Origin of the sequence: Psychrobacter immobilis (assembly GCF_904846225.1) — a bacterium.
In the GTDB taxonomy this organism is placed as follows: domain Bacteria; phylum Pseudomonadota; class Gammaproteobacteria; order Pseudomonadales; family Moraxellaceae; genus Psychrobacter; species Psychrobacter immobilis_F.
The window spans coordinates 57,672-115,342 of the sequence record NZ_CAJGZJ010000007.1 but is presented as its reverse complement, the minus strand read 5'-3'; the positions used below and the strand labels follow the sequence as shown (position 1 = coordinate 115,342).

Annotated in this window: 49 protein-coding genes (2 of these 49 cut by a window edge); 24 read left to right on the top strand and 25 right to left on the bottom strand. The window is 43.3% G+C overall.

The annotated features are described in order from the left end of the window. Positions 1-1,024: the 3' portion of a beta-ketoacyl-ACP synthase II gene (gene fabF / locus JMX48_RS07205; RefSeq protein ID WP_227687943.1), read on the top strand. The gene continues 248 nt to the left of window position 1, outside the view; only the last 1,024 of its 1,272 coding nucleotides appear in the window; the start codon falls outside the window, past its left edge; its stop codon occupies positions 1,022-1,024. Positions 1,025-1,140: 116 nt separating this feature from the next. Next, complete coding sequence (locus tag JMX48_RS07200; RefSeq protein WP_201536035.1) at positions 1,141-2,082, top strand: hypothetical protein; 942 nt, start codon at positions 1,141-1,143, stop codon at positions 2,080-2,082. Positions 2,083-2,241: 159 nt separating this feature from the next. Here the strand turns inward: JMX48_RS07200 and JMX48_RS07195 are convergent, their stop codons facing one another. The 5 genes from JMX48_RS07195 to JMX48_RS07175 form a co-directional block, all read right to left on the bottom strand. Further along, on the bottom strand, positions 2,242-4,059 hold the full coding sequence (locus tag JMX48_RS07195; protein ID WP_201536032.1) for an aminopeptidase P family protein: 1,818 nt from the start codon (positions 4,057-4,059) through the stop codon (positions 2,242-2,244). 469 nt (positions 4,060-4,528) lie between these two features. Next, positions 4,529-6,091 carry a peptide MFS transporter gene (locus tag JMX48_RS07190; protein WP_201536029.1) on the bottom strand — a complete coding sequence of 521 codons (1,563 nt, stop codon included), beginning with the start codon at positions 6,089-6,091 and terminating at the stop codon, positions 4,529-4,531. 308 nt (positions 6,092-6,399) lie between these two features. Next, positions 6,400-6,849, bottom strand: coding sequence for a hypothetical protein (locus JMX48_RS07185; protein WP_201536026.1), 450 nt, complete (start codon positions 6,847-6,849; stop codon positions 6,400-6,402). Positions 6,850-6,982: 133 nt separating this feature from the next. Continuing rightward, complete coding sequence (gene lnt, locus JMX48_RS07180) at positions 6,983-8,572, bottom strand: apolipoprotein N-acyltransferase (RefSeq protein WP_201536023.1); 1,590 nt, start codon at positions 8,570-8,572, stop codon at positions 6,983-6,985. Positions 8,573-8,953: 381 nt separating this feature from the next. Beyond that, positions 8,954-9,853, bottom strand: coding sequence for a CBS domain-containing protein (locus JMX48_RS07175; RefSeq protein ID WP_201536022.1), 900 nt, complete (start codon positions 9,851-9,853; stop codon positions 8,954-8,956). A 253-nt stretch (positions 9,854-10,106) separates the two neighbouring features. Between JMX48_RS07175 and JMX48_RS07170 the strand changes: the two genes are divergently transcribed. Beyond that, positions 10,107-11,471, top strand: a complete 1,365-nt coding sequence (locus JMX48_RS07170) for a DUF4105 domain-containing protein (RefSeq protein ID WP_201536020.1) — start codon at positions 10,107-10,109, stop codon at positions 11,469-11,471. A gap of 178 nt (positions 11,472-11,649) precedes the next feature. On the opposite strand, the gene JMX48_RS07165 is transcribed toward JMX48_RS07170, so the two are convergent. Further along, complete coding sequence (locus JMX48_RS07165) at positions 11,650-12,141, bottom strand: YcgN family cysteine cluster protein (RefSeq protein ID WP_201536068.1); 492 nt, start codon at positions 12,139-12,141, stop codon at positions 11,650-11,652. A gap of 235 nt (positions 12,142-12,376) precedes the next feature. Here JMX48_RS07165 and JMX48_RS07160 point away from each other — a divergent pair, with 235 nt between their 5' ends. The 3 genes from JMX48_RS07160 (at position 12,377) to ylqF (ending at position 17,616) form a co-directional block, all read left to right on the top strand. Further along, entirely contained in the window at positions 12,377-13,114 is a 738-nt protein-coding gene (locus tag JMX48_RS07160) for a dienelactone hydrolase family protein (RefSeq protein ID WP_201536018.1), read from the top strand. A gap of 234 nt (positions 13,115-13,348) precedes the next feature. Continuing rightward, positions 13,349-16,519, top strand: coding sequence for a DUF2339 domain-containing protein (locus tag JMX48_RS07155; RefSeq protein WP_227687940.1), 3,171 nt, complete (start codon positions 13,349-13,351; stop codon positions 16,517-16,519). Between the two features lie 140 nt (positions 16,520-16,659). Then, the gene (gene ylqF / locus JMX48_RS07150) at positions 16,660-17,616 is read left to right on the top strand and encodes a ribosome biogenesis GTPase YlqF (RefSeq protein WP_201536014.1); all 957 of its coding nucleotides are present in this window, start codon (positions 16,660-16,662) and stop codon (positions 17,614-17,616) included. A 113-nt stretch (positions 17,617-17,729) separates the two neighbouring features. On the opposite strand, the gene JMX48_RS07145 is transcribed toward ylqF, so the two are convergent. Then, the gene (locus tag JMX48_RS07145) at positions 17,730-18,245 is read right to left on the bottom strand and encodes a GlcG/HbpS family heme-binding protein (RefSeq protein WP_201536012.1); all 516 of its coding nucleotides are present in this window, start codon (positions 18,243-18,245) and stop codon (positions 17,730-17,732) included. Positions 18,246-18,548: 303 nt separating this feature from the next. Between JMX48_RS07145 and mutY the strand changes: the two genes are divergently transcribed. Beyond that, positions 18,549-19,817: an A/G-specific adenine glycosylase gene (gene mutY / locus JMX48_RS07140; RefSeq protein WP_201536010.1), complete on the top strand. Its 1,269-nt coding sequence runs from the start codon at positions 18,549-18,551 to the stop codon at positions 19,815-19,817. A 91-nt stretch (positions 19,818-19,908) separates the two neighbouring features. On the opposite strand, the gene JMX48_RS07135 is transcribed toward mutY, so the two are convergent. Then, on the bottom strand, positions 19,909-20,811 hold the full coding sequence (locus JMX48_RS07135; RefSeq protein ID WP_201536008.1) for an acyl-CoA thioesterase: 903 nt from the start codon (positions 20,809-20,811) through the stop codon (positions 19,909-19,911). Between the two features lie 402 nt (positions 20,812-21,213). Further along, a complete protein-coding gene (gene rapA / locus JMX48_RS07130; RefSeq protein ID WP_201536006.1) occupies positions 21,214-24,102 on the bottom strand; it encodes an RNA polymerase-associated protein RapA in 2,889 nt (962 codons plus the stop codon). A gap of 316 nt (positions 24,103-24,418) precedes the next feature. Between rapA and JMX48_RS07125 the strand changes: the two genes are divergently transcribed. After that, a complete protein-coding gene (locus tag JMX48_RS07125; protein WP_201536004.1) occupies positions 24,419-25,363 on the top strand; it encodes a D-2-hydroxyacid dehydrogenase in 945 nt (314 codons plus the stop codon). 195 nt (positions 25,364-25,558) lie between these two features. On the opposite strand, the gene JMX48_RS07120 is transcribed toward JMX48_RS07125, so the two are convergent. Both JMX48_RS07120 and JMX48_RS07115 read right to left on the bottom strand, forming a co-directional pair. After that, positions 25,559-27,127, bottom strand: a complete 1,569-nt coding sequence (locus tag JMX48_RS07120; protein WP_413786352.1) for a flavin-containing monooxygenase — start codon at positions 27,125-27,127, stop codon at positions 25,559-25,561. 289 nt (positions 27,128-27,416) lie between these two features. Next, positions 27,417-28,130: an RluA family pseudouridine synthase gene (locus JMX48_RS07115; protein WP_201536001.1), complete on the bottom strand. Its 714-nt coding sequence runs from the start codon at positions 28,128-28,130 to the stop codon at positions 27,417-27,419. 308 nt (positions 28,131-28,438) lie between these two features. Here JMX48_RS07115 and trxA point away from each other — a divergent pair, with 308 nt between their 5' ends. From trxA to JMX48_RS07100, 3 genes are all read left to right on the top strand, one after another. After that, positions 28,439-28,765 (top strand): thioredoxin, encoded by a 327-nt coding sequence (gene trxA, locus JMX48_RS07110; protein ID WP_201535999.1) that lies wholly within the window; start codon positions 28,439-28,441, stop codon positions 28,763-28,765. Positions 28,766-29,303: 538 nt separating this feature from the next. Beyond that, on the top strand, positions 29,304-30,572 hold the full coding sequence (rho, locus tag JMX48_RS07105; RefSeq protein WP_010197854.1) for a transcription termination factor Rho: 1,269 nt from the start codon (positions 29,304-29,306) through the stop codon (positions 30,570-30,572). Positions 30,573-31,072: 500 nt separating this feature from the next. Then, a complete protein-coding gene (locus JMX48_RS07100) occupies positions 31,073-31,312 on the top strand; it encodes a hypothetical protein (protein WP_201535997.1) in 240 nt (79 codons plus the stop codon). Between the two features lie 157 nt (positions 31,313-31,469). Here JMX48_RS07100 and JMX48_RS07095 read toward each other — a convergent pair whose 3' ends face one another. Next, positions 31,470-32,363: a neutral zinc metallopeptidase gene (locus JMX48_RS07095; protein ID WP_201535995.1), complete on the bottom strand. Its 894-nt coding sequence runs from the start codon at positions 32,361-32,363 to the stop codon at positions 31,470-31,472. A gap of 697 nt (positions 32,364-33,060) precedes the next feature. Between JMX48_RS07095 and JMX48_RS07090 the strand changes: the two genes are divergently transcribed. After that, on the top strand, positions 33,061-33,432 hold the full coding sequence (locus JMX48_RS07090; RefSeq protein ID WP_201535992.1) for a hypothetical protein: 372 nt from the start codon (positions 33,061-33,063) through the stop codon (positions 33,430-33,432). A gap of 222 nt (positions 33,433-33,654) precedes the next feature. Here JMX48_RS07090 and JMX48_RS07085 read toward each other — a convergent pair whose 3' ends face one another. The 5 genes from JMX48_RS07085 to rpmI all read right to left on the bottom strand — a co-directional run bounded on the left by JMX48_RS07085 (position 33,655) and on the right by rpmI (position 38,748). Further along, positions 33,655-33,954, bottom strand: a complete 300-nt coding sequence (locus tag JMX48_RS07085) for an integration host factor subunit alpha (protein ID WP_079692789.1) — start codon at positions 33,952-33,954, stop codon at positions 33,655-33,657. A 249-nt stretch (positions 33,955-34,203) separates the two neighbouring features. Beyond that, entirely contained in the window at positions 34,204-36,630 is a 2,427-nt protein-coding gene (gene pheT, locus JMX48_RS07080; protein ID WP_201535989.1) for a phenylalanine--tRNA ligase subunit beta, read from the bottom strand. An 81-nt stretch (positions 36,631-36,711) separates the two neighbouring features. Further along, positions 36,712-37,767: a phenylalanine--tRNA ligase subunit alpha gene (pheS, locus tag JMX48_RS07075; RefSeq protein WP_201535987.1), complete on the bottom strand. Its 1,056-nt coding sequence runs from the start codon at positions 37,765-37,767 to the stop codon at positions 36,712-36,714. Positions 37,768-38,074: 307 nt separating this feature from the next. Then, a complete protein-coding gene (gene rplT, locus JMX48_RS07070; RefSeq protein ID WP_010197865.1) occupies positions 38,075-38,431 on the bottom strand; it encodes a 50S ribosomal protein L20 in 357 nt (118 codons plus the stop codon). 119 nt (positions 38,432-38,550) lie between these two features. Then, positions 38,551-38,748 (bottom strand): 50S ribosomal protein L35, encoded by a 198-nt coding sequence (rpmI, locus tag JMX48_RS07065; RefSeq protein ID WP_011514608.1) that lies wholly within the window; start codon positions 38,746-38,748, stop codon positions 38,551-38,553. Between the two features lie 410 nt (positions 38,749-39,158). Here rpmI and hisIE point away from each other — a divergent pair, with 410 nt between their 5' ends. The 6 genes from hisIE to JMX48_RS07035 all read left to right on the top strand — a co-directional run bounded on the left by hisIE (position 39,159) and on the right by JMX48_RS07035 (position 44,958). Continuing rightward, on the top strand, positions 39,159-39,998 hold the full coding sequence (gene hisIE / locus JMX48_RS07060; protein WP_201535985.1) for a bifunctional phosphoribosyl-AMP cyclohydrolase/phosphoribosyl-ATP diphosphatase HisIE: 840 nt from the start codon (positions 39,159-39,161) through the stop codon (positions 39,996-39,998). A gap of 195 nt (positions 39,999-40,193) precedes the next feature. After that, positions 40,194-40,466, top strand: coding sequence for a Sec-independent protein translocase subunit TatA (gene tatA, locus JMX48_RS07055; protein ID WP_201535983.1), 273 nt, complete (start codon positions 40,194-40,196; stop codon positions 40,464-40,466). Between the two features lie 55 nt (positions 40,467-40,521). Continuing rightward, complete coding sequence (tatB, locus tag JMX48_RS07050) at positions 40,522-41,226, top strand: Sec-independent protein translocase protein TatB (RefSeq protein WP_201535981.1); 705 nt, start codon at positions 40,522-40,524, stop codon at positions 41,224-41,226. Further along, complete coding sequence (gene tatC, locus JMX48_RS07045) at positions 41,226-42,140, top strand: twin-arginine translocase subunit TatC (protein WP_201535979.1); 915 nt, start codon at positions 41,226-41,228, stop codon at positions 42,138-42,140. The genes tatB and tatC overlap by 1 nt, the downstream gene beginning before the upstream one ends. 231 nt (positions 42,141-42,371) lie before the next feature. Then, positions 42,372-43,871: a UvrD-helicase domain-containing protein gene (locus JMX48_RS07040; protein ID WP_201535977.1), complete on the top strand. Its 1,500-nt coding sequence runs from the start codon at positions 42,372-42,374 to the stop codon at positions 43,869-43,871. Between the two features lie 64 nt (positions 43,872-43,935). Then, the gene (locus tag JMX48_RS07035; protein WP_201535974.1) at positions 43,936-44,958 is read left to right on the top strand and encodes a tRNA dihydrouridine synthase; all 1,023 of its coding nucleotides are present in this window, start codon (positions 43,936-43,938) and stop codon (positions 44,956-44,958) included. Positions 44,959-45,198: 240 nt separating this feature from the next. Here the strand turns inward: JMX48_RS07035 and JMX48_RS07030 are convergent, their stop codons facing one another. Then, complete coding sequence (locus tag JMX48_RS07030; RefSeq protein ID WP_201535971.1) at positions 45,199-45,624, bottom strand: MAPEG family protein; 426 nt, start codon at positions 45,622-45,624, stop codon at positions 45,199-45,201. Between the two features lie 14 nt (positions 45,625-45,638). Beyond that, positions 45,639-46,052, bottom strand: coding sequence for an OsmC family protein (locus JMX48_RS07025; RefSeq protein ID WP_201535968.1), 414 nt, complete (start codon positions 46,050-46,052; stop codon positions 45,639-45,641). A gap of 444 nt (positions 46,053-46,496) precedes the next feature. On the opposite strand from JMX48_RS07025, the gene JMX48_RS07020 reads away from it, so the two are divergent. After that, positions 46,497-47,018 (top strand): RNA pyrophosphohydrolase, encoded by a 522-nt coding sequence (locus JMX48_RS07020; RefSeq protein WP_201535965.1) that lies wholly within the window; start codon positions 46,497-46,499, stop codon positions 47,016-47,018. A gap of 305 nt (positions 47,019-47,323) precedes the next feature. Here JMX48_RS07020 and JMX48_RS07015 read toward each other — a convergent pair whose 3' ends face one another. Beyond that, positions 47,324-48,127 carry an NRDE family protein gene (locus JMX48_RS07015; RefSeq protein WP_201535963.1) on the bottom strand — a complete coding sequence of 268 codons (804 nt, stop codon included), beginning with the start codon at positions 48,125-48,127 and terminating at the stop codon, positions 47,324-47,326. Between the two features lie 37 nt (positions 48,128-48,164). After that, on the bottom strand, positions 48,165-49,823 hold the full coding sequence (locus JMX48_RS07010; RefSeq protein WP_227687939.1) for a DUF4139 domain-containing protein: 1,659 nt from the start codon (positions 49,821-49,823) through the stop codon (positions 48,165-48,167). Positions 49,824-49,997: 174 nt separating this feature from the next. Between JMX48_RS07010 and lgt the strand changes: the two genes are divergently transcribed. The 4 genes from lgt (at position 49,998) to JMX48_RS14240 (ending at position 52,909) form a co-directional block, all read left to right on the top strand. Continuing rightward, positions 49,998-50,882, top strand: a complete 885-nt coding sequence (gene lgt / locus JMX48_RS07005; protein WP_201535961.1) for a prolipoprotein diacylglyceryl transferase — start codon at positions 49,998-50,000, stop codon at positions 50,880-50,882. A 150-nt stretch (positions 50,883-51,032) separates the two neighbouring features. Next, on the top strand, positions 51,033-51,902 hold the full coding sequence (locus tag JMX48_RS07000) for a thymidylate synthase (RefSeq protein WP_201535960.1): 870 nt from the start codon (positions 51,033-51,035) through the stop codon (positions 51,900-51,902). Between the two features lie 59 nt (positions 51,903-51,961). Beyond that, positions 51,962-52,546 (top strand): dihydrofolate reductase, encoded by a 585-nt coding sequence (locus JMX48_RS06995; protein ID WP_201535959.1) that lies wholly within the window; start codon positions 51,962-51,964, stop codon positions 52,544-52,546. A 3-nt stretch (positions 52,547-52,549) separates the two neighbouring features. Next, the gene (locus tag JMX48_RS14240; protein ID WP_413786351.1) at positions 52,550-52,909 is read left to right on the top strand and encodes an energy transducer TonB; all 360 of its coding nucleotides are present in this window, start codon (positions 52,550-52,552) and stop codon (positions 52,907-52,909) included. 24 nt (positions 52,910-52,933) lie between these two features. On the opposite strand, the gene uvrC is transcribed toward JMX48_RS14240, so the two are convergent. Then, the gene (gene uvrC, locus JMX48_RS06985) at positions 52,934-54,778 is read right to left on the bottom strand and encodes an excinuclease ABC subunit UvrC (RefSeq protein WP_201536066.1); all 1,845 of its coding nucleotides are present in this window, start codon (positions 54,776-54,778) and stop codon (positions 52,934-52,936) included. A gap of 490 nt (positions 54,779-55,268) precedes the next feature. Between uvrC and JMX48_RS06980 the strand changes: the two genes are divergently transcribed. Beyond that, positions 55,269-55,826: a DUF4442 domain-containing protein gene (locus JMX48_RS06980; protein ID WP_201535957.1), complete on the top strand. Its 558-nt coding sequence runs from the start codon at positions 55,269-55,271 to the stop codon at positions 55,824-55,826. A gap of 342 nt (positions 55,827-56,168) precedes the next feature. Here JMX48_RS06980 and rplS read toward each other — a convergent pair whose 3' ends face one another. The 3 genes from rplS to rimM form a co-directional block, all read right to left on the bottom strand. After that, complete coding sequence (gene rplS, locus JMX48_RS06975; RefSeq protein ID WP_201535954.1) at positions 56,169-56,588, bottom strand: 50S ribosomal protein L19; 420 nt, start codon at positions 56,586-56,588, stop codon at positions 56,169-56,171. A gap of 204 nt (positions 56,589-56,792) precedes the next feature. Continuing rightward, on the bottom strand, positions 56,793-57,557 hold the full coding sequence (trmD, locus tag JMX48_RS06970) for a tRNA (guanosine(37)-N1)-methyltransferase TrmD (protein WP_201535952.1): 765 nt from the start codon (positions 57,555-57,557) through the stop codon (positions 56,793-56,795). A gap of 77 nt (positions 57,558-57,634) precedes the next feature. Beyond that, a protein-coding gene (gene rimM, locus JMX48_RS06965) for a ribosome maturation factor RimM (RefSeq protein WP_201535950.1) crosses the window boundary here: on the bottom strand, positions 57,635-57,671 show its final stretch. 497 nt of this gene lie beyond the right edge of the window; the window shows 37 of its 534 coding nt (coding positions 498-534); the start codon falls outside the window, past its right edge; its stop codon occupies positions 57,635-57,637.

The following is a 57,671-nucleotide window of genomic DNA, read 5'->3' as shown; positions in this document are numbered from 1 at the left end:
AAAAAACGCCGGCTTTATCGATGAGGTAAATGCGGCTGATGCGCCTGTGCAAGGTGTCGATCAAGAACGCTTTGGCATTATTTTGGGGTCAGGTATTGGCGGTATTCAGACGATTGAAAACAGTCGCGATATGCTGCGTGAAAAAGGCGCTACAAAAGTTTCTCCCTTTATTATTCCAGGTTCTATTGTGAATATGGCGGCAGGATTGGTGGCCATTAAACACGCTTTGCAAGGTCCTAATCTTGCGACATCTACCGCCTGTACCACTTCTACACACGCTATCGGTCTTGCTGCTCGTTTGATTGCCTACGGTGATGCAGATGTGATGCTGGCTGGTGGTAGTGAAAAAGGCTCAAGTCCCCTTGGTATGGCAGGTTTTGGTGCCATGCATGCGCTATCAACTCGTAATAACGAGCCAACCAAAGCCTCGCGTCCTTTTGATAAAGACCGTGATGGGTTTGTGCTTGGTGATGGTGCGGGTATGGTGGTTTTAGAAAGCCTCGCCCACGCCAAAGCGCGCGGTGCAACGATACTGGCTGAATTGGTCGGCTTTGGCATGAGCGATGATGCCAGTCATATTACGTCTCCACCAGAAGATGGTCGCGGGGCGGCACGAGCGATGAAAAATGCATTAAACGATGCAGGTATTGAGCCGTCGAGTGTTGGTTATGTCAATGCCCATGGCACGAGTACACCTGCCGGTGATGTCGCTGAATCCATTGCCATTGAAACAGTATTTGCACCAGTAAAAGACAGTATATTGGTGAGCTCAACCAAATCAATGACGGGGCATTTGCTGGGTGCTGCTGGCGGTATTGAAGCCATATTTACGATACTTGCCCTACAGCATCAGCACGTACCACCCACCATTAACTTGGACAATGTTGAGGACAACTGCAACCTCGATTATGTTGCCAACCAATCACGTAAAGTTGATAATCTACAATACGCGGCATCCAATAGCTTTGGCTTTGGCGGCACCAATGGCTCGTTGATATTTGCACGCTGGCCTGTCAGTCATTAAAGCATAAAATCTCACAACACGAGTCCTTGTAACCTTGGTGTCAGATTTACTACGTTTGTCCACTTGCAGCCCCTTATCATACTTGCGTATGATAAGGGGTAATTTTTGGAATATTTATGGACGATACCATGTCAAGCTACTCATTTTCCCATCAGTTTTATCAGCGCTGGACGTGTGCGCCTGAACCTATACGCGCGGCAATTACCCAAGAGCTAGAAGATATCACCACATTACTACAAGTAGAAACTCCCTTTGAAAGCTTCGTTTTTCAAACTCATGATTTAGATGCTCATGTCGATGAGCTTTATGAAAATTATGAGGCCGAGCAAGCGATTGCCAAAGCCATTGCTGACAAACAAGCGCAAGCGCGTGCTGCTGCCGAACAACAACGTTTAGAAGACGAACAAAAAAGACAGGCTGTAGAAGAGGCTAAGCGCAAAGAAGCAGCCGAATTAGAAGAAAAAGCCAGACTGCGCGAAGAAGCAGACGCGGCTCAGAAAGAACAAGAGAGAAATGCCCTAATATTAGTGGACAAAAATAATCTTGATGAGTCTGTGGCAACGGTTAATGAAGACCATTCAGATACGATAAGCGCTGATAACAGTGTTGCTGACAGTGTTGATAACGACAACGTTGCTAACAGCACTAGTGAAATATCTACTGGAAATAATTCTACTGAAAACAGTGCTGCAAAAAATAGCTCTGACACTAAAACCATTAGCGAACATGCCAATGCTATTGCCGATAACAGCATTAAAAATGGTAGCAATGTTAAAAATGATCATAATATTAAAAATGATAACAGTGTAAAAGCGATCAATGATAAAGCCAATGCTGCGATTAGCTTTGTATTAAAAGATGCAAAATCGAGCGTAACTCATCAAGAATTGATTCGTGAGCTAGAAATACAGATTGATGACTATCTCAGTGACCAGATGATGCTGATGTCTGAAAACCTAAAGTCTTGGTTGCGTGCCGAAGTGACGCAGCATCTCAGTGAGCAAGGCACCTCAACGTCAGTGGCTAATGAAGAGGTCGCTAAGAAAAACAGTCATTAACGACTAGCGCTTTTTTGATACTAGTATCTTTTTAATACTACAGTCAAAGTGCCCTAAAAACGCTACGGCACTGTTGCTATCAATAGTAAAAGATGCACACTAAAAAGCCCCGTCAATAATAGACAGGGCTTTTTAGTATTAGGAATAATTATCTTTATTTTAGATGGCTTGCGTACGCTCAGTTAACCATTCAAGTGCCGCACCATCAACACGATCTTTTAGCTCTGCAAAGACTTGACTATGATAGCCATTAAGCCAATCAATCTCTACTTGATTCAACAGTGAAGGCTCAATCAAACGCGTGTCAATTGGGCAGTAAGTAACGGTCTCAAAATTGAGGAAATCACCGAACTCTGTTTCTACTGGCTGAGCAACACGTTTATTTACCATCAAGTTTTCGATACGGATACCCCATTTGCCTTCGCGGTATAGACCGGGCTCATTACTGGATATCATACCCTCTTTCATCGCGCGCTCTTTTGGCGTGCTGGCACTATAAGCAATAACTTGTGGACCTTCATGTACGTTTAAGAAGTAACCAACACCATGACCTGTACCATGACCATAATCCATCTGTGCTTGCCATAATGGCGCACGGCAAATCGCATCGATCAATGGTGAGGCGATACCATCAGGAAAATGCGCTTTTGCCAAAGCAATATGGGCTTTTAATACCGTAGTAAAGTCACGTTTGTGCTCAGCATTTACTTGACCGATTCCAACCACACGAGTGATATCAGTGGTACCATTTTGATATTGGGCACCTGAGTCAATCAGCAATAACCCACCCTCGCCTGCGCTCACATCAAGGTAACTGAATTTTTCTGGCGTTGCACGGTAATGTGGTAATGCCCCATTTTCATTAAAACCTGCGATGGTTGGAAAACTTGGCGATACATAGTGTGGCTGCTGACTACGCACTTCAATGAGCATGCTATCAACATCCAGCTCACTTAAACGCTCGCCATTATCAAGACGTTGCTCGAACGTCGTAAAAAACTCACATAATGCCGCGCCATCTTGACGCATTGCTTCACGTACGTGGTCAATATCAGCATCAGACTTAACCGACTTAAGCAAAGTACTTGGTGCCATCTGCTCAATAAAGCCCACATCGTCTGCCATTTTCGATAGGGTACCTACTGCCACTTTGCTTGGATCCAATAACAACAAGTCGTCTGGCGTTAATGTACCTAATGCATCTTGTACCGCTTCATAAGCGGCGAGCGTGATACCGCTATCTTCTAAGCCTATGACAAGCTCGGCACTGACTTTATTGTTATCGACGAACAATATCGCACTGTCTTTACTAATCAGCATATGCGCCAAAAATACAGGGTTATAATCAACATCTGCACCGCGTAGATTGGTTAGCCATGCGATGTCATCTAAGCTTGAAAGCAAATGATGCGTCGCGCCTGCCTCTGCCATACCAGCGCGTACAGCCGCCAGTTTTGATGTGGCTGATTGCGCAAGAAACTGCTCATCATGTGGATATAGTTTGGCTGCTGGTAGCTGCGGACGATCCGTCCATACTTCGGTCAATACATCACGCTCAGTGATTAAGGTAATGTCATGAGCGTCAAACGCATTGAGTAGACGATCTTGCTCAGCGATAGACAACACGTTGCCATCGACTGCCACACTGTCCCCTTCTTGCAAATGCTCAGCCAACCAATCAATATGGTTTGGCTGACCAGGAGCGAGCTTCTCTAAGCTAATGCCTGTACCTGCTAATTGGTCAGCGGCATGTACCCAATAACGACTGTCCGTCCAAAGACCTGCAAAATCAGCAGTAACGACCAGCGTACCAACTGAACCGGTAAAGCCTGACAACCAAAGTCTTGCTTGCCAATATTCTGGTAAATATTCAGACAAATGAGGATCTGCTGACGGCACTATAATGGCCGTTAAATCTTGTGCTGCGAGCGTTTGACGCAGGGTATCGATACGATCATGGATGGTTTGCTTATTCATAAGATACTTCCTTATTAATTTTAATAAAAATAAAGTGATGGGCGACTATGGATAGCCGTCTTATTTGAGCGTGACAAATTAGAGTCGATATTGTTAAATTAAGATCAATGTTACGGCAGTAGAACATTAGGCTGTGTCTTCATTTCAAAAATGGTCATAAAAATGAGATAAATTGCCGTCAAACGAGGAAAATAGCGCAAATAATATCGGGATATTGATTAGCTATTTGACGATGTTTGGCAAAATTTAGCCATTTTTAGCTCATTTAGTTTAGCTTATTTAGATAGTATCGTTTGAATTAAAGGCACGCCTTAGATGTTTGGGCAAAAAATACGCTTTCAATAGTCTGAAAGAAAATGCTCACCAAGTAAAACAATAAAACGTGCTGCCAGTTATGGTAACACGTCTCATCATTTGGCATTGTCTTATGCCGTACGCATACTCAACGACTGATCTAAAGCCCTGTTAATTAACTGACTTGATCCGCCTGCTCACTATTTTTTAGCATATTATTGATAGGTTTTGCCAATACCAATAGGATGACCGCCGTAACCACCAAAAAGATAGTCATCGTCGTAAATAGTGTTGGTAAGCCTTCGATTTTATCCGCTGAAACATGACCACCAAAGAAAGCAGCAACCAAGTTACCCATAGCGATAGAAGCAAAGAAAAGCCCCATCATCTGACCTTGCATACCTTTTGGTGCAAGCTTAGTCATTGATGACAAACCAACAGGACTCAGCGCCAATTCGCCAAGCGTCAATAAGAACAGACTACCTACTAACCACAATGGTGAAGCCAAGCCACCATCAGCACCCAAAATACTTTTTGAGGCAAAAATCATTAGCGCAAAACCTGCCGCAGCAAGCAACATACCAAGCGCAAACTTGGCCATACTGCTTGGCTCAAGGCCTCGTCTACCAAGCTTGACCCAGATAATACTGACGATAGGGGCTAACATTAGAATAAATAAAGGATTCAACGACTGAAACCAAATACTTGGAATCTCAAAACCTAACACATTCAGATCCGTATAACGATCAGCAAATAGGTTAAAAGACGTTGGCTGCTGCTCGAAACTTGACCAGAATAGCGTCGAACCAATAATTAATATGAAGCAAATCAGCAGACGCAATTTATCTGTCTTATCTAATCGCGGTGAGATGAACATAATCGCAAAGTAACCTATCACTACAGCTGCAATGATATAAGTCATATACTCTGCAACCATTTGAGCATTGAACCCTAACATACCCGTTGAAACTAACAGTACGATGGCGACTAGTAGCGCCAAGAAGCCTGCCACCCAGCGACCGATATTTTTATAGTGATTATTTGAGGTTTCCCACTCAGCAGTGATACCTTTAGCTTTTGCGTAACGCGTCAAGTTCTTTTGGGCTGTAAACTTATAGACCAATAATGATATCAACATACCAATACCGCCGACACCAAAGCCTACATGCCACATGCCTTTTTCTTTAAACACACCCACGATCAGTGCGGCTAATAGCGCACCGATATTGATGCCCATATAGAACAAGGTAAAACCACTATCACGGCGTACATCACCTTTGGGATATAGCGCACCAACCATGACTGAAATACAGGTTTTAAATAAGCCTGAACCTAAAACAATACATATCAAACCAACAAAAAACAGCGTCATACCAAACATGGCAGAAAGCGCAATACACAAGTGCCCAAGGGCGATGATAATACTACCCCACCACAGCGCGCGTTCCTGACCCAGCCAATTATCTGCCAACCACCCACCTGGGACTGCCGCTAAGTACAATGAGCCAGCAAAAATACCATAGATAGCCGAAGCGGTGACCTCATCAAAGCCAAAACCGCCGCTGCCCACTGTCGCAACCATAAAGAGTACTAATAGTGGACGGATACTATAATAAGAAAACCGCTCCCACATCTCAGTAAAAAATAGCGATCGTAATGGCTTAGGATGCCCCATAAATCCATTATCTAATGCTTCCAACTCAGCAGCATTAGCCTCTGATTTTAATTCTGTACTCATACCTTTATTCCTTTAAAGACCAATGTGGTAATGACTAAAACTCTAATTATTCTAATAAGAGGTCATATAGGCGCGTCATTGTTTCACTTGGTTATAGCCAAGTAAAGAAAAAGTTGGTCAAAAATTACACAAATACCCATAAAAAAAACCCGCTTTCATAGGATAAGAGCGAGTTTTTTTGATATTGATAACGATATTATCGTCATTGTAATGTTATTACACGCAAGATTTAAACAAAGCTAAGCTTGAGTGTTTTTGTATAAAATCTAACTTTTTAGACCTTATAATAAAATTATTGCTTAACAAGTTTACTGAGAAACGGCTTTATCGTCAGTGCCAGCATCTAAATCAGCATCTGCTTGCTCAGCAGTTAAATCAGCATCAGCAACCGCCGTTTGGCTTACTGTGCCAGAAGCCGTTGCCGTACCAGATTGTGCAGCAACCACCGCACTGTCATCGCCTGTCGCTGCTGCGGGTGTGACCGTCGCATCGGCAGGCGTATCAGTCGCTACAGCATCCGTGTCTGCGGACATTGCTGGCGTCTTAGCAGGAACCGTATCTTTATCTTCAGCAGCAATCGCTTCCGCTTTATCAGTGGCGATTGATGCTTTGGTAGCCTCAGCAGTAATGTGTTCGCCTGCTGGACGCAAAAGTGCAGAAACACCGATAATTAAGACGATACCTAAAAACAAGGCAATGCCACCTAAAGTATATAACAGCTCTTTTTTTGGATTGTTATTAGCGATACCTTCTGACATATCTTATCCACCTTGCAAAAATATTTGAAATATTAAGCTATTATATCGCAATTCATACTACTTTGTTAAAACCCTTAAGCATTTAAAGGATTTATTCTCGATAACTTTTGCCGATCGCTTTTATGATAAATGGCTACTGGTTACGATACCCGTCATCCAAACGTACTTGTGGCGTTGCCCGTTTGCCAAAATAGCTCAATATAAGTAATAGCGCCATGATGAACAAAATAGGATAGTTACCAAAGCTCATAAAAGGCGTATTGCCAACCCGCGCCTGAATGTTGCCGCGCAACACGGTACGCTCAAACTGCGGCGCACGCTCGACGATACGTCCTTTATGGTCAATGATAGCCGTGACACCAGTATTGGTTGCTCGCATAAACCAACGACCATTTTCAAGCGCGCGCATTTGTACCATTTGTAGATGTTGTAATGGGCCAGCTGACGTGCCAAACCAAGCATCGTTTGAAATGGTCAATAAAAAATCGGTACCAATCGCATTTTTGCGTGTGGTGTCTGGATACGCCACTTCATAACAAATGGCTGCGCCTAAATTGTGACCACGTACCCGTAATGGTGGCTGGTCGTCACTACCGCGACTATAACTCATGATATCTTCATTACCCGCCAAATTGGGCAAAATATCCAATAAACCCTCGAAAGGTATATATTCGCCAAACGGCACTAGGCGTTGCTTTTTATATAGCCCTTCGCCTTGTGCACCCAAGGCAATCACACTATTATAAAAAGGTGGGTACTTGTCAGTGCTGGCATTAAACGCCGCTTCATCCTTATAAGGAATACCCGTCACCCACGTGGTGTCGGTGTCTTTGGCCATTTTGACCATTTCATTGATAAAGCCAACTGCTTCCGTCTGGAACATCGGAATGGATGATTCAGGCCACACAACGATATCACGTCCCCACTCTGTACTCGTTAAGGTTGCATAGATTTTTAAGGTCTCTATTTGATATTCGGTGAGCCATTTTAAATCTTGTGGAATATTCCCTTGGACTAAAGACACAGACAAATCAGGCGTGCCTTTTGGTTTCGTCCATTGCGGATTAATCAGCCACAATGCGGTGCTGATGACCAACAAAACCAGCGACGGAATCATATAACCACTACGGCGACGGAATAGCTCGACTATACTGGCTGCAATTAGTACAGCAACAAAAGACACGGCAAAGACGCCAGCGACGGGTGCCAATGAGGACAACCAATACTGCTCAGTGAAAGCGTAACCCACGAACAACCACGGAAAACCCGTGAATAACCACGTTTTCATCCATTCTTGCAAGATCCAAAGAGCTGCAAAAGACAATGGCTGCTTACCAACCATTCGATTAAAAATCAGTGCCATAAAGCCATGGAACAGTCCCATGCCAAGACCCATCAGCGCAATCATAATGAGCGCAAGCCATGCTGGTGTATCGCCATAAACGTGGATAGAGGTGTATAACCAAAATGCGCCAACACACCAAAGCCCTGTTCCATAAGCTTCACCGATCAGAAAAGCACGCTTACCACTCATCTCAGGTATAAGTAATGCATACAAAATAGCGGGCGATAGCAATGCTACTGGCCAAATACCGTAAGGCGCGAGTGCAAGAGTAAATATCGCTCCCGCCAGCAAAGCAATCAACACAGTCAGCGCTATAGGTAAGCCTTTTGGCTTACTGGGGTTCAGACGTTTTTGCAAATCAACAGTAGACAGACGCATAGCAGTTATCCAAAACCATATTTTCTAAAAATTCAAAGCTTTAGTATTCAGGCAAAACCCGAGCCAAAGCTGACCGTATCACGTTTTATACAGTGGCTAAAAATCAAACCCGCCCATGATACCAGTCTAACCTTATCAATGGGTAAAATTGCGTAGCAAAAACCCAATTTTGGACATAAAAAAAACACGATCGTCATCGTGTTTTTTTGAGTCTATCAATCCGTATTTAAATCGCTATATGGCCAGCTGAAAATAAAACAGTTATACAAGCTTAAATGCGCTACTGCTATAAATTTTCATTGCTTGCTGCTGTCACAGAGGCTGCGCAAAATTCATTCCAGTAGCGCTGTGTTTTTTTATAGTGCATAGACTATAGACTTATTAATGACTGCCTATCAATATTTGCTGATCTGCATCTATTTTGGTCAGCTCTAGGTTTTGGATAAAACGCCCTTCGACATCGGTAATAGTGATTTTCCAATCATCTATCGTCACGCTTTCGCCTTCTAAATCACCCACATAACCCAGCGCTTGCATGACCAGACCGCCCATGGTATCGACATCCGTATCATCAAAATGGCTACCAAGCTCATCGTTGCAGTCTTCAATCACTGTAGAAGCTTGAACACGCCACGTATTTGCTTTTTCGGGATCAGCAAGGATATTATTGATATCACTGTCCTCATCAAAGTCATCATGCTCATCGACGATGTCACCAACAATCTCCTCGAGCAAGTCCTCCATTGTGACCACACCGCCAAAATTACCAAACTCATCGACGACAATGGCCATATGCACTTGCGTACGCTGCAATGAGCGTAGCAACGTATCAGAACGTGCCGTTTCACTAATATATAGCGGCTGACGCACCAAATCTCTGAGACGTTTACTATCGATTTTTTCTTCTTGGTTACGCACCATATGGACAAGGATAGGAATCAAGTCTTTTGCCAATAAAATACCAATGACGGCGTCATCATCTTGGCTGTCAAAAACAGGATAGCGCGAGTGGGTGGTCTCAAGAATGATGTCCATCACTTCGGCGATGCTGGTACTTTCGTGCAAGCCAATGACTTGCGGGCGCGGCGTCATGATCTCACGAACTTGCGTTGCGGGTAGATCTAGCACGCCTTCTAGCATATCAACCGTATCAGGCTCTAAGAACTGACGTGAATCTTGTACCAAACGAATCAGTTCATCACGTGTTTCGGGGGCGGTCGATAGCCAGCGTTTTAAGCCTCGCATCGACCAACTACTCGGGCTGGGAGTGTCGTCAGACATGGTGTTGTGATTTAACCTCTTTAGTTAATGACAATTAAAATAATAAATAAACAAGCATAGATGGATGTAGATGGGGATAAAATTAGCAAATAAAACAGATCTGTTACTATTAAATAATAAGCGGACTTATTTAAATTAGCTTCACTTTATCGCATGATTCACCGACATTCAACGACAAATTCACTCAAATTGTATTGTCAGTGTGTTATAAACTTTGTTATGGTCAAAGTCTCCATTTATCAAAGCAATCGCTATGTCGCTACGTTCTCTTTTTTCTCGCTTACGTTCCTCTAATTCGAATAGCCATCGTTCAGATAATGGCTTAGATAGTCACGGCATAAATAGTCACGGCATAGAATTAAAAGAAACTGGTGACAGCCACCCAAAACCCAAATGGCGACGTTCTCTTATTCAATTTTTGATTGCATTGGTGCTGGTGCTGTCTGCTATCTGGTTACTGCTGGCAGTCTGGTATCAATTTGGTATCGCTAGTGCGATCACTTGGCTGACAACGATCATGGTGGTGGGATTATTATCAGCGGTGTTGGCGGCTCGTTATTTGCCTCAACTTTTTGATAAGAAATCTTCTAGTAATGACATTGCTAAAAAATCTGTCTCTCATATTGATCCTGCCAGCTCTGCTCATAACCGCACTTCTCATAAAAAAAGCACTCGTGTTAAATGGCTAATAGGTTTATATGCTGCTGTTTGGCTCATTGGTGTTGGCTGGTTTTTCTCTATTGAGCCCAAGCAAGAGCGAAACTGGATGGCGGAGGTCAGTCAACAGGTTTCTTATGAGCGCGATGCAACCAATCCTGATTTGATTACACTGACCAATGTCCGTAATTTTGATTGGTATGTTGATAAGGACGCGACCGAGCGTTGGGATAAACGCACTATTGATCTGTCCAAACTGTCTGGGGTTGATATCACCAACTCTTACTGGATGGGACCACTGATTGCCCATACTTTGGTCAGTTTTCGCTTTGAAAATGATCGACCACTTGCCTTCTCATTTGAGATTCGTAAAGAGGAGAACGAGACTTTTTCGGCGCTGGCAGGATTCTTTAGGCGTTACGAATTAATCCTTATTGCTGCCGAAGAACGCGATATTATCTATACCCGCAGTAACGCACGCGGTGAGCAGGTTTATCTTTTCCCTATTAGTAATCTGCAACAAAATGAGGTCAGAGCGTTATTTGAATCTTATTTGACCGCTGCTGATGAATTGAATGCAAAGCCCGCTTGGTACAATACCTTGACCAGCAACTGCACCAATATCATTTTTTATATGGCGCGTGTCGTCAGTGGTGATCGTCTGCCATGGGACTATCGAATTTGGGTCTCTGGTTGGCTGCCAAATTACCTATATGATGTCGGTATGTTGGATACCAATCCAAAGAAAGACCAGCAGCCGTGGTCAATGGATACGTGGTATGAGCGCACGCACATTAACCCGAAAGTGAGAGGGTTCAATAACCAAATCGATATAGCCTCTGGTATCAATGGCCGTGAGTTCTCTCAGCAGATTCGTCAAGACATTCCTACTCCCTTACTGGCTGACTCAAAAGGCGAAGCAGAGGCAAATGCTAAATCTGCCGCTCAAACTTCTCCTTAGTATCACTAACTAATTGGTATCGCTAAAAACTTAGTATCATTGAAAGCTTAGTATCATTGAAAATTTAGCATCACTGAAAACTGGTATCACTAAAAATTTATCTAAGTATCACTGTAGGCATTTTATAACGGATTGGCTATATCGCTAAAAGTAGCGTAGCGACGCTCACTGACGCTCATTAAGGATTAACCCAATTGACCACACGCGTCTCCATCTCTTCATCAGACATGCCAGTTTCAGAGATGCAGCGACCAGCCACGCCGACATTGGCAGTACGCATTTGCTGCTGCGTCGTCACAGCATCTTGGGTCAATAATAAATGCCAGCTTGGTAAGCTTTGACCTTTATACAAACGTTTGTATGCACAGTGCGATGGCAACCACATCATTTTTGGTAGGTTTTCTATGGTCAGCTGGATACAGTCCGGCACGTGCTCTTGACGCGTGTCGTAATGCTGGCAATACCCCGTCGCGCAGTCCATCAGCTGGCAAGTCACATCGGTATATTCAACCATCTCTTCGTCATCATCATTGTCGATGTACTTGATTAAGCAGCAGCTGCCACAGCCATCGCACAAGGCTTCCCATTCACTGTGATTCAATTCTGCCAATGCAAAACGCGACCAAAACTGCGGGCGTAGTGGCGAAGTCGACACCTTGTCCGATATCATATCAGACGATCCAGCAACCTCTGAATCCGAGTTTATATTTTGAGGAAACTGGGTATCTGTCGCAGATTTATTGAACAAATTTATAGTCATAACATCACAGTTGCATTTTGATAAAGAGCGTTACAGTATTATAGCTGTTTTTACTGAGCATGGGCGTTAAGGTAGTAAAAGTCAGAAAAACGAATCCTTTCAATGACGAATAAATAAAACTCACAATATAAAAAAGGACAATAATATGTCAATTAAGACTTTTGAATTAATCAGTACGACCGAAAACAACGTTGAGCTTATGAGCTATATCGCCTTGCCAGAAAACGCCTCAGACAGCAATTCAGTCGCAGGTATTTTGGTTGCACCAGAATGGTGGGGTCTCGGCGATTATACAAAATCAGTGGTTGAGCGTTTGGCTGAAGCTGGCTATGCGGCAGTGGCTATGGATATTTATGGTGAAGGTAAATTGACGTCGGATGCCGCTCAAGCCAATATATGGATGGAGCAAGTATTAGAAGATCAAGACATGCTCATGGCGCGTTGCCGCTTGATCCTCAATGACTTCAGCGATCAGCTCGCAGTTGATGGCGACAACCTAGGCGCAATTGGGTATTGTTTGGGTGGCAAAATTGTCCTAGATATGGCACGAGATGCTATGCCATTAAAAGCGGTCGCTACCTTCCATGGTAATCTATCACCGAAACAGCCAGCGGATAAAAACTTCAAAGCAAAAGTATTGGTGGCTCATGGTAGTGATGATTCGATGGTATCAATGGACGCGATTGAAGGCCTCAAAAAAGAGCTGGATGCAGCCGATGTTGACTACACAATCGATGTTTATGATGGTGCCAAACATGGCTTTACCAATCCACATGCTGACGAAAAGGCTGCTAAAAATGATGTAGACCTTGGCTACAATGAAGCTGCTGCTAAACAAAGCTGGGAAAATATGCTTGAGTTCATGAAAACCAACTTGGGATAAGCATCAATAAAGCGTGTCGAAATGTTGCTTTATATAATTGAAGTAAACAAGACACAGGCGAAGCAAACAAGCAGTTAATAAAAGGTCAGCTTACTCATTAAGCTGACCTTTTGCTTTTTGTCGTATTCCATTGTTTATCTGAACGAGTAGCACAGCCCGTCTTGTACTTCTGACCAAATAGCGTCATTATCACTTTATTATGAGCTGGATTGAGTGGCGAGGATGTTATATTTTTTGATAACCCAACTGGGTTGGCTGGCTTTTACCGCTTTATTAATCGTGGTTGTCGCCTTATACACCAAAATAAGTCGAAAACTTGAGCGGCTACGTCGCGATATAACCACGCTACAAATAGAGCTTGAACAACATAAAGACAGCACTAAAATGACGTCCCCTACTCGTGCTGCTGATGAGTCTTATGCGCACGACGTCGCTATTGAAAACATCATCACTGAAGACAGAATTACTGAAGATAAAATTACTGAAGACGAAACTATTAATCCGAAAATCCATCCCGTAGATACCACGTCAAATTCGTGGCCACCCTCACGACCAACCACGTCTCTCACTAACCTGACAGCAAACACTTCTGATGCTGAGTGGCTAGACAATCGCCCTTTAATCACGACAAAGAATAAAGCATCAGCCACGCCTATAGAACCTGATGAACGCTCATTACCTATCGTCACGTCACTGATTCACTCTATCAAAAATTGGTTTTTCGGTGGCAATCTAGTCGTGCGTGTCGGCGTACTAGTATTGCTGGTCGGTGTCGTGCTACTACTACGCTTATTGAGCGAGTATATAGAGGTTTCGATTGCTATTAAGCTCATGGCAATCGGAATCGCAGGGCTGGGGCTGGCAGGACTGGGGTTAAAACTGACGGCAAAACGCTTTTCTTATGGCATTACCTTACAAGGCGCGGGCTTGGCGATTGCTTATTTGAGTACTTTTTTTGCTTATAGCGTCTATCAAATTATCTCCAGCATCCCAAGCTTCATTGGACTGGGACTATTATCCACCATTACCATTGTGCTAGCCGTGCGTCAAAATGCGTTTCCTTTAGCATTATTGGCATTGTCTGGTGGTTTTTTTGCGCCCATTTTAACCAGTGAAGATACGGGAAGTTTGGTGGTATTGTTCAGCTATTATCTCCTGTTAAATGTCACGATTGCCGCTATCGCTCATTACCGTCCTTGGAAAATATTAAATTTATTTGGGGCGACCGTGACATTTGGGCTGGCCTATTACTGGGGCACAAGTGAGAATTTGAGTGCGGTCATTGAGTCGCAGCGCTGGTTATTAGTGACGTTGGTTGCTCTACATTTACTTCTTTATCTCTTTGTCGTCATTCGCTATGCACAGCAAATCATCAGCTATAACACGTTCAATGAAGCAGCCTTTAACGCTGACAGCCACACTATCAATAATACCAATGATATTGGCAAAACTGACCAGACAAAACCCCTAGAAGCTGAAGCAACTACTTATTTGTTCCCTATCGATACGGGTTTATTATTTTCGGTGCCGCTACTGGCCTTTGGTTTGTTTGCCGCCTTGCTAGACGATATCCCTAATGCCTTAACCGTGACCAGTGCGATTTTAGCCACTATTTATCTGGTGCTGGGCTGGGGTTTTGTGCAGCGAAGCCAACGTTATGCCCTAATGACGGAAGGTATGCTGGCACTAGGCTTTGGGTTTTTAGCATTGGTGATACCTTTGGCTCTAAATGCTGAGTGGATTGCTTTTGGTTGGTCAGTACAAGGATTGGCGTTGGTCTGGTTCGGTAGGCGCTCCTTGCGCTCTTGGTCCGTATTGTTTGGTCTATTATTACAGCTCATTAGTATTGGTATGCTCGTGACCACCGTGCTGTTTTCTAGCGAAAATTATCCAGTGTTAGCCTTGAGCATTTCGGCAATCAGTTATCTAGCCGCTACGTTTATTTTACGTGCTAGTCACTCGCCTGCCCTATTAGCAAGCTTGTTAGATGACGATGTCGCCCATTCTGCCACGCATAACTCAAAACTAAGCACGACGTCCGAGGCAATAGCGACCTACGCCAATGCATTAGGTATCAGCAACCAAGCCGCGCGCCAATGGCTAGTCTCAATCAATAGCCAAAGCCACGTATTTAACCTCGTTTGGCGCAGTCCTAGATTGGTAAAATTTTTGACCTTTACAGCGATGGCGTGGATGCTAAATGTACTGGTACTTGATTTGCGTTATTGGTTTGATGTTTGGCAGTTAAGAACGACCGTGATTGCGCTGGCAGCACTGATTAGCTTGAGTGCTTACTGGATTATCAATCGTTATCGTCCGTGGGTAGAGGTCAGACAGCTTAGTCAGGGATTACTATTACTGTTTTATCTCATGCTGGTATTGCAACTGCCACAAAAGTTTGAGCTGAATTTGATATGGACGACCATGCAATGGCTAATATTGTCAGTCTTAATAGTTGGCTGGTTTATGATTGGTCAGCTTTGGTTAAAAACACAATCAGACAATAATGACAATAATGACAATAAAAATACTGCAAGCTACGCTGGGGCAAGCTGGCTCGGTACTGGTCTCTTGCTCATCGCTGCTGCTGCCCATTATGGACTGCCAGCATCGGATGGCGTCATGGCTGTCTTGATCCCAGCAGTCTTGATATTGTCAGGGTTATGGTTCAGTTATCGCTCCATTGCTGATCGCAAGCAAAATAGGCAAGTGAATGAAAAGCCAAATCAAGGTTTACTGCACTGGTTTGATTGGCAATCCGCACTATTTAGTTGCGCCGTTATCTTTATCCCAATGGCTTTGTTTTGGGTCGTCATTACCAACTGGTCTTATGACGGCGTCATTTGGCATCTGCCCTATTTTCCACTACTGAACCTGTATGATATTACCTCGTGGCTAACGCTATTGGTTGGTTTTGGTCTGTATTACCTGAGCCAAAAGTACCATGATGAAAAGCTAAAACCATCAAATACTAATTTAAAATCCCAGCGACTATTCACCGCTGACAATTTACTGATTACCTTGGGACTGATCAGCTTCTGGCTAGTTTCCAGTATGTTAATCAGAACGCTACACGCCTTTATTGGCACACCGCTTTGGGACAACTCTCAAGGTGGCGCATGGCAGAGTGAGCAAGTACAGACTGGGCTGACGATTTTATGGACGCTTTTGGCCTTAGTTGCCACCATTATGGCAAGTCGCTATTGGCAGCGCACGCTTTGGTTTATGGGTATTGGGCTATTAGGAATCGTCGTCCTTAAGCTGGTATTGGTTGATTTATCCCAGACCGAGGCAATTTGGCGAGTCATTTCCTTCCTTGGCGCGGGTAGTTTAATACTATTAATTGGCTATCTCGCCCCATTGCCGCCAGCCAATGAGGAAGCAGAGAATCAGGCGAAAGAATAGCCTTGCGTCATGCTTGAACGAAATTGTGCCGTGAGCAGGCAGGTTCTGTAGTAAACTGACGGCCATGACTAAAGACATTGCCAAAAGTAAGGCATGATCTTTAGCGCCGAATTTTATGAATAAAAAGGTTACGAAAGCAAATGGATAAGAGAGTAAGTATTCAGTGGTTCCCTGGGCATATGAACAAAGCCCGTAATGAAATCAAAGAAATTATGCCTCAGATGGACGTCATCATCGAAGTGATCGATGCACGCATTCCTTATAGCAGCGAAAACCCAATGGTCGCGGCATTACGCGGCGAAAAACCTGTCATCAAAATCTTGAACAAAGCTGACCTTGCTGACCCTGAATTGACCCAATTATGGATGGATCATCTTGAGCAACAAAACAGTGTTAAAGCAATTGCTTGCGATACCGATAAAGCCAATGACGTAAAACGCATCATCGCGATCTGTAAACACCTCGTGCCCAACAAAGTCGGTACCGGTCGCCAAATTAAAGCGATGATTATGGGTATTCCCAACGTCGGCAAATCAACATTGATTAACACGTTAGCTGGGCGCGCCGTGGCAAAAACGGGCGACGAGCCAGCCGTCACTAAGTCTCAGCAATTAATTAAGCTTGACGATGACATCATGCTCTATGACACACCCGGCATGCTGTGGCCAAAGGTTGAAAACGAAAACTCTGGCTATCGTTTGGCCGCGACGGGCGGTATACGTGACACCGCTTTTGACTTCGCTGATGTCGCCAGCTACACCGCTGAATATTTGATGCACGCCTATCCTGAACTACTAAAAACCCGCTATAAAATTGAAGAACTGCCAAAGACTGATTGGGAATTTTTTGAAGTGGCGGGTCGTAATCGCGGCTGCGTGCGTTCGGGCAACCAAGTCGATACTTACCGGATGTCTGAGATTCTGATTAACGAATTACGTAGTGCTAAGATTGGTCGTATCACGCTTGAGACCCCAGCCATGATTGAGGCAGAAGAAATCGTCGTAGCAGGACAACGCCTTGCAGCAGAAGAGAGGCGCAAAGCTAAAGAAGAAGAAAAACGTCTACGTAAAAAGCGTACTCGGCAGAATCGGAAGTAAATCGAAAGCCGTTTTGCTTTTCACTTCAATGGTTTAGATTTATTTAGAACAAATACAAAAAAAAGCCCTTAAGGGCTTTTTTTATTTACTGTTAGCAATATCCAAAACATCAACTACTTCTGTTTAGGCATGACTTTTTCAATACCTTCAAGCGCACAAGCTTCATCTTGCACTGCACCACCTGCGCCACCCGCAGCGATAGCGCCTATCACTTCATCACCAAACTTTAGTGGTACACCGCCACCAAGCAGCAATAAATCACTGACTGTATTTAAGTTATTTGAATCTGGGTTCGCACGCGCATTATCAGATAACGTTCTTGAGGGCGTTTTGGTCGATAGTGCAGTAAAAGCTTTGCGCACAGCAGCATCAGTATTATGTGGCCCAACGTTGTCACCACGTTGTAGAGCAATGAGATTGCCACCGCGATCGACAACCGCTACTACTGCCGTTTTACCTTTATTCTGACAGGCAGCCATTGTGGCCTCAATGAGTTCATTGGCTAGCTTTAAAGAAACATTCGGCTGTTGTAACACTAAATTAGAAGGAGCCGCTATCACATTAGTAGTACAACCTATTACCGCTAGAGCCAGCAATGCTCTGGATAAGCCATTTGAAATTAACTTCATGAATATTCCTAAAATATTGCTCATATATATGAGCAACTGTTTATATTATATTTGATAAATATTTTTTACAGATAACTACTAGGGCGTGCCCTAGCGTCGTTTCAAATATTTGAACCAACAGTAACGAATGACTATAAATAAGCGCTCATTTTAGACTTATGGGTATGGATGAATATATTGTTTTTGTAAGAGTGAGTATAGAAATTATTATGTTCAGATACTTTGTTTTTAAAATCTCTTCATCAAAGTCTTATATTTAAAAATCAGTTATAATTTGCCCTTACGTTTAAGAAAAATGCTTATATGACCCAGCTAACTGCCAACTCAAACGCTACTCCATTAGATACAACTTTTAATCACGCCAACTCTTCCATCGAAACCTTCGCCCCACGTCTGCTTGATTGGTTTGCCGAAAATGGTCGCCATGATTTGCCTTGGCAACAGCATCAAACCGACACACCAAACCCTTATATCGTTTGGTTGTCAGAAGTCATGCTTCAGCAAACGCAAGTCACCACCGTTCTACCTTACTTTGCCCGTTTTATGGCGTCGTTTCCCACTGTACAAGATTTGGCCGCAGCAGAATGGGATGCCGTAGCGGAGCATTGGGCAGGGCTCGGCTATTATGCACGCGCGCGAAATTTGCATAAGGGCGCGAAGCAATTGGTCGCAGTGATCGATGAGATTGGCGAGTATCCCACGACCTTGGCAGGTTGGGAGGCGATTTCTGGTGTTGGTCCATCAACGGCTGGGGCGATTATGGCGATGGGTTTACATCGTTATGGCGTTATCTGCGATGGCAATGTCAAACGCGTACTAACACGCTGGGCAGCGATTGATGGTGACATCACCAAGTCTGCCACGACCAAAGAGCTATGGGCACTCGCTGAACGTTTGACACCTGTCGATGACTCAGGATTGTTTGCGCAAGCGATGATGGATATGGGCGCGACGTTATGCACGCGTAGCAAGCCTGCTTGCCTATTATGTCCGTTGCAAGAAGATTGCATCGCCCATGCTGAGGGACGTGAAACCGATTATCCAGTCAAAGCAAAAAAACAGCCCAAACCCAGTAAGTTTAGCAATGCGCTATTGATGGGAGATATTGATGGCAACCTATTATGGCTACAACGCCCTGATAATGGTATTTGGGGTGGTTTATGGAGCTTGCCATTACAGTTTTTGGAAAAAGTTGACGGTAAGGCAAGTGTTAAGAATACTGCTAAAAAACCAGAAGTTGGCGACAATAAATTATTAAACGTTGCAAGCAATGAAAAAGTATATGAAGCCGAATTTACCACTGCTGAGCAAATTATCAATGAGTGGCTGATAGAAAATGACTTAGTTGCCGAATCAATCAGTAACACATTATTTGATGATGCCCCTATCAAGCACTCATTGACACATTTTCATTGGTATTTGACGCCGCAAAAATTGATGATTGATACGGCACAAATAGTCGAATTAAATGAGAAATTGGCAGCGGCTGAAATCGCTTTTAAATGGTTAACACCACAAAAAGCGCAAGACAGTTTAGGACTGCCTCGCGCGATGATTAAAATTTTAGAATAAAAAAAGCGACTCATTATCAATAGTGAGTCGCTTTTTTTATGATGACATTATAACGAGAACTAAAAGTAACGAGGACTAACAGTAACGAGAACTAAGACTTCGGCACACGCAAACGCATCAACCCTTCTTGTTGTACCGTGGCAACCAGCTTGCCATCCTGCCAAAACTGTCCATGATTCAAACCTTTAGCGTTGGACGTCGTATCACTCCACATGTCGTACAATAGCCAATGGTTCAAATCAAAATCGCGATGAAAATGCATTGAATGATCGATACTGGCCGCTTGCAAACCACTGGTCATAAAACTCACGCCATGTGACATTAATCCTGTTCCTACCAGATAAAAATCGGACGAAAACGCCAGCAATGCTTGCTGAATAGCGACTGGCTGATTGCCCAGTTCGCGGATACGCAACCAGTTGGCTTGCTTAGGTTTCATTGGCTCTGGATGAATAGGGTCACGCGGTTTAACGGGTTTAATCTCGACATGACGACGACGCATAAATCGTCCTTTGAGCGCGTCTGGAACTTTACCCACATACTCTTCTTTTAAATCCTGCTCTGCCAGCAAATCTTCAGGCGGCGGATAAACGGGCATATTTTCTTGATACTCTAAGCCCTCTTCCATCGGTGAAAATGAAGCAATCATCGAAAATATGACTTGCTCAACTGGTGGCTTACCACGCATTTCTTTGTATTGAATGGCCGTTACTTCACGCGCAGACAGACTACGACCGTCACGCAAACGGCGCACTTGATAAATAACGGGTTGGTTGATGTCACCACCACGCAAAAAATACCCATGTAACGAATGACACGGTTTGTCTCTATCTAGCGTATGAGCCGCAGCCATGATTGCTTGGGCGAGCACTTGCCCACCAAAAATACGACTACCAACATAGTCATGACTTTTACCCTCAAAAACATCAGGGGTCACTTCAATAAGTGCCACAGTAGCAAGCAGCTCATCAATCAGTTGCGAATAATGGGACATGACGATAGGTTTCCTTATTTTTATAAAAAACGCCCAGCAGTTATCGATATCAATATAATTATGATATTGCGACAGCTCCTTTGCGTTTGAATTTAAAATAATATGAAATCACTTGCTAACCATACACAAGCGATATTTTAGAACAGGACATTATTTTAGAACAGAAAGTATAGTCATAGCAGGGCTATCACTGAGTATTTATTATCTAAGCATTTGTTACAAATCAGCAAGGTAAACATCTTACCCAATATTGATGGCTTTGACTAGAGACTAACCAATTACTTATGCGTCTTACCCAATTTATTTTAATGCGTCAATACAGAGTAAATATTCTATAAAACAATATGAGCGGCAAAAAACGAGATATCTGATAACATCTCGTTTTTTACCATTTTCTTAAAATTATGGCTTCACTGCCACAAGCACGCGAATAGAATCTGGTACTAAGGATAAGTTACCAAGCGCTTGCTCACCTTGAGCTTTTAGCTGCTCTAAACGTTCAATCTCTGCAGAACGCACGTTAGGATTGATGGTTTGCAAATGCTTCAGGCGTTTGATTTCACGTGACCACTGCTGGCTAAAGCGCGCACTTGCTTGCTCACCGATTTCTACTAACTGCTGACGAGCAATGTCTTCGGCTTCATAATAACGCTGCTCAATCACATCGCCACGTGCCTTAATTACTTGACGTGCACGGTTTTTGTCCAAGCGATCAATGTGCGGCATAATCATGTCGGCACTGATACGGGCGGATAAATCACTACCCTGCTCACTAATAAAGACACGGATGTTTTGCGTGGTTAAGGTCGCTGGTAAATTAAGCAGTCTTGGCGCAATGGCTTCAACTCGGAAGTTCACTTCGAGTAGCACCATACCTTGTGGCACAGCAGCGCTTTTTAGCATTGCGACGGTCGTATTACCAAAGGTGCTGGTACTCGCCAGCTCATAGATAGCGCGCATCAATGGATGCTCGTGAGTGATAAACTCGATATCTTCACGTTGCAGCGCTTGGTCACGCTCGAAAGTGAGCGTCATACCGTCTTCATCACCCAGCGGTAAGCCATCGATATAATCGCTAATCTCCGTACTGTCAATCGGGGCAATAACCCACGAACCATCACGCTGGATATTATGATCAATATTGGCTGAGGCAAAAAAGCGCTCAATAAACTGCGGTAATAGATTGTGGCCATCAAAATCACGCATCGCATCAGCGATACGCCCAGCAACACGAGGACGGCACGAGTTGTACTCTAGCAGGCGATCACGGCCAGCTTGTAGCTGTGACTCTAATCCCAAGCGCGTTTGTAATGCTTCGGTGATAACACCTTGTAATATCGTACGGTTATCGGCAGTATCAGCGCCTTCAAGCATTGGTTTTAGCTCTTGAATATATTGCTCTTGCACGCTTTGCGCGGTTGGTGAAATCTGGTTAAACATATTCAAGGCATTGTTATACCATTGATAAAGACGCTCTTGCGCCGTGCCTTGGACATAGGGCACATGCAACATGATTTGCTGCGTTTGTCCGATACGATCTAAGCGGCCAATGCGCTGCTCTAATGTATCCGGATTGGCTGGCAAATCCCACAATATCAATTGGCTCGCAAACTGAAAATTACGACCTTCCGAGCCAATCTCTGAACACAATAATATCTGCGCGCCTTCGCTATCGGCAAAGAACGCTGCCGCTTGGTCACGCTCAAGCAAGGTCATTTGTTCAGTAAAAATAGCCGTCTTAATCCCTGCATGCAGACGCAATACCGCCTCTAAACTCTCAACGGTCGCGCCACTACGAGCAATCAGTAAGACCTTTTTATGTTTAAGCTCACCGCGCAAGATATCAATGAGCCAAGACACACGTGGGTCGTCTTCTAGCCAGCCACCATCAGGCTGGTTCTCTTCACCCCATAACTGCTCGCGCAATTTACCAGTGGTTTGATAGCTGTCTTTCCACGCCTCAGGTAATGGCAGCGGATACGGCTGACTGCTACGACCATAAAACCCTTTCACACTTTCACGAGTATTACGGAAGAGGATACGACCCGTACCATGACGATCAAGTAACTCGTTGAGCGCATACGTTCGCAATTTTTCATCGTCGTTGATCGCGGCTAGCTCATCAATGCTAATATCTAGTAAACTGCTTAACGCTGCAATTTGACCGTCGCTTACTGGCTTATCTTCTATCAAAACGCCAGCGACTGCTGCTGTTTCAGCAAAGGCTTTTTGACCATCGATAAATTCATCCAAATCATCAAAACGGTCAGGATCTAATAAACGCAGACGCGCAAAATGACTTTGGGCACCAAGCTGCTCAGGGGTCGCTGTTAACAGCATAACGCCAGGCGTTTCTTCGGCAAAATCTGCAATCAAGTCATACTTATCATTGCCGCCTTGCGCTTCATCCCAATGCAGGTGATGCGCCTCATCGACGACCAGTAAGTCAAATCCTGCATCCATCGCTTGGTCATATAGATCAGGATGGTCAAGCAACAGATCCATACCAGCGATGATACATTGCTCAGTAGCAAAGACGTTTTGTTCAGGATCGTGCTCTTTGATCGCCGCAGCACGTACCAAATCAAACAACGCAAAGTTTAGGTTAAAACGACGACGCAGCTCAATCATCCACTGATATTGCAAGCTATCTGGCACAAGAATGAGCACACGCTCAGCCTTACCAGTCAATAACTGCTGATGAATAATTAAACCTGCTTCAATAGTTTTACCCAAGCCAACTTCGTCAGCGAGTAGAACACGCGGAGCGATACGTTTGCCGACTTCATGCGCGATATAGAGCTGATGCTCAATGATATCAACACGAGCACCCATTAGACCTTTGAGCGGATGCCCAGCAAGCGCCGACTGCATACGCAAGATATCTTGGCGCAGCTCATACCAATCGCCGCGTTCGATACGACCAGCCAGCAATCGCTCAAGCGGTTTTGCTAGCGTGATATTGGCCGCCAGACGAGTTTCCATGATGCCGCGTTCATGCTCATCGACACCATACTTGAGCACACCCATCACCTCATTAACGGCATTGACTGTGTAGCATTTTCCATCTTGATCGTAGATGCTATCGCCTACTTTGAAAACCACGCGCGACAATGGCGCAGAGTTTTTCGCATAGACGCGCGTTTCTTCACTTTGAGGAAATAAAATATGTACACATCGGTCATCGACATCGATGACCACACCTAAGCCCAGCTCGGACTCCGTATCAGATAAATAGCGTTGACCAACGGCGAATTCGGTGCTTTGCAATGAAGCGATAGAAATAGTCATAGGGCGATGTCTTTTGTACTCAAATGATAAGAAAATAGATAGCAATGGTGTCGAATAATCGTGGCTAAGAGGGCATATGCAGCTGAGCGTCAACAGACGTCAGAGCGATGTCGCAATATAAATCAAGCCATTCAACTGAACCATTATATAACGTTAGCGGCTAGATGAGTGCGTTAAGTTGAATTTTCAAGAGGCGCGCCACCTTACCTATTGAGATTATAAGGTATTTAGCGGATTCGTTTTTGATTAAAAACCCCAACGTGCTACATTAAGTCCATCATCACATTTACTATGAAAAGATAAGTAAGGAATAATTATGCAAGCTGTTTTTTTAGACAAAGGGACTTTTTCTGATGGTATTGACTTGCCAGCACCAGCGGGTGTGAGCGATTACCTCACTTATAATGATACGCCGAAAGATACGGCTGTCATCATTGAACGCTGTAAAGATGCGGATATTATCATTACCAATAAAGTTCAAATTGGTGCTGACGTGATTGCAAACTTACCCAAGCTCAAACTTATTCAATTGACTGCGACAGGAATGAATAACGTCGATCAAGACGCTTGTGATGAGCACAATATCGCGCTTTATAATATCGCAGGTTATGCGGTCAAAAGCGTGCCTGAACATACTTTTATGCTGATGCTGACGGCGATGCGTGCTGGTATTCATTATCATCAAAAAGTCGCTGATGGTACGTGGCTGGCAAATGGTAATTTTTGTCTGCTTGATATTCCGCTGATCGATTTGGAAAATAAAACATTGGGCATTATTGGCGTTGGCACCATCGGCAAACGTGTCACTGACATTGCCCGTGCCTTTGGTATGACCGTATTGTGGGCGGAACACCAAGGTCAAGCGCCGCGCAATGACGACTATACAGCGTTCGATGACGTACTTGCCTGTGCAGATGTCATCACGCTGCATTGCCCGTTGAACGAAAAAACCCAGCATCTTATCAATAAAGATACCTTGGCAAAAATGACCAAACAGCCGCTCATTGTCAATGTGGCGCGCGGCGGTATTGTCGATAGTCAGGCATTAACTGATGCGATCAATAGTGAGAAAATCATCGGTTATGCCAGCGACGTGTTTGAACAAGAACCGATCGCAAGCGACGATCCTTTATTGACCCTGACCAATCACCCTCGCGTTATGTTTAGCCCGCACAACGCTTGGGGCAGTAAAAGCGCCCAAGAAACTTTGTGGCAAATGTTAAGCAAGCAAGTGACTGAGTTTATAGATAAGCAATTATAATGACTCACGACCTAGAACATGTCATCAATTAGCACACTTAATCATTTAGTGGTCTTAAAATGGCTAAATTTTTGAGGCCTCTGTCGCCGTAAGCACAGCAAGCAAGAAAAATTTAGCCCAGTCCTGCATGACAGTATCTTGTCGCTGTTTTATTTGGTATGACTGTCCTATTAACTCACTGACTATTGCCTGGCATTAACGGCTGAACTGTAACCAATCGTCCTTTATTTTACGATACTTCAGCATCACGCGGTCGCTTAGATAATTATTGGTCACATGCCAAGGATAGCGATCGCCTTGCTTAGGCAATCTATCCTTGCCGCGCGTCACATACCCTGCCGATAGTGCGCCCATGACCGTATCTGGTTGCATGTGCGCCTCAGCGTGTGCCGTCTTTGCTTGCGGTAATGCCACTTGATACCGCTGCTGGTGCATATAATCTAGCAGGCGCACGACATACTGACACGCCAAATCGATTTTTAGCGTCCACGAGGCATTGGTATAGCCAAACAACGCGACCAGATTTGGCACGCCTTCAATCATGACCGCTTTATAGGTCATGCGACTCCCAACATCAACCGCCTGACCATCGATATAAACGTTTGCGCCGCCAAGCATTTGTATTTTTAGTCCCGTTGCTGTGACGATAATATCAGCCTCGAGATATTTGCCAGATTTGAGCATAATACCTGTCTTAGTGAAATGTTCAATCTCATCAGTCACCATTGTCGCGCGTTTGCCATGCAAGGCTTTAAATAAATCACCATCTGGCACCGCACACAGTCGCTCATCCCAAGGATTATAGTTAGGCAAAAAATGAGCCACATCAACGTCGCTACCTTTTAGCTCGGTTTTGATACCCTGCTTTAATAGCGCTTTCATCATCTTTGGGGCAAAGATAGCCGCTCGGTAAGTACCTTGTTGCACCAATACGTTACGGGCGCGCAGCAGCTTATAGGCTTGCTCTTTTGATAAAGGGGAGAACTTACCTGCTAGCCAGTCAAGAGAATAATCATCGCCCGGCACACTCGCCACATAAGTAGGCGAACGTTGCAACATCGTGACATGGCGCGCGCATTGCTCGTCCGCCTCATCTACCAAAGCTGGCAACAGCGTCATCGCGGTCGCGCCACTACCGATGATAACGACTTTTTTATCGTCATAATGGGCATTTTGCCAGTGCTGCGGGTGAACAATGTGACCTTGAAACGCCTCTTCATTTTTAAAATACGGTCTATAACCTTGGTCATAATCGTAATAGCCAGTGGCACCTACCACGAATTTAGCAGTTAGAGTAAATACCTCGCCACTGCGATGATCTTTCACCATCGCTGTCCATTGCTGATGAATACTTGACCACGACAACTGCTGAACCTCATGCTGATAACGAATATGCTCAGTGATAGCAAACTCGTTCGCGGTATCTGCGATATAGCGTTTAATGTCAGCGCCTTTTGCTAAGATTCGATGATTTAACCATGGGCGAAAGCTGTAGCCAAAAGTCAACGCATCAGAATCAGAGCGAACACCAGGATAGGTAAATAAGTCCCATGTTCCTCCTAAATCTGCTCGTTTTTCTAATATCACAAATCGTTGGGCGCTTTTTTGCGTCGGCTTTTTATGTTGCTTTGAGGATTTGTGCTTTTGCTTACTGGGAATTTCATGACCAAACAGACCTTTGTGCTGCTGTTGCTGTAAGCGGCACGCCATACCAATGCCAGCAATACCTGCACCAATGATAAGCACTTCATAATCAAGGGGAATGGTTGCTGAAGGCTTTTTGGGTTTGAAGCGATTCTTAACCGCCTGTTTCATAGCAATGATATCAAGCATACTATTCATCCTTATAGTGACATGCGTCCCTGTACTTGCATAATATAGTCAGTCCTAAGTAAAACAAGATCAAATATTATCACACGCTACTAGGATAATTTTTGCTTGCTTGCTGTGCCTGCGCAGACAGAGGCGGCGCAAAATTCACCTTAGGAGCATTGTGTTTGTTTTAGAGTGGATCGACTATAGATTTTACATAGTTTATTTAAAATAAATTCATTTAAAAAGGGCTTGGGCTTTCCCAATCCATCCATGCGCCAAGCGTCGGATGTTTGAGACGCAATTGCTGTGCATGTAGATTGAGCCTTGAGGCAATCTCTAATGCAGCGCCTTCTGCATAAATAGGGTCGCCAATCATCACATGACCGACATGCACCATATGTACCCGTAGCTGATGGCTACGACCGGTCACTGGCTTTAACATGACTCGCGTGACTGTCTGACCGTTGCATTGTTCATGGGCGATCACCTCATATAAGGTCAATGCGTGCTTTGACCAATCATGATCGACGATATGACGCGGCTTGGTACTTGGCTCATAGCGTACTGGCACCGATATCTCGCCAGTGGCACCCATACTCTCCCACGCGCCAAAGACGCGTGCTTGGTATTTTTTTTGTGGTAAACGCTCTATAAATTGCTTACTGATATGGGTTTGCGCTGCGGCATTTTTTGCAAAAATAAGCAATCCCGAGGTATCCATGTCAAGGCGATGAATCAATTTGACTGCTGGATTGGCGCGCTCAAGTCGGCTAAGCAAACTGACTTTTAACGTTTTACCATCTACACTCAAGAGTCCTGCTGGCTTATCAACCACCCAGATATCACCATCTTCATAGACAGTAATCTGTTGCGCAAATGATTGAAAAAACTCAAGCGGATAGGCATTTTCTTGGGCATTGAGAGCAATGGTTTCTTCATCAGTAAAAGGCATAAAATAAGCTACTTATGTTATTGGGCTTAAGAGTATCAACTCTTATAAATTGAAAAAAGGCTAGCGATAGACAGTGCACGTGACAGATAAGACATAACCTGTTTAGTTGTGTTTCGATTTATTGTGCTAATAGTAATTGTTAACCAATTTAACCAGCTTGCCTCTGCCAATCGTTGTCAAACATGTTAATATAATGGCACATTTTTACCACTTCTAAACGATTCTTTGTCCACTCATCGCGATATTATAGAACCAATATAGCAGTTGATGGATGACGATAGAAACTATAAAACAAGAGAGATAAAATTATGTCAGACCTTATTGTTAATACCACCGATGCAAACTTTGACCAAGACGTACTGCAATCAGACGTGCCAGTATTGGTAGATTTTTGGGCAACTTGGTGTGGTCCTTGTAAAGCGATCGCGCCTATTTTAGAAGATCTAGCCACTGAGTACCAAGGTAAAGTTAAAATTGTTAAAGTCGATGTAGATAGCAACCCACAAGCGGCAAGCCGTTTCGGTATTCGTAACATCCCAACGCTATTTGTATTCAAAGATGGCGAAAAAGTTGACTCAGTGATGGGTCTACAGCCAAAAGCTGAATTGGCCAAAGTACTAGACAAGCATTTATAAGTTGAGATTAGCTTGCATCAGACAGCTTTGTGCAAGCGCTTTGTAAGAACAGCATTATTATTAAGAAAGCCATTATCTAATGTAGATAGCGGCTTTTTTGCTTATTTTTTATGCAAAAAACTCAATTATACGACTTTTTTGGCAAAATTTATTGACAATGCTATTGTGAAGACCGTATAGTCTGCTGACAAGAGAAAACTAACGGTTTTCCTAAGTGTCTTATTGCTATTCTCCTCGTGTTTATCAACAAAAACACAATCGTCGTTATAAACACCATTGCTGAACGAAATGACTAAACACAATTACTGATACTGAGTTTTTGACGCAGACTCTTATGTAGGCTTGTTTATCTTTATTTCTTATTACCTTGCATCAAATGATTGCAATTCGTACATAAGCTAACATGTAAAACCAAAACTACATAAATTCCAAATCTGTGCACGCACCCTCTATCGCCCTAATGTCGTTGTTTTAATCAATGTCGTGACTTGTGCTGCTAATGGCATCTCTCATCTGATCAATTGCTAATGACCTATCTATGAATCTAACTGAACTAAAGAAAAATTCAATCGCCGAGCTATTGGCCATCGCCAAAGAAATGGGTCTTGATAACATGGCGCGTAGCCGTAAACAAGACATTATCTTTGCTATTCTAAAAACCCATGCCCGTAACGGTGAAGCCATTTATGGTGACGGCGTACTTGAGGTTCTTCCTGACGGTTTTGGTTTTTTGCGCTCATCAGAAGGCTCTTATCTAGCAGGTCCTGACGATATTTACGTCAGCCCTAGCCAGATTCGCCGTTTTAGCCTAAAAACGGGTGACAGTATCGCTGGTACGATTCGTCCACCCAAGGATTCTGAACGCTATTTTGCCCTATTAAAAGTGGGCGAAATCAACTTTGACACGCCAGATCGTTCACGTCATAAGCTTATCTTTGAGAACTTAACGCCGCTATTCCCAACTGAACAGCTAAAGCTGGAGCTGGGTAACGGTACGACTGAAGATTTGACGGGTCGTATTATTGACCTCATCGCGCCGATTGGTAAAGGTCAGCGCTCTATCATCGTCGCACCGCCAAAAGCGGGTAAAACGATGCTGTTACAGACCATCGCTCAGTCGATCACTCGCAACAATCCTGAATGTTATCTGATCGTGCTACTGATCGATGAGCGTCCAGAAGAAGTGACCGAGATGGTGCGTACGGTACGCGGTGAAGTGGTTGCCTCTACCTTTGATGAGCCACCACAGCGTCACGTACAAGTCGCTGAAATGGTCATCGAAAAAGCCAAGCGTCTGGTCGAGCACAAGCAAGATGTCGTCATCTTACTTGACTCTATTACGCGTCTTGCTCGCGCTTACAACACGGTTATCCCCTCTTCAGGCAAAGTATTAACGGGTGGTTTGGATGCCAATGCCCTTGAGCGTCCAAAACGCTTCTTTGGGGCGGCGCGTAACGTTGAGGAAGGCGGCAGCTTGACCATCATTGCCAGTGCCCTTATCGATACTGGTAGTAAGATGGATAGCGTTATCTTTGAAGAATTCAAAGGGACTGGTAACCAAGAGATTACGCTTGAGCGCGACTTGGCTGAAAAACGTGTTTTCCCTGCGATCAATATCAAAAAATCTGGTACACGCCGCGAAGAGCGTCTGTTGGATGAAGATAAATTGCGCAAGGTTTGGATACTGCGCAAACTGCTTCAGCCGATGGATGGCGTACAAGCAACAGAATTCTTATTGGATCGCCTAAAAGAAGCGAAAACCAATGATGAGTTCTTTGAGCAGATGAAACGCAAATCACAAAACTGATTTAGTTTGGGCTAAGCGCTTTTTGACTGGCTTAATAGATATCTAACTTCAATAAAAAGACCGCCTGTGTGCGGTCTTTTTATTGTTATAAATGCTGAAAATCATGATTAAAAATCAGTTAGCGTAATATCAATATAAATACAATAACTCTAATCAAAAGCACTACCAACGGTACATTACAGAAACATATTTTACATAATATTTGCAAACCTTAGCGCTTTTACTACCCCTAGTAACGGTGAGATAGATTAGTATGAAAGCCAGTATAAATGTACTTTACTGTCAGTATTGATAGTAGTAGGAGTTCTAGGATATTTGCTCTTATTAATATAATTTTCTTAACGCTCACCTCACTGTTCTTTGCGGTAGCACGATAGATTATTTTGAGAGTATTGCCCCACTATTTTAATTCAACACGCTATTAATTCAAAATAATAGTATTAAAATGACTGGCAATTGAAATATCGTTTTTTAATTTTGATAACTTAACAGGTGATACTATGAAATTTGCTAAAACTATCGCAATGACTGCTCTTACTAGCTCTGCTCTTATTATGGGCGGCTGTGCGTCTGGTGGATACAACAGTGGTTTGAGTAATACAGCCAAAGGCGCTGCTGCCGGTGCTGCTGCTGGTGCTTTAATCAGAAGTGGTGGCGATAGTAAAGATATCGCTCGTGGCGCACTTGGTGGTGCTGCAGTTGGTGGCGCAGGTGCTTATATTCTTAAAAACAGCAGATAGTAAACGAGATACTATTTGAGTCTGCTTCGTTAATAGATATTCTATTTTAGGTATATTTTACTTAAGTAGAATCGCTCAAAACGTAAAAAGCCTGCAATTGATATTGCAGGCTTTTTAGTGGCTGATAGTTATAAAAATCAGGTTTGTATACTAACTCTTATGATAATGCCCCACTAAAAGTATCACAAGATTGTATATTCCCACTTCCCAATCCGCGAGTGAACCAATCAATACGCTGCTGACTAGTACCATGAGTAAAGTTATCAGGTACGACGGCTCCACCACTGGCTTTGGCTAAACGATCATCACCGATTTGGCCAGCGGCATTGATGGCTTCATCGATATCACCTTCTTCTAGAAACTGTACGCGCTCTTGATTACGCTGTGCCCAAACGCCAGCAAAACAATCCGCCTGCAATTCTTGTAATACTGACAGCTTATTGGCTTCTGCACGCGTGACTTGACGACTGGCCTCACTAATTTGTTGAGATATACCTAACAATGTCTGTACATGGTGACCAACTTCATGGGCAATCACATAAGCCTGAGCAAAGTCACCTGCTTTATCTTGATTCTCTTTGTCGCCTGACCCTTGCTTATCGCCTGTAATACCAAGATTTTGGCGCATTTCTACAAAAAACGACGTATCTAGATACACCGTCTGATCACCTGGACAATAAAACGGACCGGTTGCAGCACTGGCGCTACCACAGGCTGAACTTACTTGACCATTAAAAAGAATCAATGATGGCTCTTTATAGGTACTACCCGCTTCATTAAATACCTGACGCCATACTTCTTCGGTATCCGCCAATACTACTTTTACAAACTGCGTATCTCGGTCGGTATCTGTCGTAGGTTCGGTAGATGTGTTATTACCACCACCGCCAGCAATTACCTGACCTGTTTGCAAAGCAGTCATTGGATTCACACCAAATACTAGCCATAAAATACCAGCGATAATGATACCGCCGATACCACCACCTATCATTTTGCCGCCACCCGTACTTGAACGTACGTTGGAACTGCCTCTTCTTCCTTGCCATTTCATGTGTTGTTCCTCAAATGTACGATGTACGCTGCTGCCATTCGTATTGATAGTTATTCATATTATATAATTTCTAGTTCAATCCTCTCACTTAATACGTTAGCGCAGGCGCCCATTTTAAAATAGTGATAAAAATGAGATAAATTGACGTGAAACAAGAAAATTAGTACACATAATATCGAGATATTAACCAGTTATTTGTTATATTTTGGCAAAGTTTAGCGCATTTAGATGAGCATCGACTAAATTGAGGACACGTTTTAGCCCATTATATTAAAATGAATTGTATTAAAATATTTCATAAAACGCTTACTTTCTTATCTATTATTATTTTCTCATATGCTATTAGCAAACTAATAAACTGATTTAGTCTCTGTTTTGTGTCTATAAATCCAATAGATTGCAAAGAACATAAGATAAATCAATACATAGAGAAACATTCAATATAAAGTACTTTCATTGATGATACGCTCATTAACCAATAGTCTTGTATTAAAAATCATATCAAATAAGTAATGAGCAATAATAATTTTCAGTTTTATTGTTACTTAATTGTACAGCCTATTTCTATTTAAATAAAAAACCTATAGAATGCGTGAAAGCTGAGTAGCTGTGACCAAGACTAGTCGAATTCCGAGAAATCTTGGATTTCGACCTTTGCTGCTGCTACTGCTCATTTCATTTTTCCGGAGAATACCTTATGAAACTTAAATTACTTGCTCTAGCTGGTATCATGACTGCAACTATGGGCTTAACTGCCTGTGATAGCAACAAAGAAAACGCTGCTGAAGATTTATCTGACGCGCAAGAAGAAGTGACTGATGCTTCACAAGAGCTAGACACTGCTGCTGCTGAAGGCGAAGTTACTGCTGATGCTGACGCTGCTGTTGCTGGCGCTGAAGCTGACATCGCTGATGCTCAAGCTGCAACTGCTACTGACGAAATGGACGCTGAAGTTCCTGTAGACGGTACTACTACTAGCGTTGACGCAGCTAGCGAAACTCCTGCTACTACTGATGCAGCTGCTGTTGATGCTTCTGACGAAGTTGTTGTTGAGAAACCAGCTCAGTAATTTCTATCGTTTATACGATGAAAATACTGTAGTGAAAAAAGAGAGCATATGCTCTCTTTTTTTATGTCTATGATTTATCATAACTAGCGATTTGCTTATGTGATATAACGATTATCACTGCCTATGATATTTATCACTATAAACAACGAAGATCTATTTAAAATCCTCGCTAAATCATAGAAAATTTAAACGGTCAGCTTTAATAACAGATAGCAGTTGTGGCTATTCGTCAAATAATCGCTCATCAACTTGTTGACGAAATTTTTGTCCCGTTTTAAAAGTGACCACACGGCGGGCAGATACTGCCACAGGCTCCCCTGTCTTAGGGTTACGACCTGGACGGCTATTTTTATCTTTAAGCTCAAAGTTGCCAAAGCCTGAAAGCTTGACCTCTTTGCCATCAATCAAACTCTCTGACAATTCATCAAAAAAGTTCTCTACCAAACAGCGGCCTTCTTGGCGTGTGAGGTTAAGATGACTCATCAAATGCTCAATCATGTCAGATTTGGTTAAGGTGCTCACAGTACGACTCCTATGCTATGTCGTGATGTCGAATATCATGGTTTAGCGGTATGAGGATTTATATTGGTTATTATAAAGCTTATTTATCATCTTTTTAACAAAGATCGCATAAAAGCCTTTTATTAATAATAACTTAACAAGTTTTACCAATGAATTTTTTTATAAAATCCTAATTCTTATAAATAACGACACGCTATAGCCTCTTTATAAGTGAGGCTATGGCGCATGGTTTATTATTAAAACTAGGTGTTAGCTGTCACGTAACTGTACTGAATACTGCTCGATTAGTGTTTGCACAACCTTGTCAGTAACCACTTTTACCGATTCATCAGACAACGTTTGATTGGCATCTTGCCATATTAGTGCAAAAGCCAATGAACGCTGACCAGTTGGTACTTTATCGCCTTGATACACATCAAATAACCACAGGTCAGTCAGCAGCTCACCAGCGGCATCTCGTATCGTCGACTCCAATGTCTGTAAGCTAATATCGCTATCCACTAAGATGGCAATATCACGGCGTACTTTTGGGAATTTACTTGGTGTGGTGATTAAATGCTGTTCGCGTGCGAGTGTCAGTAGCGGTGCAATTGACAATTGCGCCACCCAAGTAGCGGGCAGATCCAGCTGTTTGGCGGTATTTGGATGCAGTTGACCCAACCAACCGACATACTCGTCATCAATATAGAGCTTGGCGCTTTGACCTGGATGTAAGAAGTTTAAACCGCTACGCTCATAGCGAATACGTGCACTATCGATTTGTACAGGCAGTAATTGTTCGATATCATGTTTAAGGTCATAAAAGTCTAAAGCACGGTTTTGATCAACTTGCTCATCCCACACATCACCCACTGCTATCAAAGCAATGCTGGGTGTCTGCACCAAATCCGTAATGCTATGACCGACAAAGCTCAGACCTGTTTCAAAGAAACGTACGCGTGATTGCTGACGGTTTAGATTATATTGTACACATGGTAGTAAGCTTGATAATAGCGTACGGCGCATCACCGCCAAGTCACTGGAGATTGGATTGGCCAATGCCAACACCTCACCTAGTGCTTCATCATCGAGTAATGCTTCTAGTTTTGCATCGCTGAAACTAAAGCTGATCGCTTCCATGTAGCCATTATCGACCAATGCCAGCTTCATCTCATGCGTCAAGTCTGCCGTATCGTCGTAATCCATGCTGACTTGCAAATGCGGCAATACACTGGGGATATTATCGTAGCCATAGATACGAGCGATCTCTTCAATCAAATCTTCTTTAATACTCATATCAAAGCGATAAGACGGCGGTGTGCAGATAAGTGTATCGGCTGTTTGCTCTACGCCAAAACCTAATTGGCTCAAAATACGCACCATGACTGCTGGCTCAATTTCAATACCGATGACATCACGGACTTTAGCAATGGGTAAGGTAATTGGCGCACGGGCTGGTAAATGCGCATCGCTTTCAACTTTTACTATCGGTCCAGCTTGACCAGCAGTGATGCTCGTAATTAAATCACAAGCGCGTGCCAAGGCCAGCTCTGGCAATTCAAAATCTACCCCACGCTCAAAACGTTGTGAGGCATCCGTATGCAGACCAAAACGGCGGGCGCGTGCTGCGATTGCCAGCTGGCTAAAAAAGGCGCTTTCTATTACGATATTGCTGGTGCTGCCAGTGACGCTACTGCGCATGCCGCCCATGATACCCGCTAGAGCCAGTAGCCCTTTATCATCAGCAATGACCAATTCATCGCCTGTTAAGGTAATGGTCTGCTCGTTGAGCAAGGTAATGGTTTCAGCAGGCTGTGCCAAACGCACTATAATATCGCCTACGATCGTATCCGCATCAAAAGCATGTAGCGGTTGGCCAAGCTCCATCAGCACATAGTTAGTCACATCAACTAAGAAATTATGCGAGCGTAATCCTGAATGGATCAGTGCATCTTGCATCCATTTTGGCGTGTCAATATTACGATCAATTTTGCTAATCGATTGCAAGAAATAACGCGGACAAGCGTCTACTGCACTCACGGTTACCGCTGGCGTAGAAGTATCAGCACCATTATCACTAATGGCTACATTGGCATGAATCTCAGGCAGCTGCATCGGCAAATCGTTAATGACTGATATCTCGCGCGCGATACCACGTACACTAAAACAGTCACCACGGTTTGGGGTGATTGAGATATCCAGTATCTGATTGTCTAAGCCTAAGTAATCACGGATATCTGTGCCGATTGGTGCGTCAGCTGGCAGCTCAAGCAAACCATCAATCTCATCAACCAAATCAATCTCAGAAGCACCGCAGAGCATACCGTTAGAGGCGACGCCGCGCAGATTGCCATTTTTAATTTTAAAGCCTTCGCCTTTACCACCAGCATCATCACTGGGTAAAACCGCACCGACGGTAGCAACAGGTACTTTCATACCGACTGTAACATTGGGCGCACCGCAAACGATCTGTAGAAGTTGAGACTCGCCAATATTGACCTGTGTGACGCGTAATTTATCTGCATCAGGATGCTGCTCGATGCTCATGACTTCACCGACAACCACGCCACTAAAGGCACGAGCAACCGCATAACGATCATCAATTTCTAGCCCAGCCATGGTTAACTGTTCGGCCAATTGCTCACTGTTATTATTGGGATTTACCCATTGACGTAGCCACTGTTCGCTAATTTTCATAAATATCTCGGGTCAGAATTTTATAATAAAGATTTTGGAGTAAAGGTAGGCGTATGTGCATTAACCCTTAAAAATAACAACCTAGCCAAACTGCTTTAAGAAGCGCACGTCATTTTGAAAAAATAAACGCAAATCATCAATACCATAATACAGCATGGCAAAGCGCTCAATACCCATACCAAAAGCAAAGCCGGTGTATTTTTCGGCATCGATACCGCAATTGGTCAGCACTTGAGGATGCACCATTCCGCAGCCCATCACCTCAAGCCATTTGCCGTTATCATCTAGAATATCTACTTCAGCAGAAGGCTCTGTGAATGGAAAAAATGAAGGGCGGAAACGCACAGTCAACTCTTTAGCAAAAAACGCCTCTAAAAACTCACTAATCAAGCCTTTTAGCTCAGCAAAAGTGCTCGACTCAGTGACCATTAACCCTTCTAATTGATGAAACATCGGTGAGTGGGTTTGGTCTGAGTCATTGCGATAAACACGGCCTGGACAAATAATACGAATCGGCGGTTCATTCTTTTCCATAGTACGAATTTGTACTGGGCTGGTGTGCGTACGCAGTAAGTAATGAGCATCAAAATAAAAAGTGTCATGCATCGCTCGTGCAGGATGATGCGACGGAATATTGAGTGCTTCAAAATTATAGTAATCGCTTTCAACTTCAGGGCCCGTTGCCACGTTAAATCCTGCTTGCACAAAATACTGTTGCATACGCTGGGTAATCATCGTGACCGGATGCAAATGACCTTTTTGGCCACCGCGAGCAGGCAAGGTAATATCGATACTTTCTGCCTCAAGCTTGGCGTTCAACTCGGCAACTTCTAATTGCTGCTGTTGATCCGTCAGTGCTTTCTGGATATGGCTGCGTACCTGATGCAACCAGCCACCATAAGTTTTTTTGTCATCGCTACTGAGCTTGCCCATTTGCTTTGACCAGCCAGTTAATGGGCTTTTTTTGCCTGTCAATTGCACACGTAAATCTTGGAGCGCACGCACATCGGTTACTTGTAGGATTAGAGATTCAGCAGCACTGGTAAACTCAGTAAGCTGAGCTTCATCAAGCTCGCTAAGCTCTGCGGACAAGGTCGGTAGCGCCGACAAATCGATGGTAGCAGCAGGGGTTGTCATAAGACGCATTCTTCCTGATTTAAACAGATTATTAATTGTAGGGATTTGACCAAATATTGCAAACCATTTACTTTATTATGAAGGCTAATTATATAAATGGCTTGAATATTTAGACGGTAGTAAGCGTTTTCTGCTCTCAATTTAGTCTTGATCGTACATATACGCAAAATAATTTAATATAAAAAAAGCCACCGACCAGCGGTAGCTTTTATTAATATCGTACTATTAATTAATATTAATCCTATTCATTTAGATGATTACTTAGATAAACGTTATATCTATTTAATATCTAAAGAACAGATAATATTTATGCTAGTTCCGCTTTTGCTTTTTCAACCAATGCTGTGAAAGTTGCTGCATCATGCATAGCGATGTCAGCTAGAACGCGACGATCGATTGAGATGTTAGCTTTTTTCATGCCATTGATAAAGCGGCTATAGCTTAAACCGTTTAAGCGTGCACCAGCATTGATACGTGCAATCCAAAGACGACGGAAAGTACGTTTTTTGTTGCGACGGTCACGATAAGCATATTGACCAGCTTTGGTCACTGCTTGTACCGCTACGCGATAAACACGTGAACGGGCACCGTAGTAGCCTTTTGCACGCTTTAAGATTTTTTTGTGACGGCGATTTGCCTGTACACCACGTTTTACACGGGCCATAACTTACTCCAAGATTTTTTAATCACTATTAAGCGAGTGATGATGCCATTAAATAACGAACATCATTGTCAGATTGCAAAGTCAAATATTTTCAATCAAAGATAGATGACGATCGGCTATTAAATGTATGGGCACATACGACGAACTGCTGCTTCGTCAGACTTGTGCACCAACTTAAGACCACGCAACTGGCGAATACGCTTAGGTGATTTCTTGGTCAAAATATGGCTTTTGAATGCTTGCTTACGCTTAAAGCCATTCGCGGTTTTTTTGAAGCGTTTAGCGGCACCGCTTCTGGTTTTCATCTTATTTTTCATGATGATTTGCCTCTTTTTCTGTGTTAGAACCTGGTCGTCAAATAGTAAAACTGAATAATCGTTATATAATTAACAACTAAACCTCTATTTGCCTCGAGGTGGGAGGCGCTATTTTAGCAGATAATGCGCTGTTTTGCCAAGTAAATTTTTAGTCCTGCCTTAGCAGACAATGACTTAGATTATTAGCATAAAATAGTTCCTTGTCTTTTTAATCAAAACACTGGCAAAGTTGCGGATTTGACCCAAATAGATTGAATGTCAGCTTGAGCTGTGCTTAAGTAGGGAATGAGATTTGCTATATCTATAATCTAAGGATTTATAGTAAAAACCTATTCATCATAGTTTATTTAGACGTTGATATTGCCTTTAATTCATTGCCCTTTTATTCCTATCGATAAGAAGACAGATAAATGACGACTGTACCTGCTTGGCTGACGGCCATAAATTTTAATGCGGATGGTTTGATTCCCGCTATTGCTCAAGATCATAAATCTGGGCGTATTTTGATGATGGCTTGGATGAATGCAGCAGCGCTTGCATTAACGGCGCAAACGCAAACGGCGGTCTATTTTTCACGCTCACGTGCCAAACTATGGCACAAAGGAGAGTCGTCAGGTCACACTCAAACGGTCCATGATATTCACTTGGACTGTGATGCAGATGTTATTGTGCTTAGCGTCACCCAAGCGGGTGGGATTGCTTGTCATACAGGACGCGAATCTTGTTTTTATCGGCGTTTGGATTTATCAGGCCAAGCCCCCCAATGGCAAACGGTTGATAAAGTCTTAAAAGATCCTGCTGATATCTATCATTCAAATGAATCAACCACTGTCCCTACTCTAATCGAAAACGCTAACGCTAATATCGACTCTGAGACCAGTCAAAATCAAACTGATAAAAGCTCTGTTTTGCAGCAACTGGATCAAGTATTGGCAGAGCGAAAACAGGCCGATGCAGACAGCTCTTATGTGGCCAGCTTATACGCTAAAGGACTCAATAAAATACTAGAAAAGGTTGGCGAAGAGAGCACAGAAAGCATCATCGCTGCCAAAGATTTTGCCAGTTGTGACGAAAGTAGAGACAAAGCGCAATACGATGAAGCACGACATGAATTGATCTATGAAGTGGCGGATGTCTGGTTTCATACTTTGGTGGGACTTGCGTGGTTTGACATAGAGTCAGATGCGGTGTTAAACGAGCTGGGTCGGCGCTTTGGTCTCTCAGGTATCGATGAAAAAGCGGCTCGATAGCTTGTGAAGTTACAAAATAATTGCCTAATCTGTTCGATTATTATTGCTTTCACCTTTTTGTCATAAGTGCAGGTTATAATATGGCTCTATCTTACTTCGTATTATATGTCGATCCTTTTTGTTTAATATAATCAATATTTTATACATTCGAAGCCTTCATATAAAGACTGAAAATCAAGTCACAAGGATACCATTATGGGTAGTTTTTCTATTACGCATTGGCTGATATTATTGGTTGTGGTCGTTGTCATATTTGGCACATCAAAACTGAGAAATGCTGGCAAAGATTTGGGCGGTGCCGTTAAAGGGTTTAAGGAAGCGGTCAAAGACGAAAATACAGCACATGCCAAAAAGCATGTTGTTCTTGACCACGATGGCAACGCACATACGACAGATCGCTCAGCGAGTACAAAGGTTCATGATAGCGATATCAATTCTGCTCCTGTCGACGATAAGCACAACGTATAATTTTTACGTTATCTAGCCTAGCCTGCTTCATTTGAAAGAGTGACATTCAACCATTATGTTTGATATCGGGTTTTCTGAATTACTGCTCTTTGGCGTCATTGCCTTGATTGTCTTGGGTCCAGAAAAACTGCCTCAGGCAGCGCGTACGGCTGGGCAATGGTATGCCAAAATTCGTCGAACTGTCTCCACTTTACAGTCTGAAATAGAAGCTGAGTTGGACTTGGCAGAAACGCGGCAACTCATGCAAAAAGAGCTTGCCAAAATTCGTCAGACAGAGGCGGATATGAGACGTGAGATGGCAGAAATACGTGGCAATATGAAAGAGTTTGAGTATTCTCAGAGCCAGCATCTAAAAGCCTCAGATACTACGCCCCATGATGATGAGCGCAGCAAGAACGATGCACCTAGTAGTGAGAAGGACAACAACCCATCTGCCACGCCAAAAGAGTTTGACTATCGATATGGCGCGTATGAGCAGCATAAAAAAACAGAAGAGACTGAGCTTTCATCAACGTTAGACGTTGAAAACCACCTAAAAAAATCCTCTAGTGATGATACTCATCAAACGACTCAAGCCATTCAAGTTATCAACACTAGACCGTGGGAAAACATGTGGTTCCGTCTTGGCGCGTATGATAAAGCTCGCCGTCTCCCTATGCCGCCATATTTACCAAATTATAAAGCTGATGCGTTATTAAATGCTCATTTAGATAAGCTCTCACATAAACAGGCTTCTGTAAATCAACAGGAAACCGATTAATGGGATTGTTCAAACGTAAAAAAAGCCGCCAAGAAAAAATGTCCGATGCAGATATTACTGGTTCAGACGCTCCTGATTTAAATGGCCCTGATTTAGATAATCCTAATTTAAATAAAGAAGCAACGACAGATGCCGTTGATGATGAGTCTACCGATGTTTTAAGCGCATTGGCTGATATGCCTATTACCGAGCATCTGATTGAGCTGCGTAGACACCTTATCAAAATATGTGTGGCTGTACTGGTGATATTTTTGGGTTTAGCAGGATATTCACGCGAGCTGTATGACTTATTATCAAACCCCTTAGTTGCCCAATTACCCGCCAACTCGACGATGATTGCCACGGATATTACGTCCAATTTTATGGCACCGATACGTCTGACTGTCTTTGTCGCCGCATTTTTGGCGATGCCCTATATTCTTTTTCAAATCTGGTCATTTGTAGCGCCAGGCTTATATAAAAAAGAAAAGAAAGTTGCGATCCCAGTACTACTATCGTCTATATTTTTGTTTTATGCCGGAGTGGCATTTTCTTATTTTATCGTCCTCAAAGGGGTGCTGAAGTTCTTTATCATGTTTGCCCCGCAGAATGTACTGCCAATGACAGATATCGATAGCTATCTAAATTTTGCCTTGAAATTGTTTATGGTATTTGGCTTAACTTTTGAGATTCCAGTGGTGACCTTGCTATTGATATTGGCTGGTATTGTCTCCATTCAGAGCCTAGAAGATAAACGTCGTTATATTATTGTTGGCTGTTTTGCCGTAGCCGCTGTCGTCACACCGCCCGATGGGGTGTCGATGCTGATGCTAGCGATTCCAATGTGGTTGTTGTTTGAGCTGGGTTTATTGTCGGCTAAAATTTTAATCAAAAAAGAGCCGACTCCTGCTCTAGCCTCGATAGATAAAGCATGAAGCAATTAATATCCTTATGTGGTGTGATATAAGTCTATTCAATAGAAAAAAATAATGTTTTAATCTATCATTATTTTGTTTTCCTCTTATCCCATTAATGAGCTCATTGCTTATTATCACAATTGAGTATCACCATCATCTACCAGCCATTGTGTATGCAGTGGTTGTTTTGCCGTTATTGTTTTGCCGTTATTGGTTTTAATTAATTTTCGTATTTTAGGTAGCTTTATTATGTCCGCATCCATGCCAGCTTATATGAGCGATCCCACTGACGAGCAACTGAGCGCGCTGAATATGGCGATGGATCACAAGTCATTTAAAGTGGTCGCTTATGCAGGCGCCGGTAAGACGACAACCCTAAAGCTGATCGGTGAGCGCCTACGTGGACGCGGCTTGTACTTGGCTTTTAACAAAACTATTGCCAACGATGCGCGGCAGAAGTTTCCACCACATGTAGAGTGTCGCACATTTCACTCACTGGCTTATCGCCACGTTGCTCGTGATATTACTGCCAAGCTTTCTTTACCGCGTTTTTCACCCAAGCGCCTTGGCGATGATTTGGGATTGCAGCCAGTACAAGTCCGTCGACAGATAGATGGGGCAAATAAGTACATTACACTCACGCCAGCTCGGTTGTCTCGTTTTGTCAGTGATGCCGTGAGCCATTTTTGTAGCACACATGCCAGCTACCCTGCGCCAAGACACATACTGTTTCCAAGCTGGCTCGATGAATCGGACGCCGAACAATTGCGTGAGATGCTCTACCCTGCCGTTGAACAGCGCTGGCTACAATCCATTGATGCGCGCCATCCTGCTGGCATTGGTCATGATATTTATCTCAAGCTTTGGGCGCTCTCTAAACCAAGCATTCCTGCGGATTTTATCTTATTTGATGAAGCGCAAGATGCTGACCCGTTGATGATGGGTATTTTGACCCAGCAGCCAAGACAAGTCATCTATGTGGGCGACGCTCATCAGCAGATTTATGAATGGCGCGGTGCGGTCAATGCGATGAAAAAGCTGCCTTTGCCGCAGACGTTATTGACGCAGTCCTTTCGCTTTGGGGAGCCGATTGCAGAAGTGGCCAACACCTTATTAAAAGCGTTGCAAGAAGACGTACCGTTGAAAGGCAATCCCAATAAACAATCCTCTACTGAAAAAGGCATGGTTCACAGTAAAAAAGACGCCATTCTTTGTCGTACCAATGCTGCTGCTATGTCACAGCTCTTGACTGGTCTCAAACTTGGACATCGAGTGGCGCTACAAGCCGATACCGATCGCATGCTCAAGTTCTGTCAGGCCGCTGAAAACTTAAAAAATGGTAAATCTGCGTACGGCGTACCCGAGCTGGCGTATTTCTACAATTGGGGCGATGTGCAAGAATACGCTGAGACCAATGAAGGTAGTGATCTAAAAACCTTAGTCAAATTGGTCGACGATCATGGCACCAATGTCTTAAGCCAAGCGGTCAATAGTCTGACCAGTATTGAAAATGCTGATTATGTCATCTCAACTGCCCATAAAGCCAAAGGGCTTGAATGGGGGAAAGTACAGTTAGACGACGATTTTTATTATGACGTCACGACCAATGCCGTCAAGATAAGTCCAGAAGAATTGCGCTTGCTGTATGTTGCTTGTACGCGCGCCCAGAGTAATCTTGATATTCACAATATTAAAGATTTGATATCAGGGTTACAGACGGGCAAAAAAGTGATTTTTGGCAATTCTTAATTTTCTCCTAACTCGCACTTTATAGTCTTTGCCATTCTCAATTTATAACGTTGACTTTCCGATCATGAATCATAATCAGCAACTTCAAGCACGCCAAAATACCATAAACCAATTATTTATTAACCCCGTCCGCCTTCTTGCCCCTATGGAAGGTTTGACTGATCCTTTGATGCGCCAAATCTTAACGCAAATTGCGTCAGACTTGGGTCGACCTTATGATTGGTCGGTCAGTGAATTTATTCGTATCACTCAGCATGTCCTGCCCGCGCATGTGTTTTATAAATACGTCCCAGAGCTGCATCACGATGCCAAAACGGCTTCTGGCACGCCGATTCATGTTCAGCTACTCGGTAGTGAAGCACAGCTCATGGCAGAAAACGCCGCTTACGCTTGTGAGCTTGGTGCGCCTGCGATTGATATTAACTTTGGTTGCCCTGCTAAGACGGTCAATAGTCATCGTGGCGGCTCAGTTTTGCTTGATGAGCCTGAGGTCATGTACGAGATTATCAGTGCGGTGCGTAAAGCTGTGCCCTTGCATATCCCTGTATCAGCAAAAATTCGTTTGGGTTACACCGACACTTCTAAAATGGATGACATTCGAGAGGCGATTGCGTCTAGCGGCGCTGATTGGCTGACCATTCATGCACGAACGAAAACCCAAGGCTACAAACCGCCTGCCTACTGGGATAAAATTCAGAGTTTTAATGCCCTTAGCATTCCAGTGATTGCCAATGGTGAAATATGGAACGCGGAGCAAGCACAACAATGTATGGTGCAGTCAGGTACGAAACATTTGATGTTGGGTCGCGGCGCAGTTACCCGTCCCGACTTGATTGCGCAGGTGGACAATGACAGTCATAAAGAGATGAAAAACACGACGACATTATCATGGGAAGACCTAATCGCCCATCAGATTAAATTCTTGGAAGGCGCGGCCAAAAGTGAGGTGATATTAGTTGGCCGTTATAAGCAGTGGCTCGCGATGCTAACCAAAGGCTATGTTGAGGCGCAAATACTATGGAACAGTATCAAACGAGAAAAAAATAAAGCAGTGATTATTAGTGCGCTACACGCCAGCATCCTATAGTAACCAACTGCTTTTATTTTAAAAAGATGATGGTATATTAAAAAAAACAACAGTTATAAATATTTAATGCTAGGGCGTTTCCTTATTTTAAAAATGATTATAAAAATGAGATAAACTGCCGTCAAACGAGGAAAATAGCGCAAATCATATCGAGATATTAATCAGCTATTTGACGATGTTTGGAAAAATTTAACCATTTTTAGCCCATTTAAATATGATTGCTTGAATTGAGGATACGCCTTAAACGCTCATTCGAATCGTTAAATAAAACAACATTAAACAACAAGCCATCGATAATACCCAGAGAATGGAGCGAAACGTTGCCAAGTTGGTGATGTAAGCGGCGCAATAACCCACGCGTGTCAGCACATATAGCCAAGCCAATGTATTGATAATCAGTTGCGGTACAAAGAACAACATCGCCGCTAATACTGCTGCCAAAAATATGGGCAACGTCTCGTAGCTATTTTGCTGAGCGGCATTAGCACGTGCCGCTACTCCTGTCATACCTTGCAAAAAATCGCGAGGATGCGCATTATTTCTGACCTTAAAGCCGCCAGATACTTTTGCAACGATTGATGCCGCCCATGGTAGTAAACTTGCTATTACCATTGCCCAAATTGCTGACGCGGCTGTATCAGAGACCAATCCAAAGATTGCATTCATTAGTATCTTTGCCCCTACCCTGCGATAACTTCAAAATCATGAGTGATATTTACGCCGCCTTGCACCAGCATTCGACTGGCCGAGCAGTATTTTTCTGCTGATAAATGAATGGCCTTTTCAACTTGCTTGTCTTTAATATCTTGACCCGTTACAACAAAGTGCATGTGAATATCAGTATATACCGCTGGTACGGTTTCGGCTCGCTGTGCTGTCAGCTCACAACGCACGTCTGTCACTTCTTGACGTGACTTTTGCAAAATCGCTACCACATCGTAGCTCGCACAACCACCTAGCCCTAGCAGGATCAGCTCCATTGGGCTTGCACCTTTTTCTTTATCAGCATCGATTTGAACGTTATGTCCTGATGGTGATATGCCCATAAAGGCTTTATTTTCTTGCCATGTAACGCTTGCTTTTGATTCTGACATCTTAGATTGTCCTCATATCAATGGGCACGTTGCCTATTTTTATTTTCTGAAATATACACAGTTTGCCTAGTGTAGCATAAGCCAAAGCGAGGTTTTATAACGCCAGTGTTTTTTAATAAGCTACTTTTCATAAATAACAGTTCACAGGTAATTTATTGGGCATTTATCAAACCTATGTTCTAACAATAACCTATCTCCATCGTAGAATCTTCTAAAAAAACTTACAAAAGTCTAATTATAACTTACTGATTTTAAACAGTAAAAGTCGTGAAACATTTTATAGCAAAATACTGTTACACATTTTGCTTGTTTCTTGGTTTAATAACGGTAATGAATCTTGTTTTTACCTGATATCGATAGTCGTCACCTTATAATAACTATGATTGCTATCACAATATCCTGTCTAAATAAGCGATGTTTTAAACAAATTAAAAAGGTTTAGTCATGATAGATGCAGACGGCTTTCGCGCCAATGTCGGCATCATCTTGGCAAATACACAAGGGCAAGTACTGTGGGCGAAACGTATTGGTCACAACGCTTGGCAGTTTCCGCAAGGTGGTATCGACCGCGGGGAGACGCCGATGGATGCGATGTATCGCGAGCTCTGGGAAGAGGTCGGCTTACATCCGCGTCATGTGGATTTATTGGCAGTGACGCAAGATTGGTTGCGTTATCGTCTACCAAAACGCTATGTGCGTCATGGACAATATCCTTTGTGTATTGGGCAAAAACAAAAATGGTTTTTGCTACGCTTAGATGAGCCGAATACCCAACATATTCACTTTGATGAAGGAAAACCGGAGTTTGACCACTGGCAGTGGGTCAGCTACTGGTATCCTCTCGGACAAGTGATTCACTTTAAACGCGGGGTGTACCGTCGTGCTTTGCAGGAACTAGTGCGTGAACTCCCCCTAAAACAAGAGCTGATTATTCCTAAACAAGATAACCATTTATTGGTGGAATAAGTCGCTCGATTTTTAGTTCAATACTAGCTCAATAAATATTAGTGCAATAATAAATGTCTACGATAATCGCTAGCAGTTTTAGTCATTATCGTGGACATTTTTTTATGGACGCTAGGGCGTGTCATCATTTAGATTGTGAGGCTTAAAATGAGATAAATTGCAGTCAAATAAGGAAAATAGCGCAGATAATATCGAGATATTAACCAGTTATTTGACGATGTTTGGCAAAATTTAGCCATTTTAAGACCACTAAATGATTAAGTGTGCTAATTGATGACATGCCCTAGTTGCAATCAATTTAAAAGTTAATCGCATTCTCGACTGGTGATATCGGCCGTGATATTTGAGTCTATATGACTGTCTCTACGCAAGGTTAGAATACTTTGGGTGCGCGTCCCGTAAGTTGGTACATTCTGTGCCAACTTACCAAAAGCAAAGGGCTCGATATAAACAGATGACAGTGTCTGCTCAATATCTGTACTCATGCCAGTATCAGGTAAATTGTCCGCTGGGGCTTGAGTATTGTCCGATAACACATCAAAGGCTACCTGTTGCCAATATTCAGGTGAGTTATTTTCAGCAATCAGTGGCAGCACTTCTTGGCGTAACCGACCACGCAAACGCTCAGTTTTGAACCAACTCTCCTCCGGTTGACCATTAGATATCACATGCAGCCCTGCGTACAACGCGGTGGGTGCATGGCCACGATTATTGACGATGACCGCTTGCGCCGCATCGCCGATAATGAGGTTAAAACCAGCATAATTTTGCAAATCAATCTGCCGTGCAAACGCCATCGGACTCATTGCACTGGTCAAAAAATCCGTAACCAATGCTCCTCGTGAGCGCTCATTGCTACTTGCCTGCACGCCATCACGAAAGTTTAATACCGCGGCCCAGCGTCCGTTTTTTTGATACAAATCCGCACCCGCCTCTCGGTGAACCCCTAGCCAAGTGCCACCGCTTTGACTGTCACGGCCAGCATAAATAGGCTTGTCCTGCCATTGGTGTAATGAATCAGTCGGACGCTGCAAAAACTCATCACGATTAGACAATAGCACTAGTGGTAATTCATCAAACAACTGCCAGGCAATGGCGATAATACACATAGACTTCCTTGAATTTTATATGATGAGAGTGTGTCTTTTAGTCGGTATTTAACTTTTTATCGGCAGGGTAAATAACTTGATAGGTAGACTGTAGCACTTGTGACTTTTGACTCGGCATGTCAAATTCCCAAGCGACCATACCTTGATTGTCATTCCAGTCCCGCTCAGTCACTGGCGGCGTATGCGTGACTGCTACTTTTACACTGTCGTCGCGGCTGATAGGCTCACTGCCTAATACTTGCAAATGCACGCCACGTTTGTGCTGATTGGTAAATTGATAGGATTGCGTGGTCGTTAGTTTCTGTTGTCGATTGAATACGCCTTTATCACCCTGCTTGTCTTCATCGATTAATTTTTTGACCAATATATTGGGATCGATGCCAAAGCCAATACCTTGCTCTTTTAAAGTTTGATAATCATAGCGTGACTGACCCACATAGTTATCATCGCGGTACAGCTGTAGAGAACCATCAACCCAAGACGATGTCAAAAACGGCGCTGACGCATACCAATAAGCGGCTGTTTCTACACTTGGCGTACTCCGTAGCCAAAGCTTGCTACTACCCGATTGTTCATCAATTACCGTGCTTACTCGTCTGCCATCGCTTGGAATACTGATACGCTGCGGCAACTTATATTCAGTAATGCCGTTTTTGTTTTGGCTGCTCACTGTAAAGCTAGGCAGGGGTGCCATATTGGCTTGAGAGTCGCTGCTGGCATAGCGTGTTTTTGCAGATATATCCATGGCAGGAGCATCTTCCATCATTGGTGGTGCAGCATATTCGCCCTCTTTATTTTCTTCATATAATGATAAGCGCTGAACAATGGGCAACTGGCTAGTGGTGTTTTGATTGGGGTTAACGGTGCTCAATGTGAGTGGCACATTCGTCCAATTTTCTCCAGTTTGCTGCGCAATCACGGCAGAGGCGATCATACTCAACTGCTGAGTTTCAGTATTCAGACGGGCTTGATAAGTCGGTTCCCACCCTGCACCGCGCACTTGATAATGTAGCTTAAGCGAGCTTGGCAAGCGACTAGCAGTACGTACGCTAACTTGCGTCACACTATTATAGGTTGAAGTATCGCTACCTGCGACCAGCTGATTAAGCTGCTCTTGCGCGCGAGCTTGGCGTTGCTGAATATCCAAAATTCTTTTATTAATATTTGCAGCTTGCGTTTCTATATCGCGTGCCTGATTAGCAACACTGCCATCGGTATTCATTTGCGTGACTTTAGTCAGATTTTGCAAATACGCTTTGGCTAATCGTGCTGCTTCTAATTCTGCGGTGATATAAGCCAAAGAATTTTGCTGCACCTGTACTTTGGCCTCGCCTTGATAGCGGCATTGAGCGGCCTGCTCACCACTCAAGGATTCGATACTGACTTCGCCCACATTCACCTTATCAGCTGCTTGCACGCTGATACTATCTTTATCAATGGACGGCGATAAACACGAAAAAACAAGCGTCTGCTCCCCACTACCATTAATAGGTAGCGTGCGTGTCACACTGGCTAAGCCTTGATAAACGGTAATTTTTTCAATATTGCTTATCGCCGCTTGGGCAGTCATAACATTCAAAGCTGCAAAACTGAATAGACCCAGTGAGACAATCGATTTTTTCAATCGTGGCTCATTCAGCTTTTTGCAATGATTGCTCTCAGTCAACATTGATAGTTTGAATAGATAAGCTGGCATGTCCATTCCTCAAAATAGTATTAATCCATTAATATTGCTGTCCAGTACAAGCTTAAGGTATCTGGCGCTAGGTCAAAGATAACGATCAAATAAGCCTGACAGTAATATAGTATGCCTAAGAAGCTATTTTTGCTATCATGAGCGGCATCTTATTATGAAATTTATGATGCCCTTATGATGATTCACCCTCAGTACGATCCCGTGGCGCTGTCCTTGGGTCCAGTTCAAGTGCACTGGTATGGTTTGATGTATCTGCTGGCATTTGCCGCAGCTTACGGATTGGCTTGGTATCGCAGCAGCAAACGCGATAACTGGACGACAGATATGGTATCCGACTTGGTCTTTTATGGCGCACTTGGTGTCATTTTAGGTGGTCGCGTTGGTTATGTCTTGTTTTATCAATTCGGTGAACTGTTGCAAAACCCCGCTTATCTTTTCAAAGTTTGGGAAGGCGGTATGTCTTTCCATGGCGGCTTGATTGGTGTGATGCTGGGCATGTTATATTTTGCCCGTAAATATAAAAAGACACCCTTTCAAGTGCTCGATTTCATCGTTCCCTGCGTACCAACTGGTTTATTATTTGGGCGTATTGGTAACTATATCAATGGTGAGCTATGGGGACGCGTCTCTGACGGTGGCTATAATTGGCTCACATATTTTCCTCAGGCCGCCAACTTTGATGTGCAGCAACTACAAGCCAATCCTGCGTTACAGGAGATTATGACTGAGGTTAATGGACAGTATTTGTTGCCTCGTCATCCGTCGCAATTGTATGAAGCATTTGCCGAAGGGCTGCTGTTGTTTCTCTTTTTATGGTGGTACTCATCCAAACCCCGTCCACGTATGGCAGTCACCGGTGTCTTTATGCTAGGTTACGGTTTTAGCCGCTTTATCATTGAGTTTTTCCGTCAACCAGATGTCGACCAAGGATTCATTTTTTTAGGGTGGATGACTAAAGGCCAGATGTTAAGCGCCCCGATGATTATTATCGGTCTGTTTTTGATCGGTTACGCTTACAAACGCGGTATCTACGATTGGGGTAAGCAAGCGGCTTATTAAGGCCACGCTCCCCATAGTATGATTGACCACTTGAATAATAGAGTGAGCTATCACAATGCTTATTCTAGTAATACCTTCAATAATGATAGTGTCTATGGCGATTACCAACCTAGTCTGTAGGCGCTATCAGCAGTAAATAAAGAGCATTTTATGATCAATAGTAATCAAAGTAATAATGAGCAAGGGTATCTTGATTTGCTGCGCCACGTTCTAGATAACGGTACCGAAAAAGGTGATCGTACTGGTACGGGAACGCTGAGCCATTTTGGCGCTCAGCTACGTTTTGACTTAGCGGCTGGCTTTCCCCTGTTAACGACCAAAAAAGTTCACTTTAAATCTATTGCCTATGAGCTGTTATGGTTTTTGAGTGGCAGTACTCACGTCGATTATCTACAACAAAATGGCGTGCGTATCTGGAATGAATGGGCAACGGCAGAACAAACCGCGCGCTTCAAACGTCCTGCGGGTGACTTAGGCCCTGTTTATGGTCATCAATGGCGTAATTATGGCGCGACTAAACATGACGATGGCAGCTACAACAGTGATGGCGTCGATCAAATTGCACAAATTATTGAACAAATAAAGAGCAATCCTAACTCTCGACGCTTGATTGTATCGGGTTGGAATCCGGGCGAAGCCGAGCAAGTGGCGCTACCACCATGCCATACACTATTTCAGTTTTTTGTCGCGGACAATAAGATGTCTTGCCAGCTCTATCAGCGCTCAGCAGATTTATTCCTAGGCGTGCCTTTTAATATCGCAAGCTACGCGCTATTGACTCATATGGTGGCACAGGTTTGTGGACTAGAAGTGGGTGAATTTGTTTGGACAGGTGGTGATTGTCATATTTATCAAAACCATCGCGAACAGGCTGAGTTACAGTTGACGCGCTCACTTTATCAGCTGCCAACATTGGCGCTCAATCCTGACGTTAAAGATATTTTCGCTTTTGAATACCAAGACATTAGCGTAGAAAACTATGAATCCCATCCTGCTATCAAAGCCAAAGTTGCTGTTTAAAAATTTGCCATTTAAATTGTTTATAGCTCTCATTTAAGAGAAAGTAAAAAGGACACATTATGAGTTATGCCCATACTGAAGTTGCCCAAATCGCTGCCATCAGCAGTAATCGCTGTATCGGTAAAGGCAATGAGCTACCATGGCACATCTCAGCAGACTTGCAACATTTTAAAAAGATGACCACACGTGATCCGCAAAATACTGCTTCAAATGGTGATATGCAGGGCATCGTCATTATGGGTCGTAAGACGTTTGAGTCCATGGGCAGCAAGCCTTTACCAAAGCGTGTGAACTTTATCATCACCACACAAATGGACTACGCAGAGCAGCAAGGGCTGGCAGGAAATAAGAATGCCCATGTGGTTCACAATTTGGATGACGCATTGACTCATGCTGCAAGTTTGGCACATGGTCTGCATCTAGATACTATTTGGTTGATCGGCGGTGAGCGGGTATTTAGCGAAGCGCTGATGTATACCGACCGCATTGAGTTGACCCACGTAGATACTGAGATTACGGATGGTGATGCATTTTATCCTGAGCTGCCAGATCGCTTTAAAGTAGCAAATGAATCTGAGCAGATGCACGATGAAAAAAGTGATTTAAGTTTTAAATTTACGACTTATAAAAGTGTAGCGAACTAAAAAATGACAATGAAATACATACCACTGATATTTCTCTTCGCATTTATGACAGGCTGCCAAAGTTTACCTCACACAGAGCCTGTCATTAGAGCGCCTGAGATTTTGCAATCAGTCAGTTTCAATTTGCCAAACCAAATTTTAAGGAGAGTACCTTCCAAAGAAAGCTACATGGTCATACTGCTCTTGTCTATTGATAAACATGGTACCGTTGACAGTATTAATATTAAAAAATCATCCGGTTATAAATCTATAGACCGACACGCCATGAGGCAAGCTCGTCAAATGACATTCAAAGCCGCAACTAAAGACAACAAATTTGTCAGGTCCAATGTGACACTTCCTATCACATATCTTGTCTCTTAGAAACAAGGCACAGCATCATCCCGCCTACTCATGAAGCACTTTATAAACCGTCTTCGCCAGCATTGGGCCAATGCCTTGCACGCCTGCCAGCTCTTGTTGCGAGGCACCAAGCAACTGCTGCATACCACCAAAGTGATTGAGTAGATCACGTCTGCGTTTTTCACCCAGTCCCGGAATCACTTCTAGTACCGATGACGAACGGCGCTTATCGCGTTTTTTGCGGTGGGCAGTAATGGCAAAACGATGCGCCTCGTCACGAATGTGCATCAATAGATGCAAAGCCTTACTATCCATGGGCAAATCAAGTGGCTCATGATCGATAAAGTGCAATACTTCAAGACCCGCTTTACGTCCTTCGCCTTTTGCCACACTGATGAGCAAAGTATCACCAAGGATACCTAATTCTATTAGCACTTCTTTGGCGATGCCAAGCTGACCTTTACCGCCATCAATAAGCAATAAATCAGGCAGTGGCTGTTTTTTATAACGACGCGTCAATACTTGCTTCATCGCCGCATAATCATCGCCACCTTGAATATCATGAATCGCATATTGGCGATAGTCACGTCGACGTGAGCCACCTTGGTCAAAAACCACGCAACTGCCGATGGTCGCCTCACCCATCGTATGGGAGATATCAAAACACTCAACCCGATCAATGGTTCGGTCGGTGACATTGGACAACACATCTTTTAGCGCGCCGAAGCGTGCATGCAATTCTAGATAATCACCTAGCTTGGTTTTTAGGGCATTATTGGTGTTCAATTTTGCTAAATCCAGCCATTCAGCACGATGTTCGCGCACGCTAGTCTTAATGACTACCTTGCTACCAAAATGCGTTGCCAACGCTTCACTAACAGCATTTTGATCAGGCAGCTCATGACTTAACATAATCTCTGCAGGCAAATCATCGGTCACCTGAAAATAAAATGACGTAATAAAGGCCGATAAATTATCTGCGAGCGGTTCGCTACTATCGACATCAGGGAAATAATTTTTACCACCTAACACACGGCCGCCGCGCACGGTCAACACATTGACACAGGTCATACCTGCCTGACTTGCAATAGCAATCACATCAGCCTCACCTTGTACGGTATAGACAGCTTGTTTGGCTTGTACTTCGCGTAGCATGGACAGCTGATCCCGATAAAAGACGGCTTTTTCAAAGTCTAATTCTTCAGCCGCACCTTCCATTTTTTCAATCAGAGCACTATGAATATCGCTAGAATCACCTTTCAAAAAGCGAATGGTATTATTGACATCTTCTGCGTATTCATCGGCTGATACCAAGCCCACACAAGGCGCACGGCAACGCTTAATCTGATACTCAAGACAAGGACGCTTGCGTTGTTTAAAAAAAGTATTGGTACATTGACGCATTTGAAACATTTTTTGCATCAACACTAGCGTTTCTTTAGCAGCATGGGCAGAGGGAAAAGGACCAAAAAACCGACCTTTTTGATGATTGCCTTTACCGCGTCCATAAGCCAATCTAGGATAAGGCTTATCTGCTGAAATGAACACATAAAGGTATGATTTATCATCGCGCAATAGCACGTTGTAAGGCGGACGGTGCTCTTTAATCAGGTTTTGCTCGAGCAGGAGCGCTTCTGTTTCACTACGCGTAATAATGGTCTCGATATTATGAATTCGCGCCACCAGCGCCCGTGTTTTCGGATGGTCAATAGTCTTTGCAAAATAGCTGTTTACTCGGCTCTTTAGCGACTTAGCTTTACCAACATACAGAATATCGCCATTTTTACCCAACATCTTATAGACCCCTGGCAAATTTGGCAGGCGTTGAATCAAGTGTTTAAGTCGGGCTTTTTTATCGTCGATGGGGCTCGATGTTAAGACATTGACCATAGAATTTTTTGCTCTTAAAGACATAAGTAATATCACTATTAATGGGGTGACATCAGTGATTTTGCAAGCCAATAAACCGTTTGGCAACAACCAAAAATATTACCATCATAATGACTTTTTATGTATGCAACTCGAAAGCGACTGATATTAAGAAACTCGATTGGCTCTTATTTCGAAAAAGTAATATTAGAATATGAGATATTGATAAGTTATTATGGTATTAATAACAGACAGCATTCATAGATTGTGTCCATTCATGGCGCTGATTGGTTCATAACCATTAGCATGACAGTCGCTCAGTCATTTAGCTCAAGCACTTCTGAGATTGCTATTATTTTATGGATGCTCAACTCTTTGTAAGGCTGGCGCAGCTCATAGTTTTTAATTATGATGAGTACTTTTCTTATCAGTCATTCTTTAATGCTTACTATATGAACGCATTTCAATCGGCAAACATAAAAATGAAGAAGCAAGATAATAGGATTAATGTATGAGTTTACTACCCATCAACTTTGAGACCCTAAAACGCAAAGCTAAAAAAAACATCATGCCGTTGCTGACGCCTCATTTAATTAAGCTGCGTATTAATACTTATGCACCTTATGTTGGCGCTGGTATCAAAATTGATCATATTAACCTTGATCAAGGGTTGTGCGTGGTGAGCATGGGACTGAACAGTTTAAATAAAAATATCGTCGGTACACAGTTTGGTGGCAGCTTATACTCAATGGTCGACCCCTTTTATATGCTGATGCTCATGCACCAATTGGGCAGCAGTTATGTGGTATGGGATAAAAGCTCACATATCGAATTTATCGCACCTGGCACTAGTAAAGTCACCACTCGCATGAAAATTCCTAACTCTGAGATTGTTACGATTCAAGAGCTGGCCAAAGATGGTGACGCAGTGTTTCGTGAATACGAAGCCAATATCGTCGATGATCAAGAAAAAGTTATCGCCACTGTCACTAAGACCATATATATCCGACTACGCAAATACAGTAAGTCAAAAGACCAAAGTAGCCGCGTAGATAACTTTGCTGACTAAATTAGACATTGATAGTCAAAAAACAGTAGAAGCGCTACAGTACTGCTGGAATGAATTTTTCAAAGCCTCTGTCTGTAATGGTACAGCAGGCGAGGAAAATTTATACCAGTAGTATATGACTATTGGTGTATTGAGTTAACTTTTCACCGACTATATATCTAAACTTTAAATGTAGAAGCTGACATACAAAAACCCCAATCTAGCTTTCGCATAGACTGGGGTTTTGTCTTTTTTGGTATGGCCCGCTTATTTATAAATAAACCTATGAATAAGGGCTTGTATCTACTATCGCATTCTCAGCTAACCGTACCATACGATCAACTAACAAAGGCAAGCTTTTGCTTAAATACCAGGTGCAGTGTCAGCTGCTTTAGGTACGCCAGCGTCAGTTTTTTTCTGAGCTGAACGAGCAGGAAGCTTTTCGCGGATACGGGCTGATTTACCAGAGCGCTCACGTAAGTAGTACAGTTTCGCACGGCGAACAGCACCGCGGCGTTTCACTTCAATGCTATCAATGATTGGTGAATGCAATTGGAATGCACGCTCAACACCGACGCCGCTTGAAATTTTACGGACAGTAAACGCTGAGTTTAAACCGCGGTTACGCTTAGCGATTACAATGCCTTCAAAAGCCTGTAAACGCTCACGCTCGCCTTCACGTACTTTTACTTGGACCACAACGGTATCGCCGGGTGCAAAACTTGGGCGTTCAAGCAATTGAGCGTTTTCGATGACCTGAACCAATGGATGCTTGTTGCTCATGAGAGTTATCTCCTCACATTAGATAATAGAGGCTTGACGCATATCACCTGTTTGTAATAATTAATCGCATCTCTTTATAATGAGACACAACGTAAATGGGTTATAACCAACGGCCATTATGCTATGACTCGTTTTGTTATTGCTCAAAATTTTATTTCTTAACTGTTTACCAATTTAACAATGATAAAGTCAGATTTTAAAAACCTACTTTTTCTCTGCTTTTGCTAATGCTTTTAACCACTTCGCTTGCGTGACCGTTGGGCTAAACGCTTGCCATAAGTCTGGACGACGCGCTTGCGTACGACTGACTTGCTGAGTAAAGCGCCACTTAGCGATATTGGCATGGTGACCTGAAAGTAACACATCAGGTACTGCCATACCAGCAAACTCATGAGGTTTCGTATAATGTGGACAGTCAAGCAATCCATCAACGAATGAATCTTGCTCAGCCGACTTATCATCCCCCATAACACCAGGTAGACGACGTATCACACTATCCATTAGCACCATTGCTGGCAACTCACCACCAGTCAATACATAATCACCCAATGATACTTCTATGTCGACATACTGCGACAATAGGCGCTCATCAATACCTTCATAACGACCACATAATAAAATCATGCCGTCATACTCAGTCATGCTGACCACACTACTTTCGCTGAGTGTTTGTCCTTGTGGCGACATATAAATCACCGGACAATGCTCGCTATCGACACGGCAACCATGTTGATTGGCACGCAAGCGTGCATCCTCGATAGCTTTCGACAATGGCTCAGCCATCATCACCATTCCAGGACCGCCCCCATAAGGACGTTCATCAATACGGCGATAGTTATCAGTGGTATAATCACGTGGATTAATGCATTCAATCGTAACTTGCTCTTGAGTCACTGCCCGACCCGTGATTCCAAACTCACGAATGGTGGCAAACATCTCAGGAAAAATACTAATTACGGCAAAATACATCTGATGTCTACTTGCATTTAGGCTAAAACAATCGGTGTAAGTACTAATAATGTCTGACTAAAAAGTCAGAATCGATATCAATAATCACTTTGCCATGCTACAAGCACCGTCTTA

Coding starts and splice junctions, on each gene's coding strand:
- JMX48_RS06995 (WP_201535959.1), top strand. CDS start 51,962: ATGAGTTATGCCCATACTGAAGTTGCCCAAATCGCTGCCATCAGCAGT.
- tatA (WP_201535983.1), top strand. CDS start 40,194: ATGGGTAGTTTTTCTATTACGCATTGGCTGATATTATTGGTTGTGGTC.
- JMX48_RS07020 (WP_201535965.1), top strand. CDS start 46,497: ATGATAGATGCAGACGGCTTTCGCGCCAATGTCGGCATCATCTTGGCA.
- JMX48_RS07030 (WP_201535971.1), bottom strand. CDS start 45,624: ATGAATGCAATCTTTGGATTGGTCTCTGATACAGCCGCGTCAGCAATT.
- rplT (WP_010197865.1), bottom strand. CDS start 38,431: ATGGCCCGTGTAAAACGTGGTGTACAGGCAAATCGCCGTCACAAAAAA.
- JMX48_RS07175 (WP_201536022.1), bottom strand. CDS start 9,853: ATGTCTGACGACACTCCCAGCCCGAGTAGTTGGTCGATGCGAGGCTTA.
- JMX48_RS07145 (WP_201536012.1), bottom strand. CDS start 18,245: ATGAAGTTAATTTCAAATGGCTTATCCAGAGCATTGCTGGCTCTAGCG.
- trxA (WP_201535999.1), top strand. CDS start 28,439: ATGTCAGACCTTATTGTTAATACCACCGATGCAAACTTTGACCAAGAC.
- JMX48_RS07115 (WP_201536001.1), bottom strand. CDS start 28,130: ATGCCTTTTACTGATGAAGAAACCATTGCTCTCAATGCCCAAGAAAAT.
- JMX48_RS07135 (WP_201536008.1), bottom strand. CDS start 20,811: ATGTCCCATTATTCGCAACTGATTGATGAGCTGCTTGCTACTGTGGCA.
- JMX48_RS07160 (WP_201536018.1), top strand. CDS start 12,377: ATGTCAATTAAGACTTTTGAATTAATCAGTACGACCGAAAACAACGTT.
- JMX48_RS06980 (WP_201535957.1), top strand. CDS start 55,269: ATGAGTTTACTACCCATCAACTTTGAGACCCTAAAACGCAAAGCTAAA.
- JMX48_RS07000 (WP_201535960.1), top strand. CDS start 51,033: ATGATCAATAGTAATCAAAGTAATAATGAGCAAGGGTATCTTGATTTG.
- rho (WP_010197854.1), top strand. CDS start 29,304: ATGAATCTAACTGAACTAAAGAAAAATTCAATCGCCGAGCTATTGGCC.
- JMX48_RS07200 (WP_201536035.1), top strand. CDS start 1,141: ATGGACGATACCATGTCAAGCTACTCATTTTCCCATCAGTTTTATCAG.
- JMX48_RS14240 (WP_413786351.1), top strand. CDS start 52,550: ATGACAATGAAATACATACCACTGATATTTCTCTTCGCATTTATGACA.
- JMX48_RS07165 (WP_201536068.1), bottom strand. CDS start 12,141: ATGATATCGGACAAGGTGTCGACTTCGCCACTACGCCCGCAGTTTTGG.
- JMX48_RS07100 (WP_201535997.1), top strand. CDS start 31,073: ATGAAATTTGCTAAAACTATCGCAATGACTGCTCTTACTAGCTCTGCT.
- JMX48_RS07040 (WP_201535977.1), top strand. CDS start 42,372: ATGTCCGCATCCATGCCAGCTTATATGAGCGATCCCACTGACGAGCAA.
- JMX48_RS07095 (WP_201535995.1), bottom strand. CDS start 32,363: ATGAAATGGCAAGGAAGAAGAGGCAGTTCCAACGTACGTTCAAGTACG.
- JMX48_RS07190 (WP_201536029.1), bottom strand. CDS start 6,091: ATGAGTACAGAATTAAAATCAGAGGCTAATGCTGCTGAGTTGGAAGCA.
- JMX48_RS07185 (WP_201536026.1), bottom strand. CDS start 6,849: ATGTCAGAAGGTATCGCTAATAACAATCCAAAAAAAGAGCTGTTATAT.
- pheS (WP_201535987.1), bottom strand. CDS start 37,767: ATGACAACCCCTGCTGCTACCATCGATTTGTCGGCGCTACCGACCTTG.
- hisIE (WP_201535985.1), top strand. CDS start 39,159: ATGACGACTGTACCTGCTTGGCTGACGGCCATAAATTTTAATGCGGAT.
- mutY (WP_201536010.1), top strand. CDS start 18,549: ATGACCCAGCTAACTGCCAACTCAAACGCTACTCCATTAGATACAACT.
- JMX48_RS07035 (WP_201535974.1), top strand. CDS start 43,936: ATGAATCATAATCAGCAACTTCAAGCACGCCAAAATACCATAAACCAA.
- rpmI (WP_011514608.1), bottom strand. CDS start 38,748: ATGAAAAATAAGATGAAAACCAGAAGCGGTGCCGCTAAACGCTTCAAA.
- JMX48_RS07010 (WP_227687939.1), bottom strand. CDS start 49,823: ATGCCAGCTTATCTATTCAAACTATCAATGTTGACTGAGAGCAATCAT.
- tatB (WP_201535981.1), top strand. CDS start 40,522: ATGTTTGATATCGGGTTTTCTGAATTACTGCTCTTTGGCGTCATTGCC.
- uvrC (WP_201536066.1), bottom strand. CDS start 54,778: ATGGTCAATGTCTTAACATCGAGCCCCATCGACGATAAAAAAGCCCGA.
- lnt (WP_201536023.1), bottom strand. CDS start 8,572: ATGCGTCTGTCTACTGTTGATTTGCAAAAACGTCTGAACCCCAGTAAG.
- JMX48_RS07170 (WP_201536020.1), top strand. CDS start 10,107: ATGTCGCTACGTTCTCTTTTTTCTCGCTTACGTTCCTCTAATTCGAAT.
- tatC (WP_201535979.1), top strand. CDS start 41,226: ATGGGATTGTTCAAACGTAAAAAAAGCCGCCAAGAAAAAATGTCCGAT.
- pheT (WP_201535989.1), bottom strand. CDS start 36,630: ATGAAAATTAGCGAACAGTGGCTACGTCAATGGGTAAATCCCAATAAT.
- JMX48_RS07125 (WP_201536004.1), top strand. CDS start 24,419: ATGCAAGCTGTTTTTTTAGACAAAGGGACTTTTTCTGATGGTATTGAC.
- lgt (WP_201535961.1), top strand. CDS start 49,998: ATGATGATTCACCCTCAGTACGATCCCGTGGCGCTGTCCTTGGGTCCA.
- JMX48_RS07015 (WP_201535963.1), bottom strand. CDS start 48,127: ATGTGTATTATCGCCATTGCCTGGCAGTTGTTTGATGAATTACCACTA.
- ylqF (WP_201536014.1), top strand. CDS start 16,660: ATGGATAAGAGAGTAAGTATTCAGTGGTTCCCTGGGCATATGAACAAA.
- JMX48_RS07090 (WP_201535992.1), top strand. CDS start 33,061: ATGAAACTTAAATTACTTGCTCTAGCTGGTATCATGACTGCAACTATG.
- JMX48_RS07195 (WP_201536032.1), bottom strand. CDS start 4,059: ATGAATAAGCAAACCATCCATGATCGTATCGATACCCTGCGTCAAACG.
- JMX48_RS07025 (WP_201535968.1), bottom strand. CDS start 46,052: ATGTCAGAATCAAAAGCAAGCGTTACATGGCAAGAAAATAAAGCCTTT.
- rplS (WP_201535954.1), bottom strand. CDS start 56,588: ATGAGCAACAAGCATCCATTGGTTCAGGTCATCGAAAACGCTCAATTG.
- trmD (WP_201535952.1), bottom strand. CDS start 57,557: ATGTATTTTGCCGTAATTAGTATTTTTCCTGAGATGTTTGCCACCATT.
- rapA (WP_201536006.1), bottom strand. CDS start 24,102: ATGACTATTTCTATCGCTTCATTGCAAAGCACCGAATTCGCCGTTGGT.